The sequence below is a fragment of the Acinetobacter sp. GN11 genome (assembly GCF_054823985.1).
Map to the genome: position 1 here is coordinate 1 of NZ_JRVL01000054.1, position 46,246 is coordinate 46,246.

51 protein-coding genes and 1 pseudogene are annotated in these 46,246 nt (G+C 39.3%); 24 read left to right on the forward strand and 28 right to left on the reverse strand.

The window, feature by feature from the left end:
• Positions 1-735 (reverse strand): TrmH family RNA methyltransferase (locus tag NL42_RS07010; RefSeq protein ID WP_461312242.1); only part of this gene is annotated, 735 nt, incomplete at its 3' end.
• Positions 736-793: 58 nt separating this feature from the next.
• On the reverse strand, positions 794-1,765 hold the full coding sequence (locus NL42_RS07015; protein WP_013197070.1) for a class 1 fructose-bisphosphatase: 972 nt from the start codon (positions 1,763-1,765) through the stop codon (positions 794-796).
• Between the two features lie 185 nt (positions 1,766-1,950).
• Between NL42_RS07015 and NL42_RS07020 the strand changes: the two genes are divergently transcribed.
• The gene (locus NL42_RS07020) at positions 1,951-2,136 is read left to right on the forward strand and encodes an NF038105 family protein (RefSeq protein WP_009393678.1); all 186 of its coding nucleotides are present in this window, start codon (positions 1,951-1,953) and stop codon (positions 2,134-2,136) included.
• A gap of 57 nt (positions 2,137-2,193) precedes the next feature.
• Here NL42_RS07020 and pal read toward each other — a convergent pair whose 3' ends face one another.
• The 10 genes from pal to NL42_RS07070 all read right to left on the reverse strand — a co-directional run bounded on the left by pal (position 2,194) and on the right by NL42_RS07070 (position 11,916).
• Positions 2,194-2,754, reverse strand: coding sequence for a peptidoglycan-associated lipoprotein Pal (pal, locus tag NL42_RS07025; protein WP_004643699.1), 561 nt, complete (start codon positions 2,752-2,754; stop codon positions 2,194-2,196).
• Positions 2,755-2,781: 27 nt separating this feature from the next.
• Positions 2,782-4,062 (reverse strand): Tol-Pal system beta propeller repeat protein TolB, encoded by a 1,281-nt coding sequence (gene tolB / locus NL42_RS07030; RefSeq protein ID WP_016137340.1) that lies wholly within the window; start codon positions 4,060-4,062, stop codon positions 2,782-2,784.
• Between the two features lie 93 nt (positions 4,063-4,155).
• A complete protein-coding gene (tolA, locus tag NL42_RS07035) occupies positions 4,156-5,535 on the reverse strand; it encodes a cell envelope integrity protein TolA (RefSeq protein ID WP_461312243.1) in 1,380 nt (459 codons plus the stop codon).
• A 3-nt stretch (positions 5,536-5,538) separates the two neighbouring features.
• Positions 5,539-5,991, reverse strand: coding sequence for a protein TolR (gene tolR / locus NL42_RS07040; RefSeq protein WP_042898128.1), 453 nt, complete (start codon positions 5,989-5,991; stop codon positions 5,539-5,541).
• On the reverse strand, positions 5,991-6,689 hold the full coding sequence (tolQ, locus tag NL42_RS07045; RefSeq protein ID WP_003650232.1) for a protein TolQ: 699 nt from the start codon (positions 6,687-6,689) through the stop codon (positions 5,991-5,993). The genes tolR and tolQ overlap by 1 nt, the downstream gene beginning before the upstream one ends.
• A 23-nt stretch (positions 6,690-6,712) precedes the next feature.
• Positions 6,713-7,120: a tol-pal system-associated acyl-CoA thioesterase gene (ybgC, locus tag NL42_RS07050; RefSeq protein WP_004699892.1), complete on the reverse strand. Its 408-nt coding sequence runs from the start codon at positions 7,118-7,120 to the stop codon at positions 6,713-6,715.
• Positions 7,121-7,330: 210 nt separating this feature from the next.
• Entirely contained in the window at positions 7,331-8,665 is a 1,335-nt protein-coding gene (locus NL42_RS07055; protein WP_461312244.1) for a M20 family metallopeptidase, read from the reverse strand.
• Between the two features lie 205 nt (positions 8,666-8,870).
• On the reverse strand, positions 8,871-9,875 hold the full coding sequence (gene ruvB / locus NL42_RS07060) for a Holliday junction branch migration DNA helicase RuvB (protein ID WP_004643694.1): 1,005 nt from the start codon (positions 9,873-9,875) through the stop codon (positions 8,871-8,873).
• A gap of 7 nt (positions 9,876-9,882) precedes the next feature.
• Positions 9,883-10,482, reverse strand: a complete 600-nt coding sequence (gene ruvA / locus NL42_RS07065) for a Holliday junction branch migration protein RuvA (protein ID WP_461312245.1) — start codon at positions 10,480-10,482, stop codon at positions 9,883-9,885.
• A gap of 93 nt (positions 10,483-10,575) precedes the next feature.
• Positions 10,576-11,916 (reverse strand): deoxyguanosinetriphosphate triphosphohydrolase, encoded by a 1,341-nt coding sequence (locus NL42_RS07070; RefSeq protein ID WP_461312246.1) that lies wholly within the window; start codon positions 11,914-11,916, stop codon positions 10,576-10,578.
• Between the two features lie 309 nt (positions 11,917-12,225).
• Here NL42_RS07070 and purL point away from each other — a divergent pair, with 309 nt between their 5' ends.
• The 4 genes from purL (at position 12,226) to NL42_RS07090 (ending at position 18,060) form a co-directional block, all read left to right on the forward strand.
• The gene (gene purL / locus NL42_RS07075) at positions 12,226-16,059 is read left to right on the forward strand and encodes a phosphoribosylformylglycinamidine synthase (protein ID WP_461312247.1); all 3,834 of its coding nucleotides are present in this window, start codon (positions 12,226-12,228) and stop codon (positions 16,057-16,059) included.
• Positions 16,060-16,141: 82 nt separating this feature from the next.
• Complete coding sequence (locus tag NL42_RS07080) at positions 16,142-17,347, forward strand: multidrug effflux MFS transporter (RefSeq protein ID WP_461312248.1); 1,206 nt, start codon at positions 16,142-16,144, stop codon at positions 17,345-17,347.
• Positions 17,348-17,545: 198 nt separating this feature from the next.
• Entirely contained in the window at positions 17,546-17,671 is a 126-nt protein-coding gene (locus NL42_RS07085; protein WP_016137349.1) for a KGW motif small protein, read from the forward strand.
• Between the two features lie 68 nt (positions 17,672-17,739).
• On the forward strand, positions 17,740-18,060 hold the full coding sequence (locus NL42_RS07090) for a YqfO family protein (protein WP_016137350.1): 321 nt from the start codon (positions 17,740-17,742) through the stop codon (positions 18,058-18,060).
• Here the strand turns inward: NL42_RS07090 and NL42_RS07095 are convergent.
• Positions 18,053-18,853, reverse strand: a complete 801-nt coding sequence (locus NL42_RS07095; RefSeq protein WP_461312249.1) for an enoyl-CoA hydratase-related protein — start codon at positions 18,851-18,853, stop codon at positions 18,053-18,055. The genes NL42_RS07090 and NL42_RS07095 overlap by 8 nt on opposite strands.
• A 109-nt stretch (positions 18,854-18,962) precedes the next feature.
• On the opposite strand from NL42_RS07095, the gene NL42_RS07100 reads away from it, so the two are divergent.
• The 3 genes and pseudogenes from NL42_RS07100 to NL42_RS07110 all read left to right on the forward strand — a co-directional run bounded on the left by NL42_RS07100 (position 18,963) and on the right by NL42_RS07110 (position 20,048).
• Complete coding sequence (locus NL42_RS07100) at positions 18,963-19,529, forward strand: nicotinate-nicotinamide nucleotide adenylyltransferase (RefSeq protein WP_461312250.1); 567 nt, start codon at positions 18,963-18,965, stop codon at positions 19,527-19,529.
• Positions 19,529-19,666, forward strand: a pseudogene (locus NL42_RS07105) (tautomerase family protein); the annotation flags it as partial. The gene NL42_RS07100 and the pseudogene NL42_RS07105, both read left to right, overlap by 1 nt.
• Position 19,667: 1 nt before the next feature.
• Positions 19,668-20,048: a nuclear transport factor 2 family protein gene (locus tag NL42_RS07110; RefSeq protein WP_461312251.1), complete on the forward strand. Its 381-nt coding sequence runs from the start codon at positions 19,668-19,670 to the stop codon at positions 20,046-20,048.
• 4 nt (positions 20,049-20,052) lie between these two features.
• Here NL42_RS07110 and NL42_RS07115 read toward each other — a convergent pair whose 3' ends face one another.
• The 8 genes from NL42_RS07115 to dapD form a co-directional block, all read right to left on the reverse strand.
• On the reverse strand, positions 20,053-20,415 hold the full coding sequence (locus tag NL42_RS07115) for a glyoxalase superfamily protein (protein WP_174732154.1): 363 nt from the start codon (positions 20,413-20,415) through the stop codon (positions 20,053-20,055).
• Positions 20,416-20,426: 11 nt separating this feature from the next.
• Positions 20,427-20,996, reverse strand: coding sequence for a CAP domain-containing protein (locus NL42_RS07120; RefSeq protein WP_461312252.1), 570 nt, complete (start codon positions 20,994-20,996; stop codon positions 20,427-20,429).
• A 119-nt stretch (positions 20,997-21,115) separates the two neighbouring features.
• Positions 21,116-21,577, reverse strand: a complete 462-nt coding sequence (locus NL42_RS07125; RefSeq protein ID WP_461312253.1) for a peroxiredoxin — start codon at positions 21,575-21,577, stop codon at positions 21,116-21,118.
• A gap of 18 nt (positions 21,578-21,595) precedes the next feature.
• A complete protein-coding gene (locus NL42_RS07130) occupies positions 21,596-22,282 on the reverse strand; it encodes a Dph6-related ATP pyrophosphatase (protein WP_461312254.1) in 687 nt (228 codons plus the stop codon).
• 99 nt (positions 22,283-22,381) lie between these two features.
• Entirely contained in the window at positions 22,382-22,798 is a 417-nt protein-coding gene (locus NL42_RS07135) for a hypothetical protein (RefSeq protein ID WP_003650267.1), read from the reverse strand.
• Positions 22,799-22,814: 16 nt separating this feature from the next.
• Entirely contained in the window at positions 22,815-23,483 is a 669-nt protein-coding gene (gene queC / locus NL42_RS07140; RefSeq protein WP_461312255.1) for a 7-cyano-7-deazaguanine synthase QueC, read from the reverse strand.
• Between the two features lie 40 nt (positions 23,484-23,523).
• Positions 23,524-24,234 (reverse strand): 7-carboxy-7-deazaguanine synthase QueE, encoded by a 711-nt coding sequence (gene queE, locus NL42_RS07145; RefSeq protein ID WP_461312256.1) that lies wholly within the window; start codon positions 24,232-24,234, stop codon positions 23,524-23,526.
• A gap of 78 nt (positions 24,235-24,312) precedes the next feature.
• Positions 24,313-25,134: a 2,3,4,5-tetrahydropyridine-2,6-dicarboxylate N-succinyltransferase gene (gene dapD / locus NL42_RS07150; RefSeq protein WP_461312257.1), complete on the reverse strand. Its 822-nt coding sequence runs from the start codon at positions 25,132-25,134 to the stop codon at positions 24,313-24,315.
• A 294-nt stretch (positions 25,135-25,428) separates the two neighbouring features.
• On the opposite strand from dapD, the gene carO reads away from it, so the two are divergent.
• The gene (gene carO / locus NL42_RS07155) at positions 25,429-26,157 is read left to right on the forward strand and encodes an ornithine uptake porin CarO type 4 (RefSeq protein WP_461312258.1); all 729 of its coding nucleotides are present in this window, start codon (positions 25,429-25,431) and stop codon (positions 26,155-26,157) included.
• An 85-nt stretch (positions 26,158-26,242) separates the two neighbouring features.
• On the opposite strand, the gene NL42_RS07160 is transcribed toward carO, so the two are convergent.
• From NL42_RS07160 to NL42_RS07185, 6 genes are all read right to left on the reverse strand, one after another.
• Complete coding sequence (locus NL42_RS07160) at positions 26,243-27,166, reverse strand: CysB family HTH-type transcriptional regulator (protein ID WP_461312259.1); 924 nt, start codon at positions 27,164-27,166, stop codon at positions 26,243-26,245.
• 28 nt (positions 27,167-27,194) lie between these two features.
• Complete coding sequence (locus NL42_RS07165; protein ID WP_016137363.1) at positions 27,195-28,256, reverse strand: sulfate/molybdate ABC transporter ATP-binding protein; 1,062 nt, start codon at positions 28,254-28,256, stop codon at positions 27,195-27,197.
• An 11-nt stretch (positions 28,257-28,267) separates the two neighbouring features.
• Entirely contained in the window at positions 28,268-29,152 is an 885-nt protein-coding gene (gene cysW, locus NL42_RS07170) for a sulfate ABC transporter permease subunit CysW (RefSeq protein WP_461312260.1), read from the reverse strand.
• Positions 29,149-29,982, reverse strand: a complete 834-nt coding sequence (cysT, locus tag NL42_RS07175; RefSeq protein WP_461312261.1) for a sulfate ABC transporter permease subunit CysT — start codon at positions 29,980-29,982, stop codon at positions 29,149-29,151. The genes cysW and cysT overlap by 4 nt, the downstream gene beginning before the upstream one ends.
• 80 nt (positions 29,983-30,062) lie before the next feature.
• Positions 30,063-30,671: an RBBP9/YdeN family alpha/beta hydrolase gene (locus NL42_RS07180; RefSeq protein ID WP_461312262.1), complete on the reverse strand. Its 609-nt coding sequence runs from the start codon at positions 30,669-30,671 to the stop codon at positions 30,063-30,065.
• A 30-nt stretch (positions 30,672-30,701) separates the two neighbouring features.
• Positions 30,702-31,709, reverse strand: coding sequence for a sulfate ABC transporter substrate-binding protein (locus NL42_RS07185; protein WP_446089781.1), 1,008 nt, complete (start codon positions 31,707-31,709; stop codon positions 30,702-30,704).
• 263 nt (positions 31,710-31,972) lie between these two features.
• On the opposite strand from NL42_RS07185, the gene pabC reads away from it, so the two are divergent.
• The 4 genes from pabC to NL42_RS07205 all read left to right on the forward strand — a co-directional run bounded on the left by pabC (position 31,973) and on the right by NL42_RS07205 (position 35,020).
• A complete protein-coding gene (pabC, locus tag NL42_RS07190) occupies positions 31,973-32,785 on the forward strand; it encodes an aminodeoxychorismate lyase (protein WP_461312263.1) in 813 nt (270 codons plus the stop codon).
• 1 nt (position 32,786) lies between these two features.
• Positions 32,787-33,857: an endolytic transglycosylase MltG gene (gene mltG, locus NL42_RS07195; protein ID WP_461312264.1), complete on the forward strand. Its 1,071-nt coding sequence runs from the start codon at positions 32,787-32,789 to the stop codon at positions 33,855-33,857.
• A gap of 9 nt (positions 33,858-33,866) precedes the next feature.
• Positions 33,867-34,466: a dTMP kinase gene (tmk, locus tag NL42_RS07200; RefSeq protein WP_057106502.1), complete on the forward strand. Its 600-nt coding sequence runs from the start codon at positions 33,867-33,869 to the stop codon at positions 34,464-34,466.
• Between the two features lie 137 nt (positions 34,467-34,603).
• Positions 34,604-35,020, forward strand: a complete 417-nt coding sequence (locus tag NL42_RS07205; RefSeq protein ID WP_016137371.1) for a PaaI family thioesterase — start codon at positions 34,604-34,606, stop codon at positions 35,018-35,020.
• A gap of 57 nt (positions 35,021-35,077) precedes the next feature.
• Here the strand turns inward: NL42_RS07205 and nadB are convergent, their stop codons facing one another.
• Complete coding sequence (gene nadB, locus NL42_RS07210; protein ID WP_461312265.1) at positions 35,078-36,721, reverse strand: L-aspartate oxidase; 1,644 nt, start codon at positions 36,719-36,721, stop codon at positions 35,078-35,080.
• Between the two features lie 230 nt (positions 36,722-36,951).
• On the opposite strand from nadB, the gene NL42_RS07215 reads away from it, so the two are divergent.
• The 11 genes from NL42_RS07215 (at position 36,952) to NL42_RS07265 (ending at position 46,230) form a co-directional block, all read left to right on the forward strand.
• Complete coding sequence (locus NL42_RS07215) at positions 36,952-38,328, forward strand: Do family serine endopeptidase (protein WP_016137373.1); 1,377 nt, start codon at positions 36,952-36,954, stop codon at positions 38,326-38,328.
• A 123-nt stretch (positions 38,329-38,451) separates the two neighbouring features.
• On the forward strand, positions 38,452-38,901 hold the full coding sequence (locus NL42_RS07220) for an acyl-CoA thioesterase (RefSeq protein ID WP_461312266.1): 450 nt from the start codon (positions 38,452-38,454) through the stop codon (positions 38,899-38,901).
• Positions 38,902-39,078: 177 nt separating this feature from the next.
• On the forward strand, positions 39,079-40,896 hold the full coding sequence (gene lepA / locus NL42_RS07225) for a translation elongation factor 4 (RefSeq protein ID WP_075431500.1): 1,818 nt from the start codon (positions 39,079-39,081) through the stop codon (positions 40,894-40,896).
• Between the two features lie 76 nt (positions 40,897-40,972).
• Positions 40,973-41,800 (forward strand): signal peptidase I, encoded by an 828-nt coding sequence (gene lepB, locus NL42_RS07230; protein ID WP_005038901.1) that lies wholly within the window; start codon positions 40,973-40,975, stop codon positions 41,798-41,800.
• Positions 41,801-41,823: 23 nt separating this feature from the next.
• On the forward strand, positions 41,824-42,198 hold the full coding sequence (locus NL42_RS07235; protein ID WP_461312267.1) for a DUF4845 domain-containing protein: 375 nt from the start codon (positions 41,824-41,826) through the stop codon (positions 42,196-42,198).
• Positions 42,170-42,862, forward strand: coding sequence for a ribonuclease III (gene rnc, locus NL42_RS07240; RefSeq protein WP_016137378.1), 693 nt, complete (start codon positions 42,170-42,172; stop codon positions 42,860-42,862). The genes NL42_RS07235 and rnc overlap by 29 nt, the downstream gene beginning before the upstream one ends.
• Before the next feature lie 11 nt (positions 42,863-42,873).
• Positions 42,874-43,896 carry a GTPase Era gene (gene era, locus NL42_RS07245; RefSeq protein ID WP_080645664.1) on the forward strand — a complete coding sequence of 341 codons (1,023 nt, stop codon included), beginning with the start codon at positions 42,874-42,876 and terminating at the stop codon, positions 43,894-43,896.
• Positions 43,897-43,913: 17 nt separating this feature from the next.
• Positions 43,914-44,117 carry an NF038104 family lipoprotein gene (locus tag NL42_RS07250; RefSeq protein ID WP_042898103.1) on the forward strand — a complete coding sequence of 68 codons (204 nt, stop codon included), beginning with the start codon at positions 43,914-43,916 and terminating at the stop codon, positions 44,115-44,117.
• 9 nt (positions 44,118-44,126) lie between these two features.
• Complete coding sequence (gene recO / locus NL42_RS07255; RefSeq protein ID WP_461312268.1) at positions 44,127-44,840, forward strand: DNA repair protein RecO; 714 nt, start codon at positions 44,127-44,129, stop codon at positions 44,838-44,840.
• A gap of 13 nt (positions 44,841-44,853) precedes the next feature.
• Entirely contained in the window at positions 44,854-45,579 is a 726-nt protein-coding gene (gene pdxJ / locus NL42_RS07260) for a pyridoxine 5'-phosphate synthase (protein ID WP_016137382.1), read from the forward strand.
• Between the two features lie 6 nt (positions 45,580-45,585).
• The gene (locus NL42_RS07265) at positions 45,586-46,230 is read left to right on the forward strand and encodes a MiaE family protein (protein ID WP_461312269.1); all 645 of its coding nucleotides are present in this window, start codon (positions 45,586-45,588) and stop codon (positions 46,228-46,230) included.
• The last annotated feature ends 16 nt before the right edge of the window (positions 46,231-46,246 follow it).

Here is a 46,246-nt window from a genome sequence, read left to right on the forward strand (position 1 = left end):
TGCAATTGCTACGTTTAATGACTCTTGTCCACCTGGTTGTGGAATAGTCACTGATTGTGCGTGCTCTAAGGCGTAATCACTTGCACCTTGGCCTTCATTTCCTAAAATCCAGACACAAGGTTGAGAAAGATCTTGTGAATAGAGGCTTGTTGAGTGATGAGAGCTTGTAACAAAAACTGGGATTCTAAATTTCGGAAGAATATCTGTGAGCTGGAAGTTTTCAAAACAATGTAAGCTAAAATGAGCTCCCATACCTGCTCTTAAAACTCGTGGAGACCAAAGTGATGCAGAACCTTGTGTGCAAATGATTTGCTTAATATTTGCTGCTGCTGCTGAACGTAGCAATGTGCCTACGTTACCTGGATCTTGTATATTCTCCAGAATTAAAGTATCTACTTTATAGTCAATTGTTGATGCAGTTTTAGGCAAATCAATAATAGCTAAACAAGGTAAGCTCGTGCCTAATGTGCTCAAATCTCTATATAAGACTTCACTAATAACAAAGATATGACCTTGATGCAGTTCTATTATTTTTTTTAAATCAGCGTGTTCTAATGCTTGTTCTGTAGTAAATAAAGAAAAAATCTTCTTTTGCTGTTGTAACCACGTTAAACAGAGATGGGTTCCTTCAAGGACTGTTTGTTGGTGCTTTTTTCGAGCGCTATTAAGTTCAATTAATCCACGCAAATGTTTAATTTTTGCATTGTCTTTTGATTCTAAAAAAATAACCGCCATGAGAAAATATCCAACAAAAGGGCACCATCATACTATGATGCCCTAAATAATTAAATTATTAATGATAGCTTGTTACACGCTCAACTTCATTTTTAGAACCAATAATTACAGGAACACGTTGGTGAAGCTCTGTTGGTTCAATATCTAAAATGCGAACACGGCCTGTAGTTGATGTGCCACCTGCTTGTTCAATGAGCATACTCATTGGGTTTGCTTCATACATTAAACGTAAGCGACCCGCTTTTTTCGGATCTTTTAAGTCGTATGGATAAAGGAAAATACCGCCGCGGCATAAAATACGGTGAATATCACCCACCATACATGCTACCCAACGCATGTTGAAATCTTTTTCACGAACAGATGTTTTACCAGCAAGTAATTCATCAATATATTGTTTTACAGGTTCTTCCCAATGACGCTGGTTAGACGCGTTAATTGCAAACTCTTGAGTATCTGCTGAAACTTGAACATTGTCAGTAGTTAGTAAGAATGTTTGAGTTTCTGGGTCTAGAGTAAAGAATACTACGCCATTTCCTACAGTTAAGGCCATCATGGTTGATGGACCATAAAGTACGTAACCAGCAGCAACTTGCTGTGTACCCGCTTGCATGAAATCTTCTGCTTGGGTTACCGCATTTTTTGCAGGCAGGATAGAGAAAATTGTGCCTACACACATATTGATATCGATATTGCTTGAGCCGTCTAATGGATCAAATAACACTAAATATTTACCATTTTCTTGTGCAGGTGTGAACTCATCAAGCTCTTCAGAAGCGAGGCCACCCACTTGTGGATGAACTTTTAAAGCATCAATTAAATAGTCATTTGAAATCACATCAAGTTTTTTCTGTGTTTCACCTTGAACATTTTCATTACCAGCACTACCCAAAATACCAGCGAGTGCACCTTTTTGTAAGGCTTGATCGATCGTTTTACAGGTAGTGGCGATAGTGTCGATGACTTGAGCCAACTCAGGTGTTAGATTCCCTTTTTGTTGTTGTAAAAATTGGGACAATGTGAGGTTGGACATATAAAATAGCTCCTGTGCTTCAAGCATCAAAATGAGTCAGATAAATACGAGGCATATTCTAGATGAGAATGTCACAAAATAAAAATTATCTTACTTTATTTGTGTTGGATTTATGCTTACAACCCCCATTTTAAATGGTATGTTCATTATATAACAACGGACTGTATATTTTTAGGAGAATCGAAATGACTACAAAGAAGTTTGATGCGACCCCAACAGCAGGTGAACCAATCAATCTAGATGAAATTTCGAAAGAGAATGTTCAGGAAGCTTGGAAAGATTATGAGGCAAAACCTGAATATAAAGATTTTAATAAGCATGATTTGATTGAATCTATGCAACATACTGAAGAAGAAAAGAAATCTTCTTAAGTTTTGTTGTTATAAAAAAACGCTCATATTTTATGAGCGTTTTTTTATGCATATGCCTTATTTTAATAAAGGAGGCACTGCTTCGTAATTAATTTCAACGCGGCGATTTTCTTTCCACGCAGATTCATCATGTCCTGCATTAACAGGCGCTTCTTTACCATAGCTTACAGCTTCAAGTTGCTGTGGGTTTACACCATTGGTAATTAAGTAGCTTTGTACAGCTTTAGCACGACGCTCGCCTAAAGCCATATTGTACTCACGTGTACCACGTTCATCTGTATGGCCAGTTAATGCAACTTTTGAATTTGCATTTGCCATAAGGAATTGAGCGTGAGCTTGAAGCGTTTGATAGTCTTCAGTAGATAAATCACTGCTGTCATAATCAAAATGAACAACGCGTTTTGCCAAAGCAGCTTTATTTGCTTCAGTTACACCTTTCGATGAAGCACCAGCCAAATTTTGAGCATTTAATGCCGCATCTTCACTTAAACCAGATGTGTTAACTGTACTTGGATTTGTGCCAGTTGCAGTAGTTGCTGCTGGTTTGCGGCTAGCACAACCCGTCATTACAAGTGCTACGCTAAGAAAGGGTAAAGCTAAATATTTGATTGATTTCATGATCATCTCCATCAATGGAATTAAAAGTTATTTTGGTGCCCAAGCTGGTTCACGTACTTCACCTTGTTCGCTTGGTAAATTCATACGGAAACGTCCATCAGTAGACATGATAGATAACAAGCCACGGTTGCCTTCACGAGTCGCGTAGACCACCATTTGCCCATTCGGTGAGAAACTTGGTGATTCATCTAAACTGGTTGGAGTAAGAATATTGGTGATACCAGTATTAATATCTTGAATTGCAACTTTATAACTGCTGCCACTTGGGCGATGAACAAGAGCAATCTTTTTGCCATCTGCGCTCAAAGTTCCGCGTGCATTAAATGATCCTTTAAAGGTTAGACGTTTTACTGAACCATCAGCAAAGGTATAACGATAGATTTGGGCAGAACCACCACGGTCAGAAGTGAAAATAAACGATTTTCCATCTGGTGTATAACGTGCTTCTGTATCAATTGCCGAGTCATTTGTCATACGTTTGACTTGGCGAGTTGATAAGTCCATTTGATAGATTTCTGGATTGCCATTCATAGATGCTGTAAATAGCATTGATTGGCCATCAGGTGAAAAACTCGGTGCGCCATTTAGGCCTTTAAAGCTAGTGAGTACTTCACGTGTTCCAGTAGATAAATCTTGTAGATAAATTGCTGGACGTTTGGTTTCAAAAGAAACATAAGCAATTTTCTTGGCATCTGGTGTCCATGCCGGAGAAAGAATTGGGTCACGAGATGACAAAACAGTTTTTGGCTGTTCACCATCGGTATCTGCAATTTGTAAAGTATAACGCTCTGCAGGAGTTGCTGGATTTCTGAGTACATATGCTATACGGCCACTAAAATCACCCGGAATGCCAGTAAGTGCCTGATAAATAGCATCACTCACCATATGACCAGCTTGGCGTATGCGTGAAGCAGGAACATTTAAAAGTTCATTTAAAATGTATTGCTGCTTTTGTACATCATAAAGTTGGTAATGAACTTCAAAACCTGTAGCTGTTTGTTTAATTTGTCCAGTAACTACATATGGAATTCCGGCAGCTTGCCAGTCAGACGCTTGAATCTGATTGATTGCAGCATTGGCAGGTAAATTTTTAGATGAGCTTGTAAAGCGTCCAGAACGGTTTAAGTCAGTTTCAACAATAGGAGAGAGCCCATTGTCATTGTTAAACGGGACAATAGCAATTTTAGGTGCCTGATCTGGTGCTTTAGCAATTTCCAGATATAACTGGGCAAAAGCAGTTGTAGAAGCAATAGGGCTTAAGGCTGTGATCAATGCTAAAGATAGCAGGTGTTTGCGGCTCGTATTCATAAGTTTAAAGTCATAGCTGGTATTTTTGTGACTGTTGATTTTGTAGCATAGTTACATGCCTTAAACTATTTAAAGCATGTAACTCTTTCAAAATTATTGCGCTCTAAATGTAGAGTTAACGCTTCTTGCTTCGCGCCTTGCATCTGGGTCTGATGGCATAGGATATGGCGCAGAGGCTTGAATTGCGGCCTTAATACTTGCATCTAAAGCATCATCGCCACTTGAACGCGTGATCACGATAGAATTAACGCTACCTGAGTCTGAAAGGGTAAAACGAACACCAACTGTTTTACCACTACTGCCAGTCGGGACATCCCAAGAGCGTCGAATTTTTTGTTCAAAATCGCGTCTAGCTGAAGAAGCAATTTTTTTAGCTTCGGCTTTCTTCTGAGCTGCTTCTTCTTGAGCTTTTTGGGCAGATGCAGCTTTTGCTTCGGCCTCAGCTTCAGCTTTTCGTTTAGCATCGTCCGCAGCTTTTTGCTGCTTAGCTTTTGCATCAGCTTCAGCTTTTTGTTGCTTGGCTTTTGAGTCAGCTTCAGCTTTACGTTTAGCATCATCAGCAGCTTTTTGCTGCTTAGCTTTAGCGTCTGCTTCAGCTTTGCGTTTAGCATCGTCATTGGCTTTTTGTTGTTTAGCTTTCGAATCTGCTTCGGCTTTACGCTTAGCATCTGCTTCAGCTTTACGTTTAGCATCGTCATTAGTCTTTTGCTGTTTAGCTCTAGCATCGGCCTCAGCTTTACGCTTAGCGTCTTCATTAGCTTTTTGCTGTTTAGCTTTAGCGTCTGCTTCAGCTTTACGTTTAGCGTCTTCAGCAGCTTTGCGTTTAGCATTAGCATCTTGTTGTGCTTGAAGTTTAGCATTTTCGGCTTTTTGAGCCTCACGTTTCAGCTTTGCCTCTGTCTCTGCTTTTCGCTTAGCCTCTTCAGCGACTTTTTGTCTAGCCTTAGCATCTGCTTCAGCTTTCGCACTTTGTTCGGCTTTGCGTTTTTGTTCAGCTTCCGCTCTTGCTTTAGCTTCAGTTTGACGTTTAGCTTCAGTTTGCTGCTTTTGTGCTTCCTCTATACGTTGCTGTTCAGCCGCTTGTTTAGCTTCTGCTGCTTCTTCAGCTTTACGTTTTTGTTCAGCCAATTTTGCTTGCTGTGCCTGTTCGGCCTTTTGCTTTTGAGCAGCAAGTTGTTGAGCTGTTGGAGGAGGGGGCGTAGCCGGAAGATTTTGAGGAAGAGTTTCATCCACAATAGGGGTTAACACCTCTTTTGCTTCATTTGTAGCTGTAGTCTGTTGTTCAACTTCTTTGGCTAATGGAGGCGGTAAATCTTCTGGCTTAACTAAAATAGTTGTTAGCTTTTTTGGCTGTTCAGGTGGTTTACTCAAGCCTAAAAAAAGCAAGCCAACAATGGCAATTGCATGAACTCCTAGTGTAAAGCTCAATGCAATCGCATTTTGTTTAAAGTGTGGCTTTTGATTTATATTCATAGCTTATTTTAAAGGCTCTGTCAGAAGGCCAACTTGAGTTAAACCTGCTTCTTGTAAACTTGCCATCAATGATACGACTTCTCCATAAGGACGAGACTTATCACCATTGACTAAAACTGTAAGTTGTTTATTTTCTTGTTCAGCTTGTTTTTGAGCATTGCTTAAAACTTCTTCAAGTTTTTCACGAGATAAAGGTTCACTATCTTTGTAATCTTCATATTGAAGATAAATATTGCCATCTTTACCAATCGTTACCATGGCTGGCATATCTTTTGATTCGATTGGATGGTTATTTGCTTGAGGTAAATCGACTTTAATACCACTGGTAATCATGGGTGCAGTCACCATGAAAATAACCAAAAGTACAAGCATAACGTCAATATAAGGTACGACGTTCATATCACTTTTCAGTGGTTTTTTTATGCGCTCAAAGCGCCCTGAACGCTGAATTGCCATTATGCATCTTCCTGTGATGAACCCACAGACTGACGTTGCAATAAAGCAATCATCTCTTCAGCAAATAAAGCACGATCAGAGTAAACACTTTCGCTTTTAGAAGTGAAATGGTTAAAAGCCAATACAGCAGGAATTGCAGCAAATAAACCAATTGCGGTTGCAATAAGTGCTTCGGCAATACCTGGTGCAACAGTTGCTAGAGTAACTTGATCAACAGCAGCTAAACCGATAAAGGCATTCATAATCCCCCAAACGGTACCGAATAGACCGATGTAAGGAGCTACAGAGCCGATACTTGCTAAACTACCTAAGCCATATTCCAGATGGCTTTGATCACGGCTCAAACCTACACGTAAAATACGTTCAGTCCCTTCAATTGTCTGTGAAACAGGGGCTTGACGTTTTTTAAGTTTAAAAAATTCACTCAATCCTTGATAAAAAATATCTTCAAGACCTGAGCGTTTTGAGTTGAGCTGAGCATTGTTGTAAAGCGTATTGAGTTCAGCACCAGACCAAAACATTTTCTGGAAATGTTCATCTTCTTGATGTGCTTTTTTATAACTCATATGTAACTTGGCAATCAGATACCAACTAAAGATTGATGCTAACAATAAAATTAGCATGACCAACTGAACGACTGGACTTGCCTGTAAAATAAGGTCAGAAATATGCAGGGTTGATTCAATGTTTGTTGCCATAGTTACATATGCCGGTTGTTTTTTTAGTCTTGTTCCAATTCTTTACGAATAAGATCACGTATTTCTTCTGGAAGACGACGAGCTACAAGTTCTTTGCTTAAACATGCCAACTCAACCTCGCCAGAAGCAAGCAAGATTTCACCACGATAAATATTTTGTTGCAACACAAATGACGCAGCTTTACATGAAACTACACGTGCTGTAACAGTAATTAAATCATCCATTAAAATAGGACGCATGTATTTTACGTCAATTTTGTGTACGACAAAGTTGTAGTCTTTTTGATGCCAGTAATGATCAACGCCAGAAGCACGGAGCCATTCAGTACGGGTACGTTCCATATAGCGAATGTGGTTGGCATGGTAAACAATACCACCTGCGTCCGTATCTTCAATATAAACACGAATGTTGAATTCAAAATGATTCGCCATGAGAGGATTCCGTTTTAGTTCACTATAGAGCTTTGCATTTAAAATATGACTGCTGAATAAAACATCAATTTTATTCGAAGCCACGTATATGCTTTAAATACGGGGCAGTTTAGCAGATTGCATACTAAGTCCTATGGCACAACCTTTCAATTGCGATTGCTGTATTTTTGGTCTAAAAACGCTACATCTCATGGCTAGCATGCTTTTAAATTATGACGGTTTCCATGTGGTTTGAACTTGTTTTGACATATTCGGATAATCTAATACGAATCTTACATGTAACTCAGTCCCTGTTTTTAAGGCCTTGTCATCTACAATAAAATAAGGATTATGATTCGGTGCAGCCTGAGTTAAGTCCTGATTTTCTGGTGTAGCTCCTAAGAAAACAAAGAATGATGGCATCAGTTTGCCATAATAGGCGAAATCCTCACTAGCGCTTGCATTATGGTCAAGCACATGCAGTTTTGAAGCTCCTGCAACTTTGGCTAATGTTGGCTGAATAAGTTGAGTAAGGGTTTTATCATTCATGGTTACTGGTGCATAAGGTGCAATTTCAACTTTAGCAGTTACATCATTGGCTTGAGCATTATGCTCTATCATGACTGGTAAACTTTTTAAGATATTATTTCTTATTTCTTCGTTATTAGAGCGAATAGTACCGATCATATTGACCTGTTCGGGAATCACATTTCCTGCTGTACCACCTTGAATATTGCCAATACTGACCACGCCCATACCTTGGGTTAGATCTGTTCTTCGGCTAATCAGACTTTGCAAATTGTTAATCATTTGTGCCGATGCATAAATTGGATCTTTACCTAACCAAGGGGTAGAGCCATGGACCTGTTTACCATTGACCTGAATACGTAAGTGATCTGCACTATTTAAAATGGCGCCGTCTTTATAGTAAAGGTGCCCACTTTTCATGCCCGCCATGACATGCATTCCAAAAATAGCTTCAGGTTTATAGTCTTTAAATGCGCCGTCTGCGATCATTTTTCTAGAACCGATTTGATCGCCATGAGTAAAATTATCTATATCTGCACCACCTTCTTCAGCAGGTTGGAAAACAAAAACAACTGTGCCCGATATTTTATCTTTATTAGCAGCCAGAATTTTTGCTGCGCCTAATAACATTGCAGTGTGTGCATCATGTCCACAAGCATGCATCACATAAGTTTCTTTGCCTTGATAAATTGCTTTTTGTTTACTTGCAAAGGGAACACCGCTTTTTTCTTCCATTGGCAGAGCATCCATATCCGCTCGAAGTGCGATGATAGGGCCGGGTTTGTCACCTTTTAAAATGCCGATGACCCCTGTTTTTGCATAACCAGTTTTGACCTGAATGCCATAAGATTTCAATTCTTTTTGAACAAGGGCAGATGTTTTAAACTCCATATTGCCGAGTTCCGGATGTTGGTGAATGTTTTGTCTTAGCTGAATAATCTGATTTTCATTTTGTTGAGCAGCATCGTTGACCCAATCTGCTAGGCTTAGCTGACTTATGAGGGCGAGTGGCAAAAATAAAGCGGCTTTCTTATACATGTCCTTATCCTAGAAATATTATTGTTCATAAGATTTAATATCTTAATTTCTTATAGTTCAGTTTTTAAAAATATTAAAAAATCAATAAGGTATAAAGAAAGACTTAAAAGGTATCGAGTCGCTAATTGATTGATAAGACAATTATTACTTTAGTTAAATAGAATAGTTAAATTAAAAAAAGGAAGAGAAAATTCTCTTCCTTTGGCTAGTTTTTAGGCTCAGGTGGCGTTAGTCCAAACTGTAAATAAGATTGATTGGTAGCAATACGACCTCGAGCAGTACGCATCACATAACCTTGTTGAATTAAATACGGTTCAAGAACGTCTTCAAGAGTGCCGCTATCTTCAGCCATTGCTGCTGCTAGCGCTTCAACTCCAGCAGGACCACCATCAAAACGCTCTAGTAGCATGCTCAAATAACGTCGGTCTAGGGTGTCTAAGCCTGCCTTGTCAACATTGAGCATATCAAGAGCACGTTGCGCCATGTCATGGGTCACTTCACCTGTACCTTTTACTTGTGCATAGTCGCGCACACGACGTAATAGACGATTGGCAATACGAGGTGTTCCACGTGCACGACGTGCAACTTCTTCTGCACCCTCAACTGTAATGGGTACATTCATTAAGTTTGCAGAGCGTGACACAATATGAGTTAGGTCTTCTACAGAGTAAAACTCAAGACGTTGTACAATACCGAAACGGTCACGTAGAGGAGAGGTAAGCAAGCCCGCACGTGTAGTCGCAGCGACGAGTGTAAAAGGTGGTAAATCCAGTTTGATTGAGCGAGCAGCAGGACCTTCACCAATCATAATATCTAATTGGTAGTCTTCCATCGCTGGATAAAGAATTTCTTCAATAACTGGAGAAAGACGGTGAATTTCGTCAATGAACAAGACATCGCCTTCTTCAAGGTTGGTAAGCATTGCAGCTAAGTCGCCCGCACGCTCCAAAACTGGCCCCGAAGTAGATTTAAGATTACCACCCATTTCTCGCGCAATAATATTTGCAAGTGTGGTTTTACCCAAACCGGGTGGACCAAAAATCAGCGTATGATCGAGTGCTTCACCACGACCGCGAGCTGCGCCAATGAAAATTTCCATTTGCTCGCGTACTACAGGTTGCCCAATATAGTCGGCAAGTGAAGTTGGTCGAATCGCCCGATCAAAATGATCTTCTGGTTTTTCTGCTCCACTGATTAGACGATCTTGCATAAGTGTTTTACTTCATCATTGATTTAAGAGCAGCACGAATAATATCGGCTGATTCGGTGTAATCGGCTTTAACCGCAGCAACAGCTTTTTGTGCCTCAAGTGGCTTGTAACCTAACGATTGCAAGGCCGCTTCTGCTTCTGCGACAGGCGAGTTTGCAGCAAACTGAATTTGAGGTAGGGTAGCTGAAGTAGAAGTCCCTTGAGCTAATGTTTTGAAACGGTCACGAAGCTCAATCATTAAACGCTCAGCTGTTTTTTTGCCAACACCTGGGACCTTTACTAATGTGTTGATATCGTCATGCTCAATTGTATGCACAAGTAACTCAACACTTAACGTTGATAGAATCCCTAATGCCATTTTCGGGCCTACACCATTCACTTTTAATAAGGTGCGGAAAATTATTTTTTCTTGAGCATCACTGAAACCATAGAGCTGTTGAGCATCTTCACGGACAACCAAATGCGTCCATAACGTAACTTTTTGGCCTTTTTGTAATTGGCAAAATGTTGAAAGTGGCGTATCAATTTCATAACCCACACCATTTACATTTAGTAAGACAGTAGGGGCTTCTAAGGCAAACACTTCGCCAATTAAACATCCGATCATAGAGTAATTTCACTTATTCATAACTGTAAATCTGGTCGCTCTAACATTCATTGAAAACGACACATGTTTTATTTCTTTCTATATCAAGCCAGCTTAAAACAAGCCAATTTTATTACCTTGTAGCTCTTGAGCCAAGCTATAAGCCTGATGATCTGAGAACTTACTGATAATATCGAGTACTTGCATAATATTACTGTAATGATTATTGCTAAAGTTAGCACCATACAGATTAAGGATAGACATTAAACGTTGTTCTTTAAAGCTTAAAGATTTATGGGGGGTGGTCAGAGGTACAAATGCATCCAGAATTGTTTGCAAACTTTGGTGAGCAATAATTTCTAAACCAGACTTTTGTGGATGTTCAAAAATTTTATCACGCGCCAGATTTTTGGCTGTTTCGATACCAATTGCAATATCGGGTGAGCAATATTGTAAAAGGTTGCCTTTAAGCTGACCGGTAATAATTTCATAATGATGTTTAGCAAAGGCTGTGGTGACTTCATCAACTAGACGTTTCATGACACGACCACGTAATGCCGAAATCTTTTGTTGCCACGTACTATTTGGATGTGATAATTCTTCAGGCTGACCATAGTCGGCAATAAGATTTAAGAAAATTGGCTCAACTTCTTGGTAACTCAGCATATTTAAGATAATGCCATCTTCTAAGTCAATTAAGGCATAGCAAATATCATCCGCAGCTTCTAACAAATAAGTCAGTGGGTGACGACAATAATGATATTCACCTAACTGAATAAGTCCGAGCTGTTCGGCAATCTGTTTTAAAATTTCTTTTTCAGATTGATAACAACCAAACTTTGCTCGTTGATGAGAAGGGCGATCCCCTTGTGATGCAATGGTTTTTGAAAGCCATGGATACTTTAAATAAGCCCCTAAGGTTGCATAGGTTAAACGCATACCTCCATCATTTGGATGATAGTCAATGCGGCTTAATAAACGTAATCCTTGAGCATTACCTTCAAATTGGCGAACATCTGCTTCTTCTTCAGGACTTAATTTTTTTAAAAAATCATTATGTGATGCGTCGTCAAACCATTCGCGAATCGCGTATTCACCTGCATGTCCGAAAGGTGGGTTGCCAATGTCGTGGGCCAGACAGGCTGCTTGAATAATTGCGCCAACATCAGCAGGAGAAATCCAAACGGGTAATTCATCTTTTATTTTTTCGGCGGCAAGCATGCCCATTGAGCGACCAATACAGGAAACTTCAAGAGAGTGAGTTAAACGAGTATGGATGCCATCATGCTGTGCGAGTGGGTGAACTTGTGTCTTACGGTTTAGCTGACGAAAACTTTGAGAAAATATAATGCGGTCATAATCTTTATGGAATGGGCTACGAGCCAGTTCTGTACTGCTTTTTTTACTACCTAAACGAACTGCAGAAAGCAGCTCTAACCAACGCATTTGTTCCATTTATCATTATTCAAAACTGTAAAACCTGATGATGCCAAAAAAAAGTTAAAAGCACTAGCTTGGTGCGACATAGTTTGTCTTAGTTCAGGTTTTATTATGTTATTGAACAAACATGAAACAATTTATTTTTAGCTAGAATGCCTAAAAAAATGATTTTGAACAAAAAACTACTCACTTCTTGCAGAATTAGGTTACAGAATACTGATTCTACATCTAGCTGATTTTAGCAAGAAGCAGTAGAATATGCGCTCTCTCTAAAGTCACATTGCGGTAAGGTTCACAAGACCTGCCCGTGGAGCCAAAATCAACATGTTTATCGTGGCCGGTGCAGCAGCACATTCTTCTTTTAAGAAAGCTCAACTATTAACACGTTTATCGTCAATTAGTTCTGTTCAATCTTTTGACAGCCAATGGGTCTATTTGTTTGATCAAGCGCTCAACGAGCAGCAACATCAATCTGCTTTGCAATTATTGAATGACGGTGAGTCTTTTGAACTTCGTCAATCTGCAAGTGATGAGATTCAGATTTTAGTGACACCACGTGTGGGTACTATTTCACCTTGGTCTTCTAAAGCAACTGATATTTTCAAAAACTGTAATACACCAGTACACCGTTTAGAACGTGGTCTTTTATTCACGTTAAAAGGTGTTACTGAAATTACGAATGAAGTTAAACAAGTACTTCATGACCGTATGACAGAAACAGTTTTTGCTCAAATTGATGATGCAAAAGCATTATTTTCAGAAACTGCTCCAAAACCACTAAATTCAATTGATATCTTGGGCCAAGGCAAAGAAGCTTTGGTTAAAGCTAACAATGAGTTTGGTTTTGCGTTATCTGAACAAGAAATTGATTACCTGACTGAAGCATTCGGTAAGCTTGGTCGTAATCCAAATGACATCGAGTTAATGATGTTTGCACAAGCAAACTCTGAGCACTGTCGTCATAAAATCTTTGGATCTGAATGGACAATTGATGGTGAAAAACAACCATTGTCATTGTTCCAGATGATTAAAAACACTTATAAAGAATCTCCAACTGATGTGTTATCTGCATATAAAGATAATGCTTCAGTAATTGTGGGTTATGACACGATGCGTTTTTATCCGAAAGCGGATGAAAATGGTCACTTTGTTTATAAATATAAGAGCCAAGCTGCTCATATTTTAATGAAGGTTGAAACTCATAACCACCCAACAGCAATTTCTCCATTTGCTGGTGCTGCAACTGGTTCAGGCGGTGAAATCCGTGATGAAGGTGCAACAGGTCGTGGTGGTAAACCAAAAGCTGGTTTAACAGGTTTCACAGTTTCGAACTTAAACATTCCTGGTTTTGAACAACCTTGGGAAGAAAACTACGGTAAACCTTCACGTATGGCATCGCCATTACAAATCATGATTGAAGGTCCATTAGGTGGCGCGGCATTTAACAATGAATTCGGCCGTCCTGCATTAAATGGTTATTTCCGTACTTTCGAACAAAATGTAAATGGTGAAGTGAAAGGCTTCCACAAGCCAATCATGATTGCTGGTGGTTACGGTAATATCCGTCCAGACCATGTAGAAAAAGATGCGATTCAACCAGGTGATTTACTCATTGTCTTGGGTGGCCCTGCAATGTTGATCGGTCTTGGTGGTGGTGCTGCATCTTCAGTAGATAGCGGTACAATGGGTGAAAGCCTTGATTTCGCATCTGTACAACGTGAAAACCCAGAAATGGAACGTCGTTGTCAAGAAGTGATCGATACTTGCTGGCGTTTAGAAGATTTCAACCCAATCGTTTCTGTACATGACGTTGGCGCGGGCGGTCTATCGAATGCTATGCCTGAACTTGTGAATGATCATGAGTTAGGTGCAGTTCTTGACCTTCGTAAGATTCCTTCATTAGAACCAGGCATGAGCCCAATGGAAATCTGGTCAAATGAAGCACAAGAGCGTTATGTTCTTGCTATTCGTCCAGAATCTTTAGAGCAGTTCGAAGCAATCTGTGCACGTGAACGTTGTCCGTTTGCTGTATTGGGTGAAGCAACTGAAGCACGTCACTTAACAGTTGAAGATCCATTGTTCCAAAATGATGCTGTTGATATGCCAATGCAGGTAATGCTTGGTGGTACGCCACGCATGCAACGTTCTTATGAAACTACTGAACGTAGTGGCGATGATTTTGACGCTTCAAAAGTTGATTTGAAAGATGCGATTTTCCGCGTATTGAAAAATCCTACAGTTGCGTCTAAGTCATTCTTGATCACAATTGGTGACCGTTCAATTACAGGTATGGTTGCTCGTGATCAAATGGTTGGTCGTTGGCAGGTTCCTGTTGCAGATGCAGCAGTAACGACAACAAGTTTGCAAGGTTTCACTGGTGAAGCAATGGCAATGGGTGAACGTCCCCCAGTTGCATTGTTAAATCCAGCTGCATCTGCTCGTTTGGCAGTTGCTGAAGCAATTACCAATATTGCATGTGCAAACATTGAACAAATTAGCGATATCAAACTTTCTGCAAACTGGATGGCTGCTGCTGGTCAAAAAGGTGAAGATCAAGCATTGTTTGAAGGCGTGAAAGCAATTGGTATGGAAATGTGTCCTGCTTTAGGAATTGCGATTCCAGTAGGTAAAGACTCACTTTCAATGCGCACGACTTGGAATGACAACGGTGAAGATAAAGCCGTAACTTCTCCAATGACGGGTGTAATTACTGCATTTGCTCCAGTAACTGATGTTCGTAAGACCTTAACACCCGAACTTAAAAATTTAGAAGATTCAGTACTTGTACGTATTGATTTGTCTAAAGGTCAGTTCCGTTTAGGCGGTTCGATTCTTGCTCAAGTATATAAAGCAATCGGTTCAATCACTCCGGATGTTGATAGTTTTGATGATTTCAAAGCGTTCTTCGCTTTAATCCAAGACTGGAACAACCGTGGTTTGATTCAGGCTTACCATGACATCGGTGATGGTGGTTTATTAGCTTCTGTAGCTGAAATGATGTTTGCTGCACGTTTAGGTGTTGCGTTAGAAAACCAGACTACTGCGGGCTTATTTGCAGAAGAAATTGGTGCAGTACTTCAAATCAAAGCAACTGATTGGGACGCTTTGCAAGCAGAAATCGCAGCTTCTAGCTTAAAAGATGCAATTGCTGTAGTTGGTCGTGTAAATAACTCAGATCAATTATCTGTAAATGGTTTAACTTTAGATCGTGCTGAATTACAACAAGCTTGGTCTGAGGTATCTCATCAGATCCAACGTCTGCGTGATAACGTAGAAACTGCTGATCAGGAATTTTCATTAATTACTGACAATGCGCATAAAGGTTTGATTGCTAAACCAACATTCGACTTGAATGAACCTGTTGAAGCACCGTTCATTAATACACGTCGTCCTAATATGGCAATCTTGCGTGAGCAAGGTGTAAACGGTCATATTGAAATGGCGGCAGCTTTCGACAAAGTTGGTTTCAATACGATTGACGTACACATGAGCGACTTACTTGCTGGTCGTGTAAGCCTAAGTGATTTCGAAGGTTTAGTGACTTGTGGTGGTTTCTCTTACGGCGACGTAATGGGCGCAGGTGGTGGTTGGGCAAAATCAGTATTGTTTAATGCTAAATTACGTGATCAGTTTGAGCAATTCTTCCATCGTGAAGAAACATTCAGCTTAGGTATCTGTAATGGTTGCCAGATGTTGTCACAATTAGCGCCGCTTATTCCGGGTACTGAGCACTGGCCACGTTTCCACCGCAATATGTCAGAAGTTTTTGAAGCTCGTAGCGTAAACGTTCGTGTTGAAAAATCTGTTTCTGTATTACTTGATGGTATGGAAGGTTCAATCTTACCGATTGCTGTTGCACATGGTGAAGGCCGTGCTGTTGCAAGTGAAAGTGCTCTTGCTGGCTTAAATGCTGGTAACCAAGTTGCATTGCGTTATGTTGATAGCCACGGTAACCCGACTCAACATTACCCATTGAACCCGAATGGTTCACCTGAAGCGATTACTGGTGTTACTTCTAAAGATGGTCGTGCAACGATTATGATGCCGCATCCAGAGCGTACCTTCCGCGCGCTTCAGCATTCTTGGAAACCAGAAGAGTGGACTGAAGACGGTGCATGGTTACGTATGTTCCGTAATGCTCGTAAGTTTATTGGTTAATATAAAAATTGAAATAAGCCACCGTAAGGTGGCTTATTTGTATGTAGTACAATCTAAATAGAATAAATAGTAGAGAAGAAAAATGAAATCAAAAATCCATTTCCGTGAATTTGCATTGCTCATGGCATTGCTCATGTCGATTGTTTCTTTTTCGATAGATGCAGTTTTACCTGCTTTAGGTGAGATTGGCCGTATTTTTGAATTAAAAAATAATAACCAGTCGCAGTGGGTCATTATTGGTATCTTTTCTGGCATGACCATTGGGCAGCTTATTGCGGGGCCTCTATCCGATGCGATTGGCCGTAAACGCATTTTATTCACAGGAATTATTATTTATTTTCTGGGAAGTTTATTGTGCTTTACAACACAAAGTTTTGAGTGGTTTTTAGTTGGTCGCTTTATTCAAGGTATTGGTGTTTCAGGGCCTTATGTTGCTACTATTTCAATTGTTAGAGATAAATACAGCGGAGCTCAAATGGCTCGCATCATGTCTTTAATTATGATGGTATTTATGGTGGCTCCAGCAGTTGCACCGAGTTTAGGGCAACTCATTATTCATTTCTTTGGTTGGCGTGAGATTTTTGTTTTATATATGGTTTATGCCACAGTGATTGGAGCATGGGTTGCTTTACGGTTAGAAGAAACCTTACTTCCTGAAAATCGTTTACCTATGCGGTTGCAAGCTTTTCAAGAGGGCTTTAAAGAAGTTGTAAGTAATAAAACCACCATGAGCTATTTGCTATGCGCAGGCTTTTGTTTTGGTGGATTCATTGGTTATTTGGGAACTTCTCAACAAATTTTTATGCAGCAGTTTGGTAAAACAGGACAAGAGTTTAGTGCATATTTTGCCGTGCTTGCTGGTGTGATGGGAATCGCCTCATTTACAAATTCAAAAATTGTTATGAAGTTTGGTATGCGTCCAATCTGTATTTATGGCTTTTTAGGCTTGTGCTTAATTTCTTTGATTTTCTTGGGAATTCAGCTTTTAGGCGTAGCTGTATCATTCTGGATGTTTATGCTTTATGCCTGCATTTTGTTTTTATTATTTGGAACTCTATTTGGTAATTTAAACGCGATTGCGATGGAACCAATGGGGCATGTCGCTGGAATGGCATCGGCTATTATTGGTGCAGCTTCTTCAATATTGTCACTTATTCTTGCCTCTATTATTGGGCAGTTATATAACGGTACATTAATTCCAATGACCTGTGGTTTTACCATTTTGTGTGGTTTGGCTTTTGCGATGACAATATATGAGAACAGACATTTAAAAAAATTGAGTGCTTAAGAATATAGCTGTAAAGATAGTTCTATGATTTTAAAAATTTTCTTCACACCCTGAATTATATATTGATGAGGAAGCTCTTTAAGAGTTTCTAAAAACGTATAGGAGTATAGACAACTTACTATTTAATCACTTATGCTCTATTCGATGTTGGTTCAATTTTTGCTTTCTCTGTAACAACGATAAAAATCGGAGATCAAAATGATGAAAAATGAAAATCATATAAAAACGTTTTATAAAAAAGATAAGGGCTGGCAATTGTTTGGTTTAGCGCTTGCCATTCAAATACTCTTTATTGGAGTAAATTATTTAGTAATGATGAGCTGATTTTGCTTGTTGGGCTTTTTTAACGGTATGATTTAAAGCATGTTCACTAGTTTTGAGTCATTTTGCTCATGTTAAAGCTGATTTATTACGTACCTGAGTCACATCTTGAGTCGACTAAACAAGCCATTTTCTCTGCTGGTGCAGGCGGTATTGGTAATTATGAACACTGTGCATGGCAAGTGAAAGGAATAGGGCAGTTTAAGCCAGTCAAAGGCGCAGATCCTTATATCGGAGAGTTGGGTGAACTCGAACAAGTCGAAGAATGGCGTGTGGAAACTATTGTGATTGAAGAAAGCGCAAGGGCTGTAGCGAAAGCATTAAAGGCAAGCCATCCTTATGAAGAGCCTGCCTTTGAGTTTATTCAAATCATAGAAATTGATTTTAATTAAATTGAGAGAAATCGGGTTTACGCTTTTGCATAAATGCTTGTACTGCTTCTAGCATTTCAGGTGAGTGAACGCGCTGCATAAAGATTTCAGCTTCATGATCAATACATTCAATAATCTGTTCTAAATTATGCTTCATAAGCGCTTTTGTCTGCTTTAATGATGCGAGAGGCAAAGCTGCTAAATGCTGAGCTGTTGCCTGCGCAGATGCGTAAGAATCTTCAACTACTTCATTCACTAAGCCAGCTTGTACTGCGGTTTCAGCATTGAACTTTTTTGCAGTAAGCAGAAGTTCTGCTGCTTTGTGATAACCCGCTTGTTGGATGAGTAATTGACTTGCACCACCTTCTGGAGAAAGGCCAAGACTTACAAATGGAATTTGGAATAGGGCAGTGTTGTCAGCAAAAACTAAATCTGCGTGTAATAAAATCGTAACGCCAATTCCAATTGCCACACCTTTTACTGCAGTAATAAGTGGTTTTGAGAATTTCGCAGCCGCTTTAAGTAGAACGAATGGCGGAACTTCTCCAGCTGGACCCATGTTAGGATTTTGTACAAAACCCATAAAATCTTTCATGTCATTGCCAGCGGTAAAATCTTGCTCTACACCACGTAGAATGACTACTCGAATATCTTTATTAAGGTCGGCTTCATTCATTGCTTTGGCAATCCATAAATAAAGTTCGCCATAGAGTGCATTTTTTGCATCTGGGCGATTTATGGCTAAGGTGAGTACGCCACCTTCTAAATTTGCATTTAAATGTTGATGAGGTTGTTGAATACAGCTAAGTGTCATCGTACTATCCTTGCTTTAAACCACGTTGTTAATTTTTAGGTTCTCATTATGGCGCATATTTTTTGTAATGAGCGTTACTGATGAGTTCATAAAAAGTGAAAATCTAATTATGTATAAATTTGACTATCTCGTTTTTATAGGGCGTTTTCAACCATTTCATTTGGCTCATATGCAGACCATTGAAATTGCCTTACAACAAAGCCACTATGTGGTTTTGGCTCTAGGCTCTGCTCAAATGGAACGTAATATTAAAAATCCGTTCTTAGCAGTAGAGCGTGAGCAAATGATCTTGTCAAATTTTTCTCTAGAAGAACAAAAACGCATTCTTTTTGTGCATGTAGTAGATGTTTATAATGACGAAAAGTGGGTAAAACAAGTCAAAACTTTAGTGAATGGTGTGATTGAACCGAATTCAATCGTTGGCTTGATTGGACATTTTAAAGATGAATCTTCCTATTATTTGAGACTGTTTCCTGAATGGATTATGGTTGAGCTTGATAGCTTAAAAGATTCAATTTCGGCAACGCCAATGCGTGAAGCTTATTATCGGGGTGAAATCCAAACAGAATTTTTTCCTGTAGGAACCATTCGATTTTTAGATGAATTTAAAAATACTGAAGTTTATGCTGAACTCCAGCGCAAATATCTTATAGATGATAAAACCAATTTAAATTAACTCAGCTTGTGGTTCGTGTACTTGATAAAGATCTTGCCACTACATTTGTAGTCATTGATGAAGTTGAAACTGATAACTGGGGTGTTGCAGTGGAAACTGTTTCTGCAATACGAAAAAGACAAATTTTGAGTACTTAAAATGCAAAATAATCCTATTACTGAGATTCAGAAACAACTAGAGCAATATTTTGATGGTTTGTATTTTTGTGATGTGCAACTTCTGAGTAATGTTTTTCATCCTGATGCTATATATATCAATGTAACCGAGCAACCCGTACTAAGACTTAGTATGGCTGAATATTTTCCGATTGTTGCGAGTCGGATTTCTCCAGCTTCAAAGCAACAATCGCGACAGGATAAAATCAGTTCAATCAATTTGATTAATGAAGGGTTGGCGCTAGTACATGTTGAATGCGTTATCCACCCTAAATATTTTTATGATGCACTTACATTTGTGTTTGAAGATGATAAATGGAAGATTATATCGAAAGTATTCCATTATCAAATTTTAGCAGACTGAATAATTAAGCATCTGCCCAAAAGATAATTCGGTTGGAAAAAGGATCGGTGATACTGAGTTCTAGAGTTTCCCAGTCTGTTTTTTCAACCTGAGGTTTAGAAAATTTATAATCTTTTTGGCTTAGTTCACTGTGCAGCTCATAAATATGTTCCCAATAAATACGAATTGCACTATGTGGGCTTGCATCTCCAAAATGCTCAGATAGATGAATAACACAATCATCTTTAGAAATTTGTAAATATAACGGGAAGTTATCTTCAAATTGATGTTGCCAATCAAGCTGAAAACCTAAGAAATCAAGATAAAATGATTGAGCTAAATCAACATCAAAAATTCTTAAAATTGGGGTGATTGAACCTGATTGCATCATTTTTCCTTTTAACGTGTACCAAATTGTTGAGTCCAATAACTCTTTTGCTTTACAGAGTGATCAGAAGCACAAGCGATTGCGTAAGTTGTAAATCTTGGGTTCATTAGATTACTACAATGCAAAGGACTTGTTAGCCATTTAGACATAACTTGCCCTAAAGTTTTTTGACCACTGGCGACATTTTCACCATTGGCTTTACCAAGTGTATTGTAAAGCTTCAAACGTGATTTTAAGTCCAGACCCGTTGAGCCAACATGCCCGAGAAAGTTATGTGTTGCCATATCTTCACTATGAGAAAGTGCACCTTTATATAAATTATTACTCCAGCTCAATGGTTTGGTTGAGGTGAAATACTGCTGGCCACATTGACGTGATTGCTGTCGGATCTGATTAATTGTGTTCAGTACAGCTTGTTGATAGGCTGGGTTTTGTAAATCTTGGCAGCTTATTTCATTGGAATTTTTTTGAATTTGAGCAATTGATAGGGTGGTGTCACTGGGTATTGCTAATGTATTTGCACTACATGCACCGATCAAAAGAGTAGCAGGCAGCAAAGAGTAAGTTTTGAGTAGACTCATATCCATTGCCTTAAAATAATTATTCTAATATTTTTATGATACGCCAAAGTCAAATTGTTGGGTAATGCTTTGCAATAAAAAAAGCGAGTGTGAAACTCGCTTTTTTTATTGCAAAATTATTAAGCTGTTTGAAGGGCTTTTAAGTCTTCTAGAACTTGTTCTGCATGCCCAGCAGCTTTAACTTTACGGTAGCTTTTAACTAAAGTTTTGTTATGGAAAATGAAAGTAGAGCGTTCAATGCCCATTACTTTTTTACCATACATATTTTTTTCTTTAATTACATCGAAGTGCTTACACAATACTTCTTCTTTATCACTAATCAGATCAATAGTAAGCGCTTGCTTCTCAGTAAAGTTTTGATGTGCTTTTACCGAGTCGCGCGAAACACCAAAAATACGTGCATCTAAAGCTTCAAACTGATCTTTTAAACAAGAAAATCCAACGGCTTGTGTTGTACATCCTGGAGTTGAATCTTTAGGATAAAAATAAATGATTAACCATTCATTTTCGACCTTAGTCAAGTTCACTTCACCTTGTGTTGTTGGGAACACCTGATCTGGTAATTGGATATTCTCAGTCATTTTTCATCCTTCAAAAAGCTAAATTTGATCTAATTCAAGTGGTAAAAAAGCATATTCCTCATGATAAACAATATCGAGCTTTCTTACAGGAATTGGTTTGTTAAAAATTGGGCCATCAATCACAGTGGTATGAAACTCACCGCCTTCACCACATGGATCAATACCACGGTTTTCAAGTTCTTTTATATATTCTAAGGTTAAAGTTTTTCCTAAATCTTCAATTGTCATGCCTAATTTTAAGTTCACAGTCACAATGACACTACGAAAACCAAGATTGATAAACTCTTCAACAACCTCACGATGTGGACGTAGCCAAAGAGGCATTCCTAATTTGAGTTCCACTTGTTGAGTGATTCGATCATGCCAACACCCATGTTCAGGCATATCTAGATCACCTGTAACAAGTACTTCGGTACCTTGTTGTTTTGCTTGAATGAGTAATTCAATAAATTTGGTTTCATAGTCATTCCAGCTTGAAGAAGCCATGAATACGGGTAAGCCGATTGCTTTAGCTTGTGCTTGAATAATATCGAGTGGCATAGCATGTGAACGAGAGCGCTGGCCTTGTTCTTCTAGCATGACAATGAGTCCACTCACCGTACCAGTTTTCATTGCATGGTAGAGTGCAAGGGAGCTGTCTTTACCGCCACTGAAGGAGACAATAGAGGTCTTATTTATTGCGTTGGTTTTCCATTGTTCTTGCATGGTTTATTTCAGGTGAATTGTTCAAGTTCGATAAGATCATTTTAACAGAGCTACAAAAAAGCCTGCATAAATGCAGGCTTAATTTGGAATAACAAAAGCTTATTTTTTAGGAGCTTGTTGTTGAGCAGCTTTCATTGCATCTTCAGTTAATTTTTCAAGTTTAGTTGTTAACTGAGGACCGAAACATGCTTTAAGATCACGGTTTTGTTGTTGTACAAATCCTAGAGAGCTTGGGCTTTTCTTCGCATTGATTGCACTTTGGATTTCCCATTTTTGTGCTTCAGTCACTTTACCTTGTGCTTCAACTTGGCAGCTACAGAATTTGCTAACTTCAGATGAACTTAGTTTGCCGCCTTTAGCTGTTTGATCTTTACAAACGTTAACTAATGCACCTTTAACGTTGGTACTTTTATATGCTGCTTGAACTGGGTTTTCGGCAGCATGTGCTGCACCAGCCATAAGCGCAACTGTTGAAAACAAAGATGAAAGAATAAGATTTGATTTTAACAACTTCATAAATTTTACCTACTTATTACGGTATATAGCGTGTTGGGTCGGCAACACCGGCCTCGATAAAGCCTTCTTTACGCAAACGGCAACTATCACATTTGCCACACGCACGTCCTTGAGCATCTGCTTGGTAGCAAGATACCGTTTGACTATAGTCTACGCCATGTTCAATCCCTAAACGTATAATATTCGCTTTGGATAAATGTAACAGTGGTGTTTCAAACTTAAGTGGTTTTCCTTCTACGCCAGCTTTAGTTGCTAAGCGTGCCATATTGGCAAAAGCCTCAATAAATTCAGGACGACAATCAGGATATCCTGAATAATCAACAGCATTGATGCCAATAACAATCGCTTCAGCATTAAATACTTCGGCTGCGGCTAGAGCATACGAGAGGAAAATAGTGTTACGCGCTGGTACATAAGTTACAGGAATACCTTCTTGTAACTGTTCTGGTACGGCAATGTTGTGGTCTGTTAATGCAGAGCCACCTAAATTAGCCAAATCAATATTAATTACACGATGTTCAACACCTGCACGTTGAGCTAATGCTTTTGCTGCATCGAGTTCAGTGGTTGAGCGTTGACCATACATAAAACTAATAGCAATACATTCATAGCGTGCTTGTGCCCAAGCTAGGCAAGTGGTTGAGTCTAAGCCGCCTGAAAGCAAAACAATGGCACGAGGGCGCATATTTTTCTCCATATTCGGAATGATTTATTTTATTGAGTGATTAACGACCTGATTCATCGTTCCAAAGTAGTTTATGTAACTGAAGTTGGAAGCGAACAAGGAGTTTATCATCAAGTATCCACTGTGCCAGATCACGTGCTAGACGTGGCAGGCCAACAGCACCTTTTTCAACTGCAAAGGCAGGGGAGAACCAAACGGTACTGACTTTTTTATGCAGTTGATATTTTTCAACTTGCTGCTTTGACCATTCATAATCTTCGCGGTTACAAATGACGAATTTAATTTGGTCATGCAATGTTAAATGGTCAAGATTGCTGATGAGGTTACGATGTTCCTCACCAGAAGTTGGAGTTTTTAAATCAAGGACTTTAGAAACACGCGAATCTACTTTTGAGACATCGAGCGCGCCACTAGTTTCTAAAGAAACATCAAAGCCAGCTTCACATAGACGTTGTAATAAAATCAAACAGTTTGGCTGTGCAAGTGGTTCACCACCAGTTACACAAATATAAGGTGTTTGAAATTGGGTAGCTGTTTCAATGATATGTTCAAGTGAAAAACGTTCACCACCTTCAAAAGAATAAGTGGTATCACAATAGCTACAACGTAATGGACAGCCTGTTAGACGAATAAATACAGTCGGTAGGCCAGAGGCGTTTGCTTCACCCTGCAACGAGTAAAAAATCTCGGTAATGCGTAAACCGGACGCAGGGTCTGAGACAGGAATTGCAGAGGAACGTAAGGAAGCCATTCTAGAAATACCACACTATATAAAAAATAAAATCTCTACGATCAGTGTTGACCGTAGAGATGTTTGATCAAACTGAAATTAGTCAGCGCGTAACAAATCGTTCAAACTTGTTTTTGCACGTGTTTGCGCATCAACTTTTTTCACAATAATTGCAGCATATAAGCTGTATTTACCATCAGCAGATGGCAGGCTACCTGCTACAACAACTGAACCTGCTGGAACGCGACCATAATGGATTTCGCCAGTTGCGCGGTCATAAATTTTAGTTGATTGACCAATGAAAACGCCCATTGAAATGACTGAGCCTTCTTCAACAATAACGCCTTCAACGATTTCTGAACGCGCACCGATAAAGCAGTTGTCTTCAATAATGGTTGGGTTAGCTTGTAATGGTTCTAAAACACCACCAATACCTACACCACCAGACAAATGAACATTTTTACCGATTTGAGCACATGAACCTACAGTCGCCCATGTATCAACCATTGTGCCTTCATCTACGTAAGCACCGATGTTGACATAAGAAGGCATTAACACGACGTTTTTAGCTTGGAAGCTACCACGACGTGCTACAGCAGGAGGAACAACACGAACGCCTGCTGCTTTAAATTGCTCATCAGTCCAACCAGAGAATTTAGTTTCAACTTTATCGTAGAAACGAAGATCACATGACTCGATTGGTTTATTGTCATTAAGTTTAAATGATAATAAAACAGCTTTTTTTAACCATTGGTGAACAACCCATTCACCATTGATCTTTTCAGCAACTCGAAGTGTACCGTTATCTAAACCAGCAATTGCTTCTTCAACAGCTTGGCGGATTTCGCTTGAGCAATCTGCTGCAGTAAAATTTGCGCGGTCTTCAAATGCTTGCTCAATGATCGTAGAAAGCTGAGACATGATCTTCCTTCCATAAAAAATTTTAAAGATTTTACACTAATTTGTGACAAGAATCTTTGAAAAAACGTGTTACGTTTAATCAAGGACATAAATGAGGTAAATGAAATTAAGCTTATTAGATAATCAAGTGTTTTTTACACAAAAATGATTTGAAAATAAAAATTTAACTCAATTTGTATCAAAAAATAACAGAAATCTAGCATTTTTTGTATAAAAAAGATTCTATTCTCTCTTTATTATGATTTCAGTCACAAGATGAATAAATTAAAAACAGAGCCTTTTGAGGAAAAAACTATGAAAGCATTACGTGTTTTAGTAACAACAACAGCTTTATTCGCTGCTGGTGCTGCAATGGCAGATGAAGCCGTTGTTCATGACAGCTACGCATTTGACAAAAACCAATTAATTCCTGTGGGAGTGCGTGCTGAAGTAGGTACTACTGGTTACGGCGGTGCTTTATTGTGGCAAGCAAACCCATATGTAGGTTTGGCACTTGGTTACAATGGTGGTGATATCTCTTGGCGTGATGACGTATCTGTAAATGATACGAAATATGACGTTGATATGGATAATAACAACGTTTATTTAAACGCTGAGATTCGTCCTTGGGGTGCAAGTACTAACCGTTGGGCTCAAGGCTTATATGTAGCAGCTGGTGCAGCATACCTTGATAATGATTATGATTTAAGCAAACGTTCACAAGATGGTACTATTAAAGTAAATGGTAATAATTATAACTTTAATGGTTCAGTTGACGGTAAATTAAGTTATAAAAATGATATTGCCCCTTATGTAGGTTTGGGTTTTGCACCTAAGATCAATAAGAACTGGGGTGTATTTGGTGAGGTTGGTGCATATTACACAGGTAACCCAAGTGTAAATCTTAAATCAAATGGTACATTTGTTAATGTTAACGGTGCTGACTTTGATAAAGACTTACGTGCAGAAGAAAATAAAATCGCGAATGACGATAAATACCAATGGTTACCAGTTGGTAAAGTTGGTGTGAACTTCTTCTGGTAATAAATACAAAAAAAACGAGCTTCGGCTCGTTTTTTTGCGTCTAAAAAAATAAAAGAGCTAAAAAGCTCTTTTATTTTTTTAATTTTTATTCATCTGGGTAAGCAATTTTCTTAAGTGCTTTAATATCGGCATCAGGTGAGCATAAAGAAATAAACTCATAACCATAACCGCGTAGTAGATGGCCTTTACGAACTGCAATCCATGTCGTATTGACACCAAAGATATCAGTTTTAGTTTGTTTTAAGCGATGATCACGTTCTGTGTCATAGGCCACAGCATTGACAATCCCGACTCCCATGCCCAATTCGACATAAGTTTTGATAACGTCCGCATCGAGAGCTGACATTACGATATCTGCATCGAGGTGAGCTTCTTCGAAAGCTTTGTCAATTTTAGATCGACCTGTAAAACCACCATGATAAGTAATGAGTGGATAGTCAGCTAAAAGTTCAAGCGTAATCTTGTCTGCCTTCACTAAAGGATGATTTTGCGGTGTGATAATGCTGTGTTGCCATTGGTAGTAAGGAATACTCGCTAGATTGTCTTCGGTCGTTAAAGACTCTGTGGCAATCCCAATGTCAGCTTCACCTTGTAAAAGCATTTCTGAAATTTCAACAGGGCTGGCTTGTTGTAAAATCAAATGAACTTTAGGAAATAACTTCTTAAATTGATTAACGATCGGAGGTAGCACATAACGTGCCTGAGTATGGGTCGTTGCGATCGTTAATGTGCCTTCATCAACTTTATTAAAGTCTTCTGCAAGGCGTTTAATATTTTCAGCATCAACCAACATGCGTTCAACAATGCCAAGAAGAGATTGACCTGGTTCTGTTAAACCTAAAAGACGTTTACCTTTACGTATAAAAAGCTGTACACCTAGCTCATCTTCTAAATCTTTAATATGTTTACTTACACCCGATTGAGACGTGTAGAGTGCAGCCGATGCTTCTGTTAAGTTAAAGTTTTGGCGTACTGTTTCTCGGATAATTCTTAATTGTTGAAAGTTCATTCACACTTTTCCTTACCAAATATATTTCTTAAGCAACTTGATCTGCAAATAAGTGCAGTTGAGAGGCACTTACCCAAACGGTTTGATTTGGTTTAAACGCATGTAATTTTGCAGCTTCATTGCTCAGAGCAATCTCAATTAAACGTCCATTACGGTCTTGTAATTCCGCCACAACTTTTCCAGCAATCCAGATTTCACGTACAAAAGTCGCTTCAATGCTATTCGCCTGAGGTTGCGAGTGAATATGTAACTCATCTGGACGGGCAAAAGCAATCACTTTTCCTTGAGGTGCTTCAACTAACGTTGGTAATTGAATACGGTCATTGCCAATACGGATGATACCGCCTGCGTTTTCACCTTCAAAACGATTTGCCTGACCCAAGAAATCAAATACAAATGGCGTTGATGGTTTTTCATAAACTTCACGAGGCGAACCGATCTGCTCAACATTACCCTTATTCATTACAATAATCTGATCTGCAACTTCAAGTGCTTCTTCCTGATCGTGGGTCACGAAAATTGAAGTAATATGCAGTTCATCATGTAAATTGCGTAACCAGCGGCGTAATTCCTTACGGACTTTAGCATCTAGCGCACCAAATGGTTCATCAAGTAATAATACGCGTGGCTCGACGGCCAAGGCACGGGCCAAAGCAATACGCTGACGTTGTCCGCCCGAAAGCTGAGCAGGGTAGCGGTCTGCTAAAAATCCAAGTTGAACTAAATCAAGTAAACGAGTAACGCGTTTTTTAATTTCAGCTTCTGAAGGACGAGTTGCACGAGGGCGAACACGTAAACCAAAGGCAATATTGTCAAAGACAGTCATATGACGAAATAAAGCATAGTGCTGAAATACAAAGCCGACCTGACGCTCCCGTACATGTACATTGGTCGCGTCTTCACCTTCAAGTAGCACTTGACCGCCATCCGCTGATTCTAGACCTGCAATAATTCGAAGTAGAGTTGTTTTACCGCAACCAGATGGGCCGAGTAGTGCCACCAGTTCACCTTCTGGAAAATCTAGCGAAATATTTTTAAGCGCATGGAATGCACCAAAGTGTTTTTCAATATTTTTAACTTGAATACTCATGATTTCATTCCTTACGAATCAGTTGAATGTGGTTCTGGTTTGTCTTGATGTAGTTCTAACCACGTTTTCAATACCAGCGTTAATAGGGCTAAAAAAGCAAGCAATGAGGACACGGCAAACGCTGCGCTAAAGGTGTACTCGTTATATAAAATTTCGACATGAAGTGGCAGGGTATTGGTTTCACCACGGATGTGGCCAGAAACCACCGATACTGCACCAAACTCACCCATTGCGCGGGCATTACACAGAATCACGCCGTAAATCAAACCCCATTTAATGTTAGGCAGTGTCACTTTCCAAAAGGTTTGCCAGCCTGAAGCACCCAGTACAATCGCGGCTTCTTCTTCCTCTGTTCCTTGAGCTTCCATCAGTGGAATTAACTCACGTGCTACAAAAGGGACTGTAATAAAGATGGTTGCTAAAACAATTCCCGGTACGGCATATAAAACCTTAAAGTCATGATCCATTAACCAGCCACCAAACCAACCTTGTGCGCCAAAAATCAATACGATCATTAAACCTGCAATAACGGGTGAAACTGAAAAAGGCATATCAATGATGGTGGTTAAAATGGCCTTACCTCTAAACTGAAACTTAGAGACAGCCCATGCTGCGGCAACACCAAATATCACGTTAATCGGAACTGCAATTGCTGCGGTGAGTAAGGTCAATTTCACTGCTGATAACGTATCTGGATCAATCAAAGCTTGAACATAGACTTCAAGTCCTTGTTTAAATGCTTCTACAAACACCAGAATAAGTGGCAACATCAGGCAGCTTAAGAAGAAAATCAGAGCCACGGTAATGAGTGTGTAACGTACCCAAGTCGGTTCACGTGTCGCATCTCTGGATTGCAATTTAAGCGCGAGTGCATTGCTGTCAGTATGTAGGTTCATGTGATATTTCTCCCTGTACGACGGTTTGCCCACGCTTGAAGTAAATTAATGGCAAATAAAATAATAAAAGAGAGAACTAACATGACCGCAGCAATTGTTGTTGCACCTGCATAATCATATTCTTCAAGACGTGAAATGATCATGAGAGGAGCAATTTCTGTTTTAAACGGCTGGTTACCTGCAATAAAAATAACTGAACCATATTCACCGACACCGCGAGCAAATGCTAAAGCAAAGCCTGTAAATAGAGCTGGTAGTAATATCGGTAAAATAATTTTAGTAATTGTCTGCCAGCGATTTGCGCCAAGTGCCGAAGCTGCTTCTTCAAGTTCAGTTTCGATATCACTGAGTACAGGTTGAACTGTTCTTACAATGAATGGAATACCGATGAAGACCAATGCCAGCGTAATACCGATTGGACTATATGCGACCTGAATGCCTAAGGGTTCTAGATATTGTCCAATCCAGCCAGTAGGTGCATAGAGTGAAGTCAGTGCAATACCTGCAACTGCAGTTGGAAGGGCAAAAGGTAGATCGACTAATGCATCTACCAGACGTTTTCCGGGGAAGTTGTAACGTACAAGGCACCAAGCCAGAAGTAAGCCAAACACAACATTAATAAAGGCTGCGATTAAAGCTGAACTAAAGCTGAGCTGAAGCGATTTTAAAATACGTTCAGAGGTTAAAATTTCCCATAATCCGTCCCATCCAATTCCCAATGATTTGATAAAGACTGCGGCTAATGGAATAAGCACAATAAAAGAAACGTAGGCGAGGGTGAAGCCCAAAGATAGACCAAACCCAGGCAGCACTCGGGATCGCTGCGACATGATATTTCCTCAAAGAGAAAAGCCTGCTGAAACCAGTAAGCGAATAAATAAAGATAAACGGTGGGATATAAAGCTGGGTATTAAGCAAATTTCAAAGAGAAATGAGTTTTTACCGGGTCGATAGATGAGTGACTACACATCGAATCTTCTGGAATCAAATAATTCAGCAAATCTGGAAACGGGCCAAACCCTGAGGCAACATTAATATGACCAACTTCACCAAGGTTAACTGGATTTAACTTCCATGATTTCGCAAGTTGTAATGCATCAAAAAAACCAAGCCATGGATCATTTTCACTAATGAGTAGCGTTGTAGGCACATCAATTTTTAATTGATGAAAATACGCTTTGTAGTCGGTCAAACTATGACGAGCAAACCCTGCTTCCCCAAAGCGTGCTGGATTTGCTGGAGCGACCAAAATAAGTTTCTTAACTCGGTTTTTTAACTCTGGATGTTCAGCTAGAGCAGCAACACTTGTTAAGCAACCAAAGCTATGCGCAACAATTTGTACAGGAGCTGGGGCTGCTTGAACCGTTTTAACGAATTGCTCGATCCATTCACTTAGTACAGGTCTATCCCAGTTTTTTTGCTCAACACGAGAACTAGACACGAGTTTACGCTGCAACCAAGATTGCCAATGCTGATGTTCACTTCCACCTACACCTGGAACAATTACAGTATGAATCATGTCTGTTCTCCTTATCTTTAGTACAAAGAATTACTTCTCTGTACTATTGATTTTCACGATTTGATCGAAAACACCACCATTGTCGAAGTGTTTCTTTTGTACCTTCGTCCAACCACCAAACTCTTTATCGATAGTCACGAGTTTCAATGGCTTAAATACGTTGCTGTATTTCTTAAGAACGGCTGCATTACGCGGGCGGTAGAAGTTACGTGCTGCAATTTCTTGGCCAGCTGGTGAATACAAGTAGTTGAGATAACCTTTAGCAATAGTTAAATTGCCTTTTTTACTTGCATTCTTCTCTACAACTGCAACTGGAGGTTCAGCTAAAATCGAAAGAGACGGGGTAATAATTTCAAATTTACCCGGTTGTTCGCGAACAGCTAAATGAGCTTCATTTTCCCAAGCAAGTAACACATCACCAATGCCACGTTCAGCAAAAGTCGTGGTTGCGCCGCGTGCACCCGAATCTAGAACTTTAGTGTGTTTATAAATTTGGCGAACATACTCTTGTGCTTTAGCATCGTTACCACCTGGTTGATGTTTTGCCCAAGCCCAAGCTGCAAGATAATTCCAACGAGCACCACCTGAAGTTTTCGGGTTTGGCGTAATAATTTCTACACCTGGTTTGATTAAATCACCCCAGTCTTTAATTTGTTTTGGATTACCTTTACGCACTAAAAACACAATTGTTGAAGTGTACGGGGTAGAGTTTTGCGGTAACTTTTTCTGCCAGTCAGCTGGAAGTAATTTTGCTTTTTCAGCAATTTCATCAATATCTGCCGCAAGTGCTAATGTCACTACATCTGCATTTAAGCCATCAATTACCGCACGCGCCTGTTTACCAGAGCCACCGTGTGATTGTTTGAACTCAATATCTTGACCAGTACGTTGTTTCCAGTAAGTACCGAACTGTTTATTGAAATCTGTATATAACTCACGAGTAGGATCGTAAGAGACGTTTAAAAATTCTTGCGCTGCAAATGATGAAACAGACAGAAGTGCAGCGATAACCCCGACCTTTAATTGTGAAAAACGCATGAGATAAGTCCTCAAAAAATATGAAATGTTCAAAACATGAACGAAGAATAGCGCTAGTCTTTATTCTAAAAAAATAATAAAAAACGAATTTAATATGAAAAAAATAGAAATAGTAAAATGAGATAAACTAATCTTAAAACTTGATATAGAACAAGTTTCAAAAGTAGATACGAAATCGGTATAATTTTTTAAAATCAGTCATTTAATATTTAAATGAAAGGTGTTGTATTGTCGGGTCGTTTTAAGCATAGGATGGGTTAAACATGTGGTGTTTTAAAAATGGGCAACCTGTTGAAACCATTCCTTTACTGGATCGAGCATTTCATTATGGAGATGGGTGCTTTAGCACAATTCGTGTTTTTCAAAACAAGATTGAACTTAAAGAAAGACATTGGGAACGCCTAAAGCTTGCATGTCAAAAACTGTCTTTAACTGCGGATTTTGAACTCATAGAACAGAGCTTACAGCAATTACAAAAGCAGAATCTTGTGCTCAATGGCACTTTAAAAATTGTGATTAGTCGTGGGATAGGCGACCGTGGTTATAGCTTGCCAAAGCATGACGCGGATATTTATATCTGGTTTTATCCGAAAGTTTTAGAGCCATTTCAACCAGACTTTATGCAGTGTGGTGTTTTAAATCAGGCCTTAGGTTTAACTATGCCGAGTTTAGTTGGGCTTAAATCTTTAAACCGTCTTGAACAAGTATTGCTAAAAAAAGAAGCAGATCAACTAGGGTGGACTGAAGCATTAGTTACTGATGTACAAGGTTATATTGTTGAAGGGGTTAGTAGTAATTGTTTTATTCGTTTAAATGATAGATGGATTACTCCTGAACTTCGCTATAATGGCGTCCACGGTGTAATGCGGGCAGAAATTCTGGCGCGTATGCAGCACCATGGTATTGCCTGTGAAGTACGTGTAATTGAGTTAGATGAAGTATCTGAAATACAAAGTCTATTCTTTTGTAATGCTTTAAACCCTATGCGAGTGGCTACTCATTTAGGGGAGAAGACGCTAGAAACACAGGCATGCATAGATTTATTTCATATCCTTAACTTGAATCAGATTCATTAATATGCCGAAGCCACCTGTGAATGCGAAAGCAAAAAACGCCAAGAAAAATAACAAGAAACAAGCTCCAAAATTTTCTAAGCGACTGGTTTTAATTGGCCTGTTTATTGTCTTAATTTCTGCTTTTGCCATTTTATGGTCGAGTCTATTTAAAGCTTATCCTATTGAAGGCAAAAAACAGATGTTATCCATTACATCTGGTGAAACCTATTCTGGTTTTATTGATCGTTTGGCGAAAGAAGGCAAAGTTAGCTTTCCAGTGGTATTGAAGCTTTATCAGAAATTTATGATTCATGACAGCATGAAAGCTGGTGTGTATGAAATTGAACAGGGAATGAGTGTAAGAGAAGTATTAGAGATGTTATCTGATGCAGATAATGCTCAGATGAACCGTGTTTTGGTTATTGAAGGTACAACTTTTAAACAGCTTATTACTGCACTCAAAAATGATAAAAACGTAAAAAATACAATATTAGATTTACCAGATGATCAGCTGATGAAGGCGCTTGAGATTCCTTATGGACATCCTGAAGGTTTATTTGCACCTAATACTTATTTCTTTGCCAAAGGTGAAACAGATAAGAAAATTCTGACCGATTTATACCACCGTCAAATGAAAGCTCTAGATGCAGCTTGGGCAAATCGTGCGCCGAATTTACCTTATAAAGATAAATATGAAGCATTAATTATGGCTTCAATTGTTGAAAAAGAAACAAGTTTAGATAGTGAGCTTACACAAGTTTCAGGCGTTTTCGTTCGCCGTTTAAAAATTGGTATGCGTTTACAAACGGATCCAACTGTTATTTACGGTATGGGTGATAACTATAAAGGCAATATTACCCGAGAAGATCTCCGTACCCCAACAGCATATAATACCTATACTATTAATGGTTTGCCGCCAACTCCAATTGCTTTACCAAGCCAAAAAGCAATTGAAGCAGCGTTACATCCAGATGATTCAAATAACATCTATTTTGTAGCGACTGGCAATGGTGGGCATAAATTTACGGCAAGCTTGCAAGCGCATAATCAAGCGGTGCAAGAATACTTATCCGTGTTGAGATCGAAGAAATAAGGAAAAGAGATGTTTATTAGCTTTGAAGGCACGGAAGGGGTAGGTAAAACTACACTTATTCGAAAAATTCATCAGCATTTTGAAGAGCAAGGTAAACAAGTTGTTTTAACCCGTGAACCAGGCGGTACACCGCTAGCTGAACAAATACGTTCTATGCTTTTGGCAGTGAATCATGATGAAAATATGAGTCATGATACTGAGCTACTCTTAATTTATGCGGCACGTGCTCAACACTTACAACAAGTCATTTTGCCGGCTCTAGAGTCTAATAAAATTGTTTTAAGTGATCGTTTTACCGATGCAAGCTTTGCTTACCAATGTTCTGGTCGTGGTTTAAGCCAAGATAAATTACAGCTTTTAAATCAGAACTTTGTTTCGCGCATGCCTGAGGTGACTTTCTGGTTAGATGCACCGATTGAATTGGGTATGAACCGTGCACGCGAACGCGGAGCTTTAGACCGTTTTGAGCAAGAAAAATTAAGTTTTTTCACTAAGGTTCGTGAAGGCTATGAAACCTTATGGAAAGCTGAACCGGAACGTATTAAGCGAATAGATGCAACCCAAAGTCCTGATCAGGTGTTCGAACAGGCATTGCAATATTTAGGATAAGTAATTGGATGAGCCACTCTTATAAACTATGGGAGTGGTGAAAAATGACGTTAATTCTGATTTAAAACGTCATAGAAAATATCTGCTATTTTCTTATGCTATCTTACATATGATTTATAGATTGAAGAATAACAAGGATGAAAAGCTCAAAAGAAGAAATCGTGGCATTTCTTGAAAAGGAATTTCCACCAAGTCTTGAACATTGCACGATTGAATCAGTCACGCCCAAAGCAGCGGTTGTTTATTATCATGTCGATCAAAGACATCAACGACCCGGTGGCACCATATCTGGTCCAACCATGATGACTTTGGCAGACTTTGCTTTATATATTGCAATATTAGGTGAAATCGGCATTGTTGGTTTAGCTGTAACCACTAACTTTAATATTAATTTTTTAAGAAAACCCGCAGGTGATCAAGACTTGCGTAGTGAGTGTAAGCTCATGAAAGTCGGAAAGAGTCTTGTTGTGGGTGAGGTCTGGATTTATTCGGTCGGTTTGGATGAACCTGTTGCACATGTGACTGCGACTTATTCAATTCCACCTAAATCATAAATATCAAAGCAAATAAAAAGCACAGTCTGAACTGTGCTTTTTTTGTAGAAGGGCAGCTTAAATATCAGTATTAACCAATGGTTGTTCTACTGCAAAATTTGGAGGAGTTAAAACCGTTTTGCGAATCTCACTCGAAGTTTCTGGATAATCAAGCGTGTAATGTAGACCACGTGATTCTTTGCGTTGCATAGCACAGCGCACAATCATCTCAGATACTAAAACAAGGTTACGCAGCTCAATTAGGTTTTTGCTAACACGGTAGTCTTGATAATACTCAGTGATTTCACGCTTTAACATTTCAATACGGTGCAAAGCACGTTCTAAACGTTTTGTGGTTCTTACAATACCAACATAGTTCCACATAGTCGAACGTAACTCATCCCAGTTTTGTAAAATCACGACATCTTCATCTGGATTAGTTACTTGTGAGTCATCCCAAGTAGGTACTTCTGGTAATTTGAAGCTTTCATCAAATTTATTTTCGATATCTTTTGCTGCACTCATGCCATAAACGAAGCACTCGAGTAATGAGTTACTTGCCATACGGTTTGCGCCATGTAAACCTGTATAAGAGGTTTCACCAATCGCATATAGACCTTCAATATCGGTCTGACTATTTGAGTCAACCACCACACCACCACACGTATAGTGAGCTGCTGGTACTACTGGAATCATGTCTTTGGTAATGTCGATGCCAAGTTCTAATAAACGTGCATAAAGTGTAGGGAAGTGCTCTTTAATAAATTCAGGTGATTTGTGGGTAATGTCCAACCACACATGACGAATACCGAGGCGTTTAATTTCGTGGTCGATGGTACGTGCCACAATATCACGAGGAGCCAGTTCTGCACGATCATCAAAACGTAGCATAAAACGTTCACCATCAGGCAAGCGTAAGTAAGCACCTTCACCACGCATGGCTTCGGTAATTAAAAAAGAGCGTGCTTGAGGATGATACAGACAAGTTGGGTGGAACTGATTAAATTCCATATTGGCTACACGGCAACCTGCACGGAAGGCCATTGCAATACCATCACCTGTAGCAATATCTGGATTAGATGTGTACAGATAAGCTTTCATCGCACCGCCGCAAGCAAGCGCGGTAAATGGTGCAAGGAAGGTATGAACTTTTTCTGTATTTTCATCTAAAGCATACAAACCAATAGCGCGATTCGCTTGATCGACATGACCTAATTTATGCGAAGTAATTAAGTCAATCGCAATATAGTTTTCAAAAATAGTAATATTTTTACGTTCTTGGGCACGTTCAACCAATGTGGTTGAAATAGCTTTACCTGTTGCATCAGCTGAATGGATAATGCGGCGCTGTGAATGACCGCCTTCGCGGGTCAAATGAAGTTGTTCATCTTCATCTAGGGTGAACTGCACGCCTTGCTTTAAAAGAAAATCAACAGAAGGACGACCGCCTTCTACGGTATGTTGTACCGCATCCATTTCACATAAATGAGCACCTGCAATCATAGTGTCATTAATGTGCTGTTGAATAGAGTCAGTCTCATCAAGAACAGCAGCAACACCACCTTGAGCATAGAAGGTACTTGCTTCAGTTAAAGCAGCTTTAGCTAAAACTGCAATATTAAAATGATTTGGTAACGATAAAGCCAGACTTAAACCAGCACCGCCGCTGCCCACAATAATCACGTCAAAGTGGTGAATTGTCTGTAAATTAGGCATGTCCATTCGCAACAATTTTAAACGTCCGCTAATGACACCCCTTTTTATCTAAAAAGGCAAGAGCTTAAGCGCTCTAACTCAGAGAAAAATTGCAATTGGCTTAAAAAGTTGCAATGCGTAAAATAATGATTGTAAGGAAGCCTTACAAATAAACATATTGTTACGCACAACCCCAAAGCGTTGTGATACAACAGTTTTATTCTTATTCTCGTAGACCAATTGTGGGTGAGCACCGAATGAAATCTCGCTATTTACAACAAGGAATGTATGCAGCGGTATTTACAGTTGCTGCTGTTCAGGCAAATGCTGCTGTTGATTTTTCAAACCTCGTTGAACAAGTTAGTCCAGCAGTGGTGAGTGTAAACGTCGTAAAAAAAATGACTCAGGATGAACTATTGCAGCAGCAAGTCCCTGAAATTTTGAAACGTTTCTTTGGAAATCAGGTCATCATTCCACAGCAACAGGGTCCACAAGAAAAAACCGCATATGGCAGTGCATTCTTTATTAGTAAAGATGGTTACCTACTTACCAACCACCATGTGATTGAAAATGCCTCACGCATTAGTATTACTTTAAATGACCGCCGTGAAATTGATGCAACTGTAGTTGGTAGTGATGAGCGTACAGACGTTGCATTGTTAAAAGTGACTGGAAATAGCTATCCAGCTTTACGAGTAGGGAATGTTGACCGCTTACGAGTGGGAGAGCCAGTTTTAGCAATTGGTTCGCCATTTGGTTTTGACTACTCAGCTTCGGCAGGTATTGTCAGTGCTAAATCACGAAATATGAGTGGTGAAACTTCGGTACCATTTATTCAAACTGACGTTGCGCTAAACCCAGGTAACTCTGGTGGTCCATTGTTTAACCAAAATGGTGAAGTAGTCGGGGTAAACTCTCGAATATTTAGTGGTACTGGCGGCTATATGGGCTTGTCTTTTTCTATCCCGATTGACGTAGCGATGGATGTAGCCGAACAGCTTAAAACTAAAGGTAAGGTCACACGCTCTTATCTTGGTGTAATGATGCAAGACATTGACCGAAACCTTGCCGATGCTTACAAGTTACCAAAACCTGAAGGTGCTTTAATTACTCAAATTTCTCCGAACTCACCTGCACAAAAAGCAGGGCTTAGAGCCGGTGATGTGATTTTGAAATATAACGGTAATCCAGTACCACGTACCAGTGAATTGCTCTATGCATTAAACAAAGTACAGCCGAATCAAACTGTTCAGTTTGAAGTATTGCGTGATGATAAAACCCGTAATATTTCAGCAACTTTAACGACTGCCCCAGATGAAACACCTGCTACAGGTGCACAAAGTGCTGTATCTAAAGGCCCAGTTTTAGGCATAAGCATTCGTGATTTGGCTGAACCAGAAAAAAGTGCTTTAAGTGTGAAAGGTGGTATCTATGTACAAGATGTTCGCCGTGGTGGCTTAGCATCATTGTCAAATATCATTCCGGGTGATGTGATTATTCAAGTCAACAATAACCAGATTTTGAATAGTCAGGATTTTTCAAAAGTTGTTTCTAACTTGCAAAAAAATACGGTAGCACGTGTTGCAATTATCCGTCAGGGACAACGCGCTATGCTTGGCTTACGTATCCAGTAAACTTAAAAATAGACAATGAGCCACCCTAAATATGGGTGGTTTTTTGTTATTTATCTTGAGCGTATAGTGATATCTACCTACACTTATTTTAGTTTAAAAGTTAATACATAAGAGTGAATCTTTGTGAGTAGTATTTTTGATTTACATATTCAGGTGCAGCCACATCATATTGATGCTTTAGAGCATGTGAACAATGTGATGTATGTTCAGTGGATGCAAGATGTCGCCGCTGCTCATGTTGAAACCTTAGGAGTCGGGGTAACTAAATATCTTGAGCTAAAACATGCAATGGTCGCGGTTGAGCATCATGTGCAATATCGTAAAGCTGCATTTGAAGGCGAACAAATTGTATTACGCACATGGTTAGATGACATCAACGCTCTCTATTCGTTTCGCCAATATGTATTCTTCCGCCCATCAGATCAGGCTGTATTATTTGTTGGAAATACTAAATGGGCATGTATTGAAATTGCTACAGGACGTCCAAAACGAATGTCTCCAACTTTTACCCATGCATATAAGCCACTTGATTCAAGCATAAACCCTTATGATTTTACTGTTTCATATGCTTGATAACCTGAAGCAATATGCTCACTGTGCTTATCCTTGTTAAAACATATGTACAAAGCTCATGATTATTTTGGATACTTTAAAATATCCATCTGTTATAATCGCACGCAATTAATTTAACTGCTTTGGCTGTGTATTAAAACAAGCTACATAGCACTCTATATTTTCTCAAGGTAACCCATGGCGCAAGCTAAAAAATCCGTCGATATCAAAAATATACGAAATTTCTCGATTATTGCTCACATTGACCATGGTAAGTCTACATTGGCTGACCGTTTTATTCAGATGTGTGGTGGTCTACAAGATCGTGAAATGCAAGCTCAAGTCTTAGACTCAATGGAGCTTGAGCGCGAACGTGGGATTACCATTAAAGCCGCTTCTGTAACGCTATATTATACTCATCCTAATGGGCAGGAATATCAACTTAACTTTATTGATACTCCTGGACACGTAGACTTCTCGTATGAAGTTTCTCGTTCATTAGCTGCATGTGAAGGGGCGCTATTGGTTGTAGATGCTGCACAAGGTGTAGAAGCACAATCAGTTGCAAACTGTTATACCGCGATTGAACAAGGTCTCGAAGTTCTTCCTATTTTAAATAAAATTGATTTACCACAGGCTGAACCTGAACGTGTAATTCATGAAATTGAAGAAATTATCGGGATTGAAGCAACTGATGCACCAACCTGTTCAGCAAAAACTGGTTTGGGTGTTGAAGGTGTTTTAGAGCGTTTAGTCGATGTTATTCCATCACCTGAAGGCGATCGTGATGCTCCATTGCAAGCATTAATTATCGACTCATGGTTTGATAACTACTTAGGTGTAGTTTCTCTTGTACGTATTAAACAAGGTCGTATCCGTAAGGGCGACAAGATGTTGGTTAAATCGACAGGACAAACTCATCCAGTAACTTCAGTGGGTGTATTTAATCCTAAGCATACTGAAACAGATATTCTTGAAGCTGGTGAAGTAGGCTTTGTAATTGCGGGTATTAAAGATATTTTTGGTGCGCCAGTAGGTGACACTATTACTCTTGCTGCTACGCCTGATGTTGCAATTTTACCGGGTTTCAAAAAGGTTAAACCGCAGGTTTATGCTGGTCTTTTCCCGATTGATGCGAGCGATTTTGAGCCATTCCGTGAAGCGCTACAAAAATTGCAGATCAATGACTCGGCTTTATTCTTTGAACCAGAAAGCTCAGATGCATTAGGTTTTGGTTTCCGTTGTGGCTTCTTAGGAATGCTACACATGGAGATTGTACAAGAGCGTTTAGAGCGTGAGTATGATCTTGATCTCATCAGTTCTGCACCTACCGTAATTTATGAAGCATTAACCAAGAAGGGCGAAACGATTTATATCGATAGTCCATCAAAAATGCCAGACGGATCTACTGTAGAGGATTTGCGTGAACCGATTGCAGAGTGTCATATCCTTGTTCCGCAAGAGTACTTAGGCAATGTAATGACCCTTTGTATTGAACGCCGTGGTGTTCAAAAAGATATGAAATTCTTGGGTAATCAAGTTTCTATTACCTTTGAAATCCCGATGGCTGAAGTCGTTATGGATTTCTTTGATAAATTAAAATCATGTTCTCGTGGTTTTGCATCGCTTGACTATAACTTTGTGCGTTTCGAAAGTTCAGCTTTAGTTAAGGTTGATGTATTAATTAATAGTGACAAGGTTGATGCCTTGGCTATGATTTGTCACCGTAATGACGCGCGTCATCGTGGTATTGCATTGGTTGAGAAAATGAAAGATTTGATTCCTCGCCAAATGTACGACGTTGCTATTCAAGCGGCTATCGGTGCACAAATTATTGCTCGTTCTACTGTAAAAGCGATGCGTAAAAACGTATTAGCAAAATGTTATGGTGGTGACGTTTCACGTAAGAAAAAACTACTTTCTAAGCAAAAAGAAGGTAAGAAACGTATGAAACAAGTGGGAAGTGTTGAAATTCCACAAGAAGCGTTCTTGGCTGTATTGAAAGTAGAAAGATAAGAAATGAAGGTAGGGGGAAGTAAGATATTGCTTTTCCCTACCTTAAGAAAAGCAGCTAGGCTGCGAGTGAGGTCGTGTGGATTTTGATTTTAATTTAATTCTTGTTCCAGTTACGCTGATTCTATTTGCAGTGTGGTTGTTAGATAAATTTGTATTCAAACAGCGTGCAAATAAAGGGCGCGGGAACGAAAATTTTGTTATTACATGGGCCTATGACTTTTGGCCAGTTTTAGCTGTAGTACTTGTACTTCGTTCATTCCTTTACGAACCATTTAATATTCCATCAGACTCTATGGTACCCACTTTAGAAACTGGTGATTTTATTTTGGTTAATAAATTTGATTATGGTGTGCGTTTACCTATCGTTAATAAGAAAATTATTGATGTTGGAGAACCAAAGCGTGGTGATGTGATTGTATTCCGTTATCCACCTCAACCTACCATCAGTTATATTAAACGTGTAATTGGTTTGCCAGGCGATCATCTTGTTTATGATCATGGACAATTGATTATTAACGGACAAAAAGTACCAAAAGTATTAACACAGTTTAGTCGCGAAAAAGACGTGTTAGATACTCCAACGTCTATTTATCATAAAGAGACGATTGGTGAGCATACCTTTACAATGCGTGAACTTGAAGGCGTAAATGTGGCGCGTCAAGCACCATTTATCAACTATGTTGAAAATGGTAAATATGCAAACCAGGACGGTTTATATTGGGAAGTGACTGTTCCAAAAGGACATTACTTTGCAATGGGGGATAACCGTGATCAAAGTGCAGACAGTCGTTTCTGGGGCTTCGTTCCTGAAGAAAATTTAACAGGGCGAGCATTTTACGTATGGATGCATAAAGAACCGGGCTTACATCTTCCTAACTTTGGCCGAAATGGAAAAATAGATTAAAAACAACCATTAGGAAAAAAGAAATGCGTAAGGCACAACAAGGTACTTCGTATTTAGCAATTTTATTTGGGGTGGTTATATTTGCAATTGCAGTAAAAGCTGTACTTGCAGTTTGGCCAGCATATTGGGATGATCGATTGATTAATAATCAAATGGAAGAGCTTTTACAAGAAAGCTCTTCTGACATCACCCCGCAGAAGTTTATGACACAAATGGATCAGCGACTGGAAATGAACAATATTCGTGATCTTCATTTTAAAGAGATTGCGCAAGTGTTTAATGAGTCTGGTCTAAAAGTCCAAAAGAAATATGAGGTAAGAAAACCCTTCTTATCAAATATTGATTTAGTTTTAACATTTGAGAAGAGTTTTGATAAAACATCAGTTCAAACTAAGTGATCCTCGCTTATTGAGTCGAATCGGATATCAATTCAAGCAGCTTGAATTGTTACAGTTAGCTTTGACTCATCGTTCGGTGAGTCATAAATACAATTACGAGCGCTTGGAATTTTTAGGTGATTCACTATTAGGCATGATTGTTGCCAATTATCTATATCATGCCTATCCAAATGAAAATGAAGGTCGCTTAACGCGTATGCGAGCGACTTTAGTTCGTCAGGAAGCTTTAGGTAAGATTGCAACCGATTTGCAACTTAGTCGGTGTTTAATATTAAGTACGGGCGAATTGAAATCAGGTGGTCATCATCGTGAGTCAATATTGGCTGATACGGTAGAAGCGATTATTGGTGCAATTTATATTGATAGTGGTGATCTCAACTTACTTACCGATATTGTGCTAAAATGGTATGTACCCTATTTAGACCATATTGAACCTACGGATCAACTTAAAGACCCGAAATCACGTTTACAAGAGTATCTACAAGCACGTAAAAAACCTCTCCCTGTTTACGAGGTTGTAGATATTCAGGGTGATGCACCTCACCAGCACTTTAAGGTTGAATGTTTGATAGATGGTTTATCAAGGATTTATGGTGAGGGTTCAAGTCGTCGTTTTGCCGAGCAGGCAGCAGCGGCGGAAATTTTAAAGTTATTGGAGCAATAACCTGCATGTCGATGCATTCTGATCAAATCAATCCAGATTCAAATGATAACCAAGATCCTAATAATCTGATTGATCAATTTTTTAGTTCCAAAGGCGTAACAATTCCTTCGGATTTTAAGAGCGGATTTGTGGCGATTGTAGGACGTCCAAATGTGGGTAAATCTACCCTCATGAACCATTTGCTAGGTCAAAAGCTCTCTATTACTTCGCGTAAACCTCAAACAACACGTCATAAAATTATTGGTATTGATTCGCGTGAAAAAATGCAGGCGGTATATGTAGATACCCCAGGTATGCATAAAAAAGAAGTGCGCGCTATTAATAAAATGATGAACCGTGCAGCTCATTCTGCATTACGCGACGTTAATTTGGTCTTATTTGTTATTGATGCTTATAAGTGGACACCAAATGACGACTTAGTGCTTGAAAAGCTCAAGAATGCTGAAATGCCAGTTATTTTGGTGATTAACAAGGTTGATACTTTTGAAGAGAAAAGAGATATTCTTCCTTTAATTCAAGAGCGTGCCAAGCTTATGAATTTTGCCGAGATCGTTCCTGTATCTGCGTTACGCGGAGCAAATCTGGAACACTTGAGCGAAACGATTGAGAAGTATCTTCCTTATCAAGCACCTTTGTATTCATTTGATCAGATTACTGACCGTTCTGAACGCTTTTTAGCTAGCGAAATTATTCGTGAAAAAATTATGCGTCAGTTAGGTGAAGAACTACCTTATGATTTAACAGTACAAATTGAATCTTTCAAAACGGAAGAAGAAGCTGTTAATGAAAAAACGGGTCGTTTAAAGCCAGCTTGTACTTATATTGATGCAACGATTTTTGTAGATCGTGCGGGCCAAAAAGCGATTGTGATTGGTGAAAAAGGTGCCAAGCTTAAAACAATCGGTATGGATGCCCGAAAAGATATGGAAAGGATGTTTGAGCAAAAAATTATGCTCACACTTTGGGTAAAAGTGAAGGGTGGCTGGTCTGATGATGAGCGTGCTTTAAAAAGCTTAGGATATAGTGATATCTAAAGGATAAGGATACTGGTATGAAAACAATTACATCATTGGTCGCTATAATTGGATGTACATTGATGTTACAAGGTTGTATATATAAGCTTGTAACCGTACCAGTAGGTATCGCCTACAAAACTACAAAAGGTGTTGTTAAAGGTACAGCAGCTGTTGTAGGGGCGGTAATTCCTGACGGTGATGATGAGGATGATAAAAAAGAAAAAGAATCTGAGGAATAGTTTCTTTTTATGATGCGCAATGAAGTCCTCCACGGATATATGATACATCACCGTAAGTATCGTGAAAAAAGTCATATTGTGCATCTTTTTACTCAGGAGTATGGGCGAGTCGATGGTATTTTAAGACAGACTCCGCCCCCTCAGTATCAGCCTATCCGCTTGCAAGCCACGGGTAAAAGCGAACTGAAAAACTTTACAAAGCTAGAGATTTTAAATCAGCCCGTTTTCTTTTTTGGTGATGCTTTTTTTGCCGGATTTTATTTAAATGAAGTTGTTCTTAGACTTTGTCCGTTAGAAGAGACAATGCCACAAACGTTTGAGCAATATCAGTTAACGTTACTTCAATTACAACAATTATCTTCACACGAAAATCCTGACCTTTTTCTTAGGCAGATTTTGCGCCAGTTCGAGCATGTTTTACTTCCTGAACTTGGATACGCGATTGATTTCTCAATTGATACCCAACAACAGCCGATTCAGGCTCATCAGTTTTATCAATTTCAAGTGACAGAAGGTTTCGCTCCTATTGTGCAGGCGAGTCGTTCTTCTTTGTCTGGGAAAGCGATTTTGTCTATGTTGGATTATGAGCAAGGGCAGGATTTTTCTCTCGAACAATTGCAATTATTAGGTAAACTATACCGTCAAATGATTACATCGCTTTTAGGTGATCGTCCCCTAAAAAGTCGACAATTGTGGATTCAAAACACTCAAACTCAATCGTAATTAGGATTTATTTATGGCTGCATTGCTTGGTGTAAACATAGACCATGTTGCTACTTTAAGACAGGCGCGCGGTACTACTTATCCCGACCCTGTAGAAGCTGCTCTCATTTGTGAACAAGCTGGTGCAGAAGGGATTACCTTGCATTTGCGTGAAGACCGCAGACATATTCAAGATGATGATGTACGCCGCATGCGTCCATTGTTAAAAACACGTATGAATCTTGAGTTGGCTGTTACTGATGAAATGGTCGAGTTTGCAAAAGAAATTCAGCCACAGCATGTTTGCTTTGTTCCCGAAAGACGTCAAGAAGTAACAACTGAAGGTGGGTTAGATGTAGTAGGTAACTTCGAAAAAGTTAAAGCTGCAACTCAAACCTTAGCTGCTATTGGTTGCGACGTATCATTATTTATTGATGCCGATTTAGCTCAAATTGATGCGGCAGTTGCATGTGGCGCACCTACGATTGAGTTGCACACAGGTGCATATGCAGATGCTGCAACAGAGCAAGATCAACAGGCTGAGTTGGCACGTATTATCAAAGGTGTTGAATACGCAGCTTCAAAAGGTTTGGTTGTAAATGCTGGTCATGGCCTTAACCTTAAAAATATTGCTCCAATTGCTGCTATCTCACAAATTCACGAGTTAAACATTGGGCATTCGATTATTGCTGATAGCATTTTTGTAGGTCTGGTCCAAGCTGTTAAAGATATGAAAGCAGCAATTCAGGTGGCAGGTTAATCGGTTATGTCGAGTATCAATTACGATGAATTAATGCAACCTGTCTTGGCTTTTTTAGGCTGTCAAACGCCAAAAGCATGGTTAGATGAGGCAATCAATAATCTAGATATTTTGATGCAAGATCATGCTAATTGTGAAAAAAAAGCAGCTAGTACAGCAATGAACTTAATGTTCCGTTATAGCTTTTTCCCGGATTTGCAAGTAAAGCTTGCACAACTGGTACGGGAAGAAATGCTCCATTATGAACAAGTGCTTGAGCTTATGGCCAAGCGTGGCCAGAAATGGGATGGTTTAAGTGCTGGGCGCTATGCTGGTGGGTTGCGTAAAGAGATTCGTACTTATGAACCTGAAGCTTTAATTGATGTACTTGTGGTAGGTGCTTTTGTTGAAGCTCGCTCATGCGAGCGTTTTCACGCACTTGCTCCACGTGTAGATGATGAGTTAGGACGCTATTATCGCTATTTACTTAAGTCAGAGTCTCGTCATTTTGAAGACTACTTGGCACTTGCACTTGATGTTGCAAAAAATGCAAAAATGAAAAATCCTAAAGAGGATATTCAGCAGCGCATTGAGCATATTCGTGAGGTTGAAAAGAATCTGATTTTAACGCCTGATGATACCTTCCGTTTTCACAGTGGCATACCTGCATAATATTAGAAGTTTTAAA

Coding starts and splice junctions, on each gene's coding strand:
- NL42_RS07015 (WP_013197070.1), bottom strand. CDS start 1,765: ATGTCCAACCTCACATTGTCCCAATTTTTACAACAACAAAAAGGGAAT.
- NL42_RS07020 (WP_009393678.1), top strand. CDS start 1,951: ATGACTACAAAGAAGTTTGATGCGACCCCAACAGCAGGTGAACCAATC.
- pal (WP_004643699.1), bottom strand. CDS start 2,754: ATGAAATCAATCAAATATTTAGCTTTACCCTTTCTTAGCGTAGCACTT.
- tolB (WP_016137340.1), bottom strand. CDS start 4,062: ATGAATACGAGCCGCAAACACCTGCTATCTTTAGCATTGATCACAGCC.
- tolA (WP_461312243.1), bottom strand. CDS start 5,535: ATGAATATAAATCAAAAGCCACACTTTAAACAAAATGCGATTGCATTG.
- tolR (WP_042898128.1), bottom strand. CDS start 5,991: ATGGCAATTCAGCGTTCAGGGCGCTTTGAGCGCATAAAAAAACCACTG.
- tolQ (WP_003650232.1), bottom strand. CDS start 6,689: ATGGCAACAAACATTGAATCAACCCTGCATATTTCTGACCTTATTTTA.
- ybgC (WP_004699892.1), bottom strand. CDS start 7,120: ATGGCGAATCATTTTGAATTCAACATTCGTGTTTATATTGAAGATACG.
- NL42_RS07055 (WP_461312244.1), bottom strand. CDS start 8,665: ATGTATAAGAAAGCCGCTTTATTTTTGCCACTCGCCCTCATAAGTCAG.
- ruvB (WP_004643694.1), bottom strand. CDS start 9,875: ATGCAAGATCGTCTAATCAGTGGAGCAGAAAAACCAGAAGATCATTTT.
- ruvA (WP_461312245.1), bottom strand. CDS start 10,482: ATGATCGGATGTTTAATTGGCGAAGTGTTTGCCTTAGAAGCCCCTACT.
- NL42_RS07070 (WP_461312246.1), bottom strand. CDS start 11,916: ATGGAACAAATGCGTTGGTTAGAGCTGCTTTCTGCAGTTCGTTTAGGT.
- purL (WP_461312247.1), top strand. CDS start 12,226: ATGTTTATCGTGGCCGGTGCAGCAGCACATTCTTCTTTTAAGAAAGCT.
- NL42_RS07080 (WP_461312248.1), top strand. CDS start 16,142: ATGAAATCAAAAATCCATTTCCGTGAATTTGCATTGCTCATGGCATTG.
- NL42_RS07085 (WP_016137349.1), top strand. CDS start 17,546: ATGATGAAAAATGAAAATCATATAAAAACGTTTTATAAAAAAGATAAG.
- NL42_RS07090 (WP_016137350.1), top strand. CDS start 17,740: ATGTTAAAGCTGATTTATTACGTACCTGAGTCACATCTTGAGTCGACT.
- NL42_RS07095 (WP_461312249.1), bottom strand. CDS start 18,853: ATGACACTTAGCTGTATTCAACAACCTCATCAACATTTAAATGCAAAT.
- NL42_RS07100 (WP_461312250.1), top strand. CDS start 18,963: ATGTATAAATTTGACTATCTCGTTTTTATAGGGCGTTTTCAACCATTT.
- NL42_RS07110 (WP_461312251.1), top strand. CDS start 19,668: ATGCAAAATAATCCTATTACTGAGATTCAGAAACAACTAGAGCAATAT.
- NL42_RS07115 (WP_174732154.1), bottom strand. CDS start 20,415: ATGCAATCAGGTTCAATCACCCCAATTTTAAGAATTTTTGATGTTGAT.
- NL42_RS07120 (WP_461312252.1), bottom strand. CDS start 20,996: ATGAGTCTACTCAAAACTTACTCTTTGCTGCCTGCTACTCTTTTGATC.
- NL42_RS07125 (WP_461312253.1), bottom strand. CDS start 21,577: ATGACTGAGAATATCCAATTACCAGATCAGGTGTTCCCAACAACACAA.
- NL42_RS07130 (WP_461312254.1), bottom strand. CDS start 22,282: ATGCAAGAACAATGGAAAACCAACGCAATAAATAAGACCTCTATTGTC.
- NL42_RS07135 (WP_003650267.1), bottom strand. CDS start 22,798: ATGAAGTTGTTAAAATCAAATCTTATTCTTTCATCTTTGTTTTCAACA.
- queC (WP_461312255.1), bottom strand. CDS start 23,483: ATGCGCCCTCGTGCCATTGTTTTGCTTTCAGGCGGCTTAGACTCAACC.
- queE (WP_461312256.1), bottom strand. CDS start 24,234: ATGGCTTCCTTACGTTCCTCTGCAATTCCTGTCTCAGACCCTGCGTCC.
- dapD (WP_461312257.1), bottom strand. CDS start 25,134: ATGTCTCAGCTTTCTACGATCATTGAGCAAGCATTTGAAGACCGCGCA.
- carO (WP_461312258.1), top strand. CDS start 25,429: ATGAAAGCATTACGTGTTTTAGTAACAACAACAGCTTTATTCGCTGCT.
- NL42_RS07160 (WP_461312259.1), bottom strand. CDS start 27,166: ATGAACTTTCAACAATTAAGAATTATCCGAGAAACAGTACGCCAAAAC.
- NL42_RS07165 (WP_016137363.1), bottom strand. CDS start 28,256: ATGAGTATTCAAGTTAAAAATATTGAAAAACACTTTGGTGCATTCCAT.
- cysW (WP_461312260.1), bottom strand. CDS start 29,152: ATGAACCTACATACTGACAGCAATGCACTCGCGCTTAAATTGCAATCC.
- cysT (WP_461312261.1), bottom strand. CDS start 29,982: ATGTCGCAGCGATCCCGAGTGCTGCCTGGGTTTGGTCTATCTTTGGGC.
- NL42_RS07180 (WP_461312262.1), bottom strand. CDS start 30,671: ATGATTCATACTGTAATTGTTCCAGGTGTAGGTGGAAGTGAACATCAG.
- NL42_RS07185 (WP_446089781.1), bottom strand. CDS start 31,709: ATGCGTTTTTCACAATTAAAGGTCGGGGTTATCGCTGCACTTCTGTCT.
- pabC (WP_461312263.1), top strand. CDS start 31,973: ATGTGGTGTTTTAAAAATGGGCAACCTGTTGAAACCATTCCTTTACTG.
- mltG (WP_461312264.1), top strand. CDS start 32,787: ATGCCGAAGCCACCTGTGAATGCGAAAGCAAAAAACGCCAAGAAAAAT.
- tmk (WP_057106502.1), top strand. CDS start 33,867: ATGTTTATTAGCTTTGAAGGCACGGAAGGGGTAGGTAAAACTACACTT.
- NL42_RS07205 (WP_016137371.1), top strand. CDS start 34,604: ATGAAAAGCTCAAAAGAAGAAATCGTGGCATTTCTTGAAAAGGAATTT.
- nadB (WP_461312265.1), bottom strand. CDS start 36,721: ATGGACATGCCTAATTTACAGACAATTCACCACTTTGACGTGATTATT.
- NL42_RS07215 (WP_016137373.1), top strand. CDS start 36,952: ATGAAATCTCGCTATTTACAACAAGGAATGTATGCAGCGGTATTTACA.
- lepA (WP_075431500.1), top strand. CDS start 39,079: ATGGCGCAAGCTAAAAAATCCGTCGATATCAAAAATATACGAAATTTC.
- NL42_RS07235 (WP_461312267.1), top strand. CDS start 41,824: ATGCGTAAGGCACAACAAGGTACTTCGTATTTAGCAATTTTATTTGGG.
- era (WP_080645664.1), top strand. CDS start 42,874: ATGCATTCTGATCAAATCAATCCAGATTCAAATGATAACCAAGATCCT.
- NL42_RS07250 (WP_042898103.1), top strand. CDS start 43,914: ATGAAAACAATTACATCATTGGTCGCTATAATTGGATGTACATTGATG.
- recO (WP_461312268.1), top strand. CDS start 44,127: ATGATGCGCAATGAAGTCCTCCACGGATATATGATACATCACCGTAAG.
- pdxJ (WP_016137382.1), top strand. CDS start 44,854: ATGGCTGCATTGCTTGGTGTAAACATAGACCATGTTGCTACTTTAAGA.
- NL42_RS07265 (WP_461312269.1), top strand. CDS start 45,586: ATGTCGAGTATCAATTACGATGAATTAATGCAACCTGTCTTGGCTTTT.